Raw genomic sequence first — 57,671 nt, 5'->3', positions numbered from 1 at the left:
AATTAATAATGATGTTGCTTTGCGTTGGCAGAGTATGACTATGAATCGTTATGAAATGGATATGAAAGAAACGTTCGGATGGAATAAATTGGATACACGCATGCTCAGAGGTGGTCCTGATGTGCGCTATAATCCTTTTTTTCTGACATCTGTAAAGTTTAACACGGATAAAGCAAAGCGGGTTATGTTTATGTTGAAATATGAAGGTAACCATAATCTGGACGGATATAATCGTTTTAATACGATGATGCCGAGCCTGACATTCCGTCTGGGAAACCATGTATATCTGTCCGGTGAGTTGAACTATGCGTGGAATACGGACAATATGCAATATGTAAATACATTACTTCCTGCTAATGTAGAGTTGCTGAATACGCAAAAAACACTTACTCCTGTTTATTTGGCGGGACACTTGGATCAGAAAACGTATGGCCTTACCATGAAAGTACAGGTGAACGTAACTCCTGATATTTCTATCCAATTTTATGGTTCTCCTTTTACGTCTACAGCGAAGTTTAGTGACTTTAAACTGGCTGATGATACAAAGTCTCATTCGTATGATAATCGTTTTTATTCAATACATTCCGATGCTTTGAATTATAATGAAGGATTATATAGCTTTACCCATGAAGGGAAAGTCTATGAGTTTCCGAACCCGAATTTCAGCTTTAATGAATTCCGTTCTAATCTGGTGGCCCGTTGGGAATATTTACCGGGTTCTACCCTCTATTTTGTATGGGAACACCAAATGTCTAACCGCGACAGTAAACAAATTGGCGGTTGGGGATCGAATCTGGATCGTATGTTTGGGCTTCCTTCCACAAATACTTTTATGATTAAAGTAAATTACTGGTTTAATATATAGTATAATCGGTTTTTCTGATTATTTTTGTTTTTAACTCGTATACGGAATATTTTGCTTGAAATAAAAACATAAAACTAGAATATTATGGAAGAGAAAAAAAGAAGACTTACTCGTTCAAACGATAAAATGATTGCAGGTGTATGTGGCGGTATTGCCGAGTATTTTGACTGGGACCCTACATTGGTTCGTGTCGGTTATGTATTGCTGAGTATATTCACTGTTTTTTCCGGGGTTATAGCTTATTTTGTGCTCTGGTTAATTATGCCTAAAGAAAAAGAGTATTAAGAATGAATTTTGAATTATCGTCGCCTTTTAGTCCGACCGGAGATCAACCGGAGGCTATTGCTGCGCTTACCGAAGGCATACAGAGCGGTGTACCTTTTCAAACCTTGTTGGGGGTGACAGGCTCCGGTAAGACTTTTACAATTGCTAACGTGATTAAGGAGGTGAAAAGACCAACCTTGATTTTGAGCCATAACAAGACTTTGGCAGCTCAGCTGTATAGTGAGTTTAAAGCCTTTTTTCCCAATAATGCTGTAGAGTATTTTGTGTCATATTACGATTATTATCAACCGGAAGCTTATCTTCCGTCTACAGATACCTATATAGAAAAAGATTTGGCAATCAATGAAGAAATTGATAAACTGCGCTTGCGTGCTACCGCTTCTCTTTTGTCCGGCAGGCAGGATGTTATTGTGGTTTCATCAGTGTCTTGTTTGTATGGTATGGCCGATCCTCGTGCTTTTGCAGAAAAAGTAACACATTTGGAACGGGGAATGAAGATTGACCGGGATGTTTTATTAAGGCGTTTTGTCGATGCTTTGTATGTTAATAACAAATTGGATTTTAATAGTGGCTGTTTTCGGGTAAACGGTGATACGGTGGATATTTTTCCTGCTATTGAGACTTTTGACGGTGTGGCTTACCGTATTGAGTTTTGGGATGATGAGATAGACCGTTTATCTTCTTTTGATCCTAAGACCGGTCAGGAAATAGATGAACAGGATGAACTGAATATTTACCCGACGAATTTATTTGTCACTACACAAGACAGGATTAATTCCGCTATTGGTCAGATTGATGTGGATTTGGGTACGCAAGTGAATTTCCTGAAAGAAATAGGGAAGCCATTTGAAGCGAAACGTTTATATGAACGTGTAACTTTTGATCTGGAAATGATACGGGAATTAGGACATTGTTCGGGTATAGAGAATTATTCCCGTTATTTTGACGGGCGGGCTCCAGGTGAACGCCCTTTCTGTTTGTTGGATTATTTTCCGAAAGATTTCATGCTGGTGATAGATGAAAGCCACGTGACCATACCGCAGATACGTGCTATGTACGGAGGCGATTTTGCCAGGAAGAAGAATTTGGTTGAATATGGTTTCCGCCTTCCGTCTGCCATAGATAACCGTCCGCTTACTTTTGATGAATTCGAATCTCTTACTCCTTTGGCTATTTATGTGAGTGCAACACCTGCCGATTATGAATTGGAAAAAAGCGAAGGAATTGTTGTAGACCAGGTAATTCGTCCTACCGGCTTATTGGATCCGGTAATAGAGGTGCGTCCGACATTGAATCAGATAGATGATTTAATGGAAGAAATAGAGCAGCGTGCTGCTAAAGATGAACGGGTATTGGTGACGACACTTACTAAACGTATGGCTGAAGAGCTTACTACTTATATGACTCGTATGGGAGTGAGGTGCAATTATATTCATAGTGATGTGGACACGTTAGAACGTATCCAGATAATGGATGATCTTCGTAAAGGGCTGTTTGATGTTTTGATTGGTGTGAACTTATTACGTGAAGGATTGGATTTGCCGGAGGTGTCTTTGGTTGCAATTCTGGATGCGGATAAAGAAGGCTTTTTGCGTTCTCACCGTTCGCTGACGCAGACAGCCGGACGTGCGGCGCGTAACATAAATGGAAAGGTGATTTTTTATGCTGATAAGATAACTGATAGTATGAAGTTGACAATGGATGAAACAACCCGCCGCCGCGAAAAACAGTTAGCTTATAATGAAAAACATGGTATTACTCCGAAACAGGTTATTAAGAATAGTGTTTCTTTGGTTGCAGAGAAACAACAGACGGTTACATCTGAGCCTTATGCTTATATAGAATCAGAACCCAGTCTGGTGGCCGACCCGGTTGTTCAGTATATGAGTCGCCAGCAATTGGAAAAAACGATTGAACGTACAAAGAAACAAATGGCTGAAGCTGCCAAAAAGCTGAATTTTATAGAAGCTGCGCAATTTCGTGATGAATTGGTTAAACTTCAGGATTTGTTGGCTACAAAATAATTGAAATATGATTCTGAGATATTTTTGTATGACTATTTTCCTGCTTCTTCCTTTGTGTGGAAAAGCACAGGTCTTACCTGTTGTTGACTCTGTATATTATACGGGCGAAGACCGTGCTGTTTTTGACCGTTTTATAAAAGAAGTGGAGTCGGAGAAATCTTTACCTACAGGAGAATTGACGGTGAAAGCTGCTTTGTTCTTTTTGGGTGTACCTTATGTGGCCGCAACATTGGAACGAGTTCCGGAAAAGCTGGTTGTCAATTTCAGTGGATTGGACTGTATGACTTTAGTGGAGAATACGGTTGCTTTGGTGCGTACATTGCAGATGCCGTCTGTTTCATTCGATAATTTCTGCCATGTTTTATCTCTTTTCCGTTATCGTGATAATATGTCAGAGAATCTTTCTGCCGGTTTGGATTATACGGATCGTTTGCATTATACGACTGATTGGATTTATGAAAACCAGAAGCAGGGCAGGATAAAAGATATTACAAAAGAGATAGGCGGAAAGCCATTAGCCGTAAATTTATCATTTATGTCGACGCATCCGGATAGTTATGTTCAGTTGAAAGATTCTCCGGAACGTGTTGCAAAGATAACAGCAAAAGAAAAGGAGATAAATACCCGTTCTTATTTTTATTTACCTAAAGAAGATATAGGAGCCTGTGCCCGTGGTATTAAAGATGGAGATATAATTTGCTTTGTGACAAATATCAAAGGATTGGATATTTCTCACGTAGGTATTGCTTATAGGGTTGGAGATAAGCTTACTTTTATACATGCCTCTTCTGTTGCAAAAAAGGTTATTGTTAATGAAGAGTCTTTGGAAGCATATACAAAACGGATAAAGAGCAATGCCGGAATAATGGTTATCCGTCAGTTAAGTCCGTCATTGAAATAATTCAAATGCAAATTTGAATCCTATACTTTGATATTCCCATTTATTAAATCCGAGGAAAATGGCAATATTGAATATGTTGTTTCCTACACCATATCCGGCTTCGGTATAGCTTGGCAGTATTGGAGTCCATAATTGGCTTAAGTAGAATCGTTCGGAAAATATATGTTTGGAAGCTCTTTTATTTTTTAGTAGTTGGAAAAGGATAAAAGGGCTTTGATACATAAAATGCGCTTGTATATACTTATCGGAAGCATTATACCATTCGCTTTTTAGCAAATTGAAGACCCCACCTATTTTGTCATCCCACGAATCCGGGAAATTGTGCCGTGTAAAATATTCAAAGTCTGCAAAATAGGTTCCTTTTTGTTTTGTGTAAAGTCCTCCGCTGATATGATAATTCAGTTTACGTAATAAGCCCAGAGAGATACTTTGATGTATATCGGTTTCAATGCGCCCGTAGTTTCCTATGCTTTTCCCTACATTAGGAATTGCTCTGGCTATTTCCAATGAAATGGTCGGGTAGTAGGAACGGACATATTCTTTGCGATGCCCGTCCATCCGATAGTATTGCCGGGGGGTATATGAAAAACCAACGGTTGTGAGGAAATCATGATAGTTTTCATTTAAAATATTATCAACACCCTCTCCCGGGTCAATATCTGTACTTGTTTTTACCGGTATACGACGGTGATAAGATATTCCCGTCATTAACTGGAAACCATTGAATAATTCAATAGTATTACGCAGGTCAACATAATAGTGTTTGAAGTATTTGAGATTGAGATCATCAAAATTGAAGACGGAGTCTTTTAGCTCTGCATTGATCTTTTTGGTTATTTCGGATGAATAACCTTGATTACCATTTGCTATCATGAGACTTAGTGCTCCTAACTTTTCAGGTTTGTATTCCCAGTCGCCGGCAATTTTGAAGAAAAATTCTTTTCTTTTGGATGTAAAACCTATTTCGGGACGGAAACGGATTTGCCTGTCTTTTTTAAATGTTTTGCTTATGCGTATTTTTTGTTTGTAGCTTATACCGTTTCGTGCGGAATAACCTAATTGAAAAGGGTTAAGTATTCCTGAATATTTGATACGGGTAGTGCGATAGTCTAGGTTTACGGTATTTGTTAATTGCTGAGTGAGTTTTATATACTTTACCATGTTGGTAGTATCTAATTTATCTTCGTTTTTTTTGACCTGGGTGAGAATTTTATTTTCTTCATAGGTGAGAGGAATATCCCGTTTTTTATTCCAATAAGTTGAATCCCTGATAATAGGGATCGTATCGGAAGACAGACGGTAATAGCTGGTTAAATCGAGTGATTTTTGTCGCTTGCTTTGATGGTTTTCTTCAATCCATTCAACTTCCTTGTATTTGAAAGTCGCATGATAAGTACTGGCAATGACATTCCCCAGTACGTTGTATCTAAGAAACAGATCGGCTTTATCGGGTAAAAGAAAACGGCGGAAATCTCTATTAAACGTCATGACCAGATTAAATTCGGCGAAAGAAAAACGTCCATTCATGTCTATTTTGTCAATCACCCAGGAATTGTTGGTAATATATAAATCTCCGCATACCAGTTTTTGGCTCCACATTTTAGGCATAAAGCGGATTTTGTAGATTTTGAGTCCGAGTGTATCTTGTATGTCTTCCAATGTGAAATTATAGAAACTGAATGCATTGCTTGCTACCGGCATTAATATTTCTTCATTATAAGCGGTGGGAGAATATACATTGAGATTTAGAAAACTTACTACTTCTTGCTGTTTGCTACGGTTGGGTATACTGTTTCCGTTGACAGCCTTAAAACTATGGAAATAATTGTTGGGTGCGCTGAATTTAGATTGGCTGAACATTTCAAAGAGCATATCTTTATTTTTCCGGTCAACAGGAAAGAGATTATTGGCGAAACGGATTAAGAAGTTGTGTTTTAGTATTTCAGTACGTCCTTTAATATATATTTCAGCATCATACTTAGATACGACATCTGCATAACCGCAAGCACTTTCTATAACAATATTCATGATAGAATCGGCTAGCTGAGTTTTTGCTGTATGATTGTGTGTGTGCAAAAATAAATCCCCATAAGTATTTTTGGCATTTAGCATTGTACTTACAGTTGTTGCAAGAAGGGCAAGTATCAAATATAGGTATTTCAATGGTAGATTAATCTTTATATACAAATATAATGAATAAATTTCAGATTATAGATGAAAGAAGATAAAATGTTATGATTACCTGCAATTAATCATACAAAATGTTTTATTGTTTCAAAAGAAAAGCCGTATATTTGTGCTTCATAAGTATGTTATATAGCAGTCGTGGTTAAACAACTAAAAGAAGAGGTCGATTTATCGGCCAGTTTATCAGAAGTGTGGAGGGTTTTGACCGATAAAGAACGGGAAATCCTTCGTAATAATTCGTCCATTCAGCATTTTAAACGGAACGAATTGGTTTACTATGAGGGAGACGAACCGAAAGACATGATGTGCTTATTAAAAGGCAAGGTGAAAATCTTTAAAGAAGGTGTTGGCGGAAGAAGCCAGATTATTCGAATGATTAAACCTGTTCAGTACTTCGGATATCGTGCAAACTTTGCTCAGGAAAATTATCTGACGAATGCTTCTGCTTTTGAAGCATCCACCGTCTGTCTGATCCCAATGGCCGTTGTTACAGAATTGTTGATGGGTAATCCTCATTTGGCAATGTTTTTTATTCGCCAGCTTTCAATTGATTTGGGAGTTGCGGATGAGCGTACCGTTAATCTGACACAAAAACATATTCGCGGACGTTTGGCTGAATCTCTGTTGTTCTTGAAAGACAGTTATGGTTTGGAAGAGGATGGTGCCACATTAAGTATTTATCTGGCACGTGAAGATTTGGCGAATCTGTCTAATATGACTACTTCGAATGCAATCCGTACCTTATCTACATTTGTATCTGAGCGTATTATTGCGTTGGATGGTAGAAAGATTAAACTTATTGATGAGGAGAAGCTGAGGAAAATCAGCAAGATGGGATAACAGTTAGTAGGGTGACAGCCGACAGTTATATGTGTATTTGCCGGCTGTCATTTGTTTTTAGAATTTATATCATATGGTCAGAATAGATGATTTCTTCATCTTTTAAATAAGATATTATTTTATTGCTTCCCGGATTCGAATTAGTTTTGTAAGCAATTCTTCTAATAAATCCAATTGTAACATATTTGCTCCATCAGATTTTGCTTTGGAAGGTTCCGGATGTGTTTCTATAAACAGGCCGTCTGCACCAACTGCAATAGCAGCTTTTGCTATTGTTTCTATAAGGGCAGGCATTCCTCCTGTAACACCGGACGTTTGGTTCGGCTGTTGTAATGAATGGGTGACATCCATGATTACAGGAAAACCAAACTCCTGCATTTGTGGAATCCCTCTGTAATCAACAACGAGATCGGTATAACCGAATGTTGTTCCGCGTTCGGTCAGCATTACGTTATTATTACCAGCGTCTACTACTTTTTGTGCAGCAAATTGCATAGCTCCGGGAGAGAGAAACTGTCCTTTCTTTATATTGACAATTTTACCGGTTTCTGCGGCGGCAACAAGCAGATCGGTTTGTCTGCATAGAAAAGCCGGAATTTGCAATACATCTACATATTCGGCAGCCATGGCAGCTTCGGATGTCTCATGGATATCGGTAACAGTCGGTATATGAAAGGTTTCACTGACTTTGCGTAAAATCTTCAATGCCTTTTCGTCGCCAATACCTGTAAATGAATCCAGACGCGAACGGTTGGCCTTGCGATATGAACCTTTAAATATATATGGAATATTTAGCTTAGTTGTTATATCTGCTATCTTTTCGGCTATGCGTAAAGCCATATCCTCGCCCTCAATTACACATGGGCCTGCCATCAGGAAGAAGTTGTCGCTTTTGCTTAAGTCTTTTATTGTAATCATATTATTCTTTGTTACGAAGTAAATTTTCTGTGATTTCTATTTTATCTTCTGTCGGTAGAGTAGCATCGATCCAGTGTATCATGCAGCCACGGCGTTCCATTCCGCGGAACCAGGTCATTTGCCTTTTAGCAAATTGATGAATGGCAATCTCTAATTGCGAAACCATCTCTTCATACGACAGTTTCCCTATAATATATAATGTTAGGAATTTATATTCCAGACCATAATAAATCAGGTCGTCCGGCTTTACACCGCCGGCTATGATATTGCGAACTTCATCTACCATGCCTTCGTTTAACCGGTCACGTAAACGTTTGGATATCTTCCCGCGACGTAGCTCGCGGTCTATGTCAATGCCAATAATCAGGCTATGGATAGGATCGTATTCGTTTGCATCCGGTGCTTCCGTTTTATAATACTCTTCAATCTCGATGGCACGGATAGCACGTTGGGCAGAATCTACATCTGTTTTATTGTGTAATCTCTTGTACGAAGCTAATATATTCTCCAGTTCCTGCAAAGATTTATCTTTCAACGATTCCCGTAGAGCCGGATTCTGTGGAACATCCAGTAGCTTATATCCCTTCAGTACAGCTTCTATATACATTCCGGTTCCTCCACAAAGTACGGGCAGTTTGCCTTTCTCTTTGATAGATTGGTAAGCGCGGAAAAAATCGTGTTGGTATTCGAATACATTATATTTATATCCGGGCTCGCAAATATCAATCAGATGATAAGGAACTGCTTTGCCGTTTACCACATAGTCTTTCAGGTCTTTTCCTGTTCCTATATCCATCGAACGGTATATTTGCCTGGAATCTGCACTGATAATCTCCGTGTCCAGACGCTCGGCCAAGGCAGCAGCAAAAGATGTTTTGCCGGATGCTGTAGGCCCCAAAACGGTAATTAGTTCATACTTTTTCATTATGCAGACAAAGATAGGTAAAAATGCTCCAAATAGCTATCTTACTTAATATTTCCAAAAGAATACCTCGGTCAAATAAATAATTGCTTCTTTTTTGGAACTTCCCGAAGTTCAGGAACGCAGAGGAAATATAGAACTTGCCGGAACGAATGGAGTTACGGTTATCATTAATGGTAAGGCTACAAATATGAATGCAAGCCAACTGGCAGATTTATTGAAAAATATGCCAAAAGAGCGTGTCAGGGAAGCTGAAATCATTTATAGCGCACCGCCTCAATATCATGTACGTGGTTCTGTTATTAATCTGGTTCTGAAAAGTGGAACATCGGATGAACCCCAATTGCAGGGACAAGTGAATGCGCTGTATAGTCAAGGGCATTATGCAAATTATCAGGGAGGAGCGACAGTACTGTATAGCACTTCCAAATCGTCTACGGATTTCATATATTCGTTTGGCTATAACCAAGATCGCACAGGACAATAAATAATGTCTCATCATTTATTTAAAGATAAGGTTTATGATATAGAACAATCAGACAGAGAATACTCCAAAAGGCCAACTCATACGATACGTTTGGGTAATGATTGGTTTATGGATGATAAGAATAAGATCAGCCTGGCTTATACTTCGGAAATTCAGCAATGGTCTCATGCCTTTACATCTTCTAAAGGAACGTATTCGGATTCGGAGAACAGAAAGAATTCGGATAAGCCTATACAGTTGCATGATCTTTTGCTTGGTTATACTTCCGGCTTCGGGTTGAGTATGGGTATTGATTTTACACTTTATAAAAACCATACCACACAACATTATCAGGAGAAGATGACAGGAAAAGGAAATATCTTTAATGCTCAGTCCAAACAGGATATTCGTCGTTTCTTATTCATTAGATGGACATGATTGGTCGGTCTCTAATAGCAGCAGTGGCTTGAATGAATAGTTTAATACATGGACGCCCAAATATCTTGACCTTTATTATAAAACACAGAATCTGAAAATGCAGATGGTGCCTGATTCGAGAAGGATCTCATTGTCTTTTACCTATAAGTTCGGAGGATTCAAATCGAAGGAGCGTAAAGAAATAGACAGTTCAAGATTTGGGAAATAGGAGTTTCCTGTTGTGTCTGTGGTATGTTCGGAAAATAAAAAAGCCGTCCCTTGTGAGGACGGCTTTCTGTATTATTTTGTGATAAATTACTTACCAGCGATAACGCGAGCCATTTCACAAACTTTGTTTGAATAACCCCATTCGTTGTCATACCAAGAAACGATCTTGGCAAAGTTAGAATCCAAAGAGATACCAGCTTTAGCATCGAAGATTGAAGTGTTAGCGCAACCACGGAAGTCAGTTGAAACAACTGCATCTTCAGTATAGCCAAGTACACCTTTCAATTCGCCTTCAGAAGCAGCCTTCATAGCAGCACAGATATCTTCCATTGTAGCAGCCTTTTCAAGAACTACTGTCAAGTCAACAACTGAAACGTCAGAAGTCGGTACGCGGAATGCCATACCAGTCAATTTACCGTTCAATACAGGTAATACTTTACCTACAGCCTTAGCAGCACCAGTTGAAGAAGGGATGATGTTTTCAAGGATACCACGACCACCTCTCCAGTCTTTCTTAGAAGGACCGTCAACAGTCTTCTGAGTAGCTGTAGCAGCGTGAACTGTAGTCATCAAACCTTTAACGATGCCGAACTTGTCGTTCAATACTTTAGCGATAGGAGCCAAACAGTTAGTTGTACAAGAAGCGTTAGAGATGATGTCCTGACCTGCGTAAGTTTTGTCGTTAACGCCATAAACGAACATAGGAGTAGCATCCTTTGAAGGTGCAGACATGATCACTTTTTTTGCACCAGCCTGGATGTGTTTGCGAGCTGTTTCGTCAGTCAAGAAGAAACCTGTTGATTCAACAACTACGTCTGCATCAACTTCGTTCCACTTCAAGTTAGCAGGATCCATTTCTGCAGTAAGACGGATTTTGTTACCGTTTACAACCAAATTGTTACCTTCTACAGCAACTGTTCCGTCGAAACGACCGTGTACTGAGTCATATTTCAACATGTATGCCAAATAATCAGCATCCAACAAGTCATTGATACCTACGATTTGAATATCATTGCCGAAGTTCTTAACTGCAGCACGGAACACCATACGTCCGATACGGCCGAAACCGTTTATACCTACTTTAATCATTGTAATAAAACTTTTATGGTTTATTAAAAATATTGATTGTCCAAAACTTATCTAACAGCCACAAGGTGTTGCACATGAAACCAACATTGCAAGCATTAATGCAATTACTACTATTAAATAGATACAGTGTTTCATTTTATCCTTGCTTTTAACGACTGCAAATGTAACTATGTTTTTTGTATTGAGCTTTATAATAAGGTCAGAAAAGTATGTTTTCTAACATAAATTAATTGTTGGGCTTATTTCTTTTTCTTCGAGAATACGCTCCTAAGTAAATTCTTTGCTTTTTTTATGCCCCAGGTCATGATAAACGGTTGGGCAATGTCCCAAGCAAGGGGTAGCATACTCTTGGTAATAGACAGATAGTCAGAGAAGCCTAATGGGACAGCAGGTAGATCGCCGTTGTCATTTTGTGTTGTTGTGTTTTCGCCGGATTTAGCTGCCGATCTTGTTTTTGGGAACAATAAAGACGATACGCCTGAAAGCAATAAACTCCCTGCATTCTCTTGGATATAAGAGAAGTCTTCGTTGAGTTTCTGTTCATGTTCCTTGCATTGTTTCCGAATGCGCTCTTTATCAGAAATCAGCTTCTCCAGTGGTGTCTGTTTGTTGTTTATTTTCTGTTGCATTGTTTTTATCGTCATTTGCTGTCATTGCTATGATGACTTCGTTCAGTATGGCATTACTAATCTTGTTCTTGTTTATTACAATGATACCAATTAGCAGTATATACAGAATTGCTACACTGACAAAGCCCAAGCCGGATGAATTGAACAAATCTCCCAAGAAAAATCCCAGGGCAAGAAAGATAAATAAGATAGCAAAGAAGGCCAGAAACAATAACACCAAGTTGTACGAAAGAACCGCAATTACCTTTCCGGTCCTTTCGTATGTGCTTAATTTCAGGAGCTCAAGCTTTAACTCCACATAAGCTGAGATATCATTTTTTAGCTTACCGAAGAATTTTTCTGAGTCGTTCTCCATTATATCAGTTTTATTCTGCGCTTTCAGCTACTTTTTCTTTTACACTTTTCAAAGCTCCGCTTTCCTTTGCCTTAGCCAAAGCAGAGTTGAAGCCGTCTTTTACCTTGCCTGCTACTTCTTTCAGATCTTCCAATAGCTGTTCTCTTTTATCCGAAGCGGCTAAATAACCTACAGCTGCACCTACAGCAGCGCCTACTACGAGGCCTAGCAATAATTTAGAATCTACGTTTTTCATAACTCTTCCTTTTTAAAAGTTTCTACTAAGATAACGTTTTTATTTAGACTATAGTTTATTATTGTATTAACTTTTGAGGTTAATTAATGTTATCGTTTTTTATTGTTTTTACGGCTACCCAATTGTTTTTTTCTGCATGGGATAGTAGTGTAAGCCCGTTCTTAATACACTCGACCTCAATTACTGGTATATCTTCTGTATAAAATCCGCTCATAAATAAAAGAGCTCCCGGCTTCATACATTGCGTATAACGTTGTATATCATTGAGCAGGATATTTCGGTTTATATTGGCAAATACAATATCAAAGAGGCCGAAATTCGGAATTTGTTCTGCACCGCCTAATGCAATTTCTATTTTTCGTGCATTATTCAGTCTGATGTTTTCGAGCGCGTTGTTGTAAGCCCATTCGTCAATATCTATACCTATTACCCGCTTGGCTCCTTTCATACAGGCTAGAATGGCAAGGACGGCTGTTCCGCAACCCATATCCAGTATTTCTTTATCTTCGAGATCTAATTTTAGCATCTCATTTATCATCAGGTAAGTCGTTTCATGGTTGCCCGTGCCGAAAGCCATTTTCGGATCAATAATGATGTTATAGGCATAACCTGGTTCGGGCTTGTGGAATGAGGCACGTATTATACATTCGTTTCCGATACGGATAGGTTTAAAATAGTTTTTTTCCCATTCTTCGTTCCAATCTTTGCTTTCAATCAACTTTGCCGTATAATGGATGTCAACTTTTTCCAGCGGAAAGTTTTTCAGTTTATCCGTTAATATTATCTCATTATATGAAGTATCTGGGATGTAGCCAAGCAATCCATATTCGTTTTCTGTAAAACTTTCAAAACCTATTTCGCCTAATTCGGCGGCAAGCACGTCGTTCAGTATGGATGCTTCTATGGGTGAAGTATATGTGAAATCGAGTTCGTAGTAATTCATCTTTTTCGTTTTTGGTATAAGACGTTTTATTCACAAATATACGAAATATCTTTGATTTTCGGCGTATGGAAAAATAGAAATAATAGTATATGTTTTGTAATTAATATCCCTGGCAAAATTCATGTTGACAATTGTGAGCCAAGCGGCCGACAATTGTCAACCGTACGGCTGATAATTGTCGACCATTCGGTTGACGATTATCAACATTCATTTTGCCAGGGAAGAAACAGGGCAAACGCATTAGGATTTTTGATATAGTACCATTGCCTTTTTCATTATCTCTTTCTTTATATTGGGCTTTAATGCTGCTGCTAACATTTTCTTTTTCAAGGATGCTCCTTTTTTGTATGTAAAGGCTTTCAGTACCGGCATTGCCATTTTTCTTAATATAGCCAGGTTTAACACTTGGTTCTTTTTCATTTTGGTCTCATCTTCATTAAAAGATACATCTAGTTGCCAATGCAAATTGTTCTCTATTTTCCAGTGATTTCGTATGATATTCAATTGCATGGGTGCATCTTTCTCCAAGGAAGATATGAAACATCTTGTTTCTGTGGTCGTTTCTCCTGTAGACAGTATCGTTCTTTGGGAAGTAATTGTACCAAAGCTTTTGATTCCTTCCCATTCTTTTCCACACTCAGGTATCCATCCCTAATGAGAACAGGAATGACAAATACGGACTTCTTCTCTCCCATGTCCTCGGGTTATTTCTTCGGCATGATCTATCCATTTAGCTTTATCACGGTTGTTTTCTACTCGAATCCCTTCTAATATACCTTCATATAATTTCTCTTGATTGGCTTTCACAATAATCAGATAATCAGCTTTAGCTGCTGTAATAGCTTTGATAGACTCTTTTTGACAATGTAGAGCGTCCGCAGTAATAATAGTACTTGCCAAATAAAGGTCTGTAACTAATTTGCGAAGTTGCTCGGGCTCGTTTATCTTTTTATCTGCCACCTCCTGTCCTAAACACAATCCGGTTCCGGTAGCATAAGCAGTAACTACATTCAAACCAGAAACATCGGTTACAGAGGCAGCATATTTGCCATCAAAGGCTACTATTTCTTTATCTTTACTAGCCTGAGAATGATCCAAATCGCCGCGTAATTGAGATTGAAGGGCTGACATAGTCTTGCGAAAAGACTGTTCCAAACTCGAGGGATTAACCAAAGAGAAAAAGCGACTAAAAGTATCATGGGAAGGCACACCAACAAAACAAGAACCTAAGTACTCAGAGAGCAAATCTTCACTAGATTCAGCGATTTCAACGATATCATCCCAGTCTTTACCTCCACAAAGGATACCAACAAAAGCCATGAAAATAATGCTACAGGAAGGGTAGTATAGACGATTACCTGTACGGAAGTCTTCAACATCACGAGCAAAAGATAATAATAAAGAGTAATCAGAAGAAGGAGTCATAAAGAATATAAGTTAGAGATACAAAGCAAAGGTAGAAAAAAGTACAAAAAACACAGGAAAGAAAGAAAAAATCCTAATGCGTTTGCCCTGAGGACAGGACAGTTACACCAGGCATATATTATAATGTATATGACGTGACGGAGCTTTTGTCAAAAGATCAGAATGCAACAGGCGTTATTTTTTGATGCGCGTGCCGGGTATGGTAACAAAAATATTCATGAAACATTTGCATAATAAATTCGGATGCAGTACTTTTGCAGTCTGAAAATCTGCAGAGGGTAAACAAGAGGAGTCGGAGACGACGCCCACCCCCGGGACCTAACCTGTTTAAATTAAAAAGACAGATGTACGTAATCGTAGAAATTAACGGACAACAGTTCAAGGCTGAACAAGGAAAGAAATTATTTGTTCACCACATTCAGAATGCAGAAAGCGGTGCTGTTGTTGAGTTTGACAAAGTATTGTTGGTTGACAACGATGGTGATGTAAAAGTAGGTGTTCCTACAGTTGAAGGCGCAAAGGTAGTATGCGAAGTACTGTCTCCGCTGGTAAAAGGTGACAAGGTTCTTATTTTCCATAAGAAAAGAAGAAAAGGTTACCGCAAGTTGAACGGTCACCGTCAGCAGTTCACCGAAGTGAGTATTAAAGAGATTGTTGCTTAACGTTTAAAGGAGAAAAAAAGAAATGGCACATAAGAAAGGTGTGGGTAGTTCTAAGAACGGCCGTGAATCACATAGCAAAAGATTAGGTGTAAAGCTTTTTGGTGGAGAAATTGCTAAAGCTGGTAACATTTTGGTTCGCCAGAGAGGTACAGTTCATCACCCGGGTGAAAACGTAGGTATCGGTAAAGATCATACATTGTATGCTCTGGTAGACGGTGTTGTTACTTTCCGTAGAACAAAAGAAGACAGATCTTTCGTTTCAATCCAACCGGTTGCAGAAGCGTAAGTTTTTCTTGATAGAAAAGTATAAAAAGAGGACATCTTCATTGAAGAATGTCCTCTTTTTGTTTTCTTAATATATAACAGAAATAAGAAAACCATTACCTTTGTAAAAAAGACGTATCTGTGAATAAACAACAATTTCTATATATTCTTTTGGCTTTGCTTCTATTATCTTCGTGCGGAAGCAGGAGAGCAACAGTTATTTTACCTTCTGATTTTAAAGGTCCGAAAGAGTTGTCCCGTCTTTACGGTATTCGGATTACACCGGATGATAATATCTACTTATATAACGAAGGAGCTAAATGGCTGGGTGTTCCGCATCGAATGGGAGGCTTGACAAAGCGGGGTGTAGACTGTTCCGCTTTTGTAGCGATTGTCTTTCGGGAGGTATATGGAAAGCAGCTTTCTCGTTCGTCGGCCGATATGCTAAAGTATGATTGCCGCAAGGTAAGCCGGGCAAAGCTGCAGGAAGGTGATCTTGTCTTTTTTCGTACAGGAGGAAGAGGGAAGAAAAATGCGCCTAACCATGTAGGTATATACCTGAAGAATGGACGGTTTATCCATACCAGTACTTCAAGCGGTGTGATGGTGAGCAGTCTGAGCGAACCATATTATCTGCGAACCTGGTTGAGTGGCGGACGCGTGAAATAGTTTTTTTAGATAGCTTGCTCTATTTTGTTTAATTCTACGTACATTTGCATTTCATTTAAAAAACATAGACTGAAAGTATGTTGACGCTTAAAGTAATTACGGAAAATCCGGATGAAGTAATCCGCAGATTGGCCAAAAAGCATTTTGATGCGAAAGAGATTATCGGTAAGATTATCGAGTTAGATAAGACAAGACGTAATAGCCAGACCGCTCTGGATGCTAATCTGGCAGAACTGAACCGTATATCGAAGTCGATCGGTCAGTTAATGAAGGAAGGAAAGAAAGAAGAGGCTGAAGCTGCACGTGCAAAAGTTGCCGAGATGAAAGAAGGCAATAAAGATTTGCAGGAAGCTATGGACAATGCCCAGGAAGAGATAACAAATCTGCTATATACGGTTCCTAATATGCCTCACGAAAGTGTGCCTGAAGGAAATGGCGCAGATGATAATGTCGTAGAGAAAATGGGAGGTATGGAAACAGAGCTTCCTAAGGATGCGCTTCCCCATTGGGAATTGGCAAAGAAATATGATTTGATTGATTTTGATTTGGGGGTTAAGATAACCGGTGCCGGCTTTCCTGTTTATAAAGGCCAGGGAGCCAGATTGCAACGTGCTTTAATTAACTTTTTCCTGGATGAAGCCCGTAATTCCGGTTATATGGAAATTATGCCTCCTACGGTAGTGAATGCTGCTTCCGGCTACGGAACAGGGCAGTTGCCTGATAAAGAAGGGCAGATGTATCATTGTGGGTTGGATGATTTGTATTTGATCCCAACGGCGGAGGTTCCGGTGACAAACATCTATCGCGATGTTATTTTAGATGAAAATTCATTGCCGATAAAGAATTGCGCTTATACTCAATGCTTCCGTCGCGAAGCAGGTTCTTATGGTAAGGATGTTCGCGGATTGAACCGTTTGCATGAATTTTCAAAGATAGAAATTGTACGGATCGATACACCGGAACATTCCTATGAATCTTTGAAAGAAATGTTGGCTCACGTAGAAGGTTTGGTTCAAAAGTTGGAATTGCCTTATCGTATTCTTCGTCTTTGCGGAGGGGATATGAGTTTTACTTCTGCTTTGTGTTTTGACTTTGAAGTCTATTCGGAAGCTCAAAAACGTTGGTTGGAGGTTAGTTCGGTTTCAAACTTTGAGAGCTATCAGGCAAATCGCCTGAAATGTCGTTATCGTGACGCAAATAAGAAAACCCAACTTTGCCACACATTAAATGGTAGTGCATTAGCTTTGCCCCGTATTGTGGCTGCTTTATTGGAGAATAATCAGACTCCGGAAGGCATTCGTATTCCAAAGGCTTTGATTCCTTATACAGGCTTTGATATGATTAAATAATAAGAATGACATATTGTAAGGATTTTGATCCTGTTATTTTATGAAAAGATCCCGATGCTTTTAGTAGTGTCGGGATCTTTTTGGGTTATGTTACCGGGTGAACATTTAATATTTACGGTTTGTTCGTATTCACATAATACTAATATAAAACAAAAGGCTATGCTTTTACTTACGATTGTTTCTGTTTTGTTTTTAATTTTTGCTTTTATTTCTGCTGCAATTATCATACAGAGCTTAAGGCTGCACTCCCAATCGATGAAGGTTATGAATGTCGTATGGCCTTTGACTGCCTTGTGGAGTGGTTTGCTTGGTCTATGGGCTTATTTTTCTTTTGGAAAATCTGCCGGATCGTCTATGGATATGAGTATGGACAAGGATATGGATATGTCTGGCATGAATATGAGAATGGATGATAAACCTTTTTGGCAAAAGATAGCATTATCGACTTTTCACTGTGGTGCCGGATGTACGTTGGCTGATATAATAGGTGAGTCCGTCGGTTCAAAGCTTTTGTTTTCTCTAGGTTTATATAATATTGTATGGCAGTGGACGCTGGATTATATTTTGGCATTGATTATCGGAGCTTGGTTTCAGTATGCAGCTATTCGTCCGATGATGAAAAGTGCAACAAGAAGCTCTGTCTTTTTAAGGGCTTTGAAAGTGGATTTCCTTTCTCTGACCAGTTGGCAAGCCGGAATGTATATATTGTCTTATCTGCTGATTATTGTAGCAATGCCTTATTCGTTACCGCATGATACTTTTTTATTTTGGTTTATTATGCAATTGGCAATGTGTGCCGGTTTTTTGTGTTCTTATCCCATGAATTGGTTTTTAGTAAAGAATGGTATCAAGCCGGCGATGTGAGTTTAATAAAAATTCTAATGGATCAGCGCTTATTCTAGTATAAACAGCGGAATGTTCTGTGGGTGATAGAATGTTCTATTTTTCTAATTGAGAGCTGAAAATAAATAGATAGTTTTACTTGTCATCATAATATTGGATTGCAAATTACAGAAGTCAAGTTATCTTACGGGGATGAAGACTTTAGTCCCTTTTCGACTACATAGTACTTAGTGGTTATTCTTTGAAAACAAAAATGGCAGAGATGTGAATCAATTTCCGATATCTGAAAAATCCGTTCAATCAATATTTGGTATAATCGGTTAGTTTTAGCTATCTTTGACATACTGAATACAACATGTGGCAAATTCATTCCCACCACTGTTGCGTTGTGATTTGCTTTCAAACTATTATCTTTGACATACTGAATACAATAAACGAGGATTTCTAAAAAAATATAGACATGTTGTGATTTGCTTTCAAACTATTATCTTTGACATACTGAATACAATGGCTGTGTCGATAAATCTTTATTGATGGAGTTGTGATTTGCTTTCAAACTATTATCTTTGACATACTGAATACAATTCTGTATTAAATTCATCAGCCAGCCTGTTAGTTGTGATTTGCTTTCAAACTATTATCTTTGACATACTGAATACAATCTATATTGATAATGGGACATCTCCCATGCCGTTGTGATTTGCTTTCAAACTATTATCTTTGACATACTGAATACAATAGACTGTCTGCAATTAGTTGGAATTCAGTGCTTAATGCGTGTGATTGGGAAAATAAAAAATGATTGTAATTCAGTAAGAAATCCTACTTAAAAAGCAGGATTTCTTATTTTAAAAAAGTTCTAATTGTTGGCCTGGGGTATTAACAGGCTGCTCTTTTTTACCAAAGAAAAGCTCAATGTTGCCAAATTGTTTATCTGTTATGCATAGAATACCTACTTGGCCATTGGGTGGAAGAAAGGATTTAACTCTTTTTATGTGTACATCTGCATTTTCAACGCTTGCGCAATGGCGTATATAGATAGAAAATTGAAACATAGTAAAACCATCTTTTTGCAAATTCTTTCGAAAGTCAGCATGAGCTTTCTTTTCTTTTTTTGTGTCTGTCGGGAGATCAAAAAATACAAGAACCCACATAATACGATATTCACTAAATCTATTCATATTTCCGGATATGCTATGTGGCGAAGTTCACCACTAAAACATTTGTATAATGAAGCTGTCGTTTGGCTTACAGCGACCATGAGAGGACTACGTTTTCCGTTAACAGAAACTTCTAAAGTTGGGACTGTTAATAGTTTTGCCTTTATTTCTTTTGGCAGATTTGTAATGTCGTTATTATTGCTTATAATATTGACTATTAGTTCATCAACATATGGGCGATAAGGCTCCATGATATCATCTGCCAAGCAATAGGCATTATAACGATTATGATGATGGATGCCTAAAGTCGGCAGTAAGCCGCTTGACACTAATCCTCTGGCAACCACAGCACGCAAGATGGCATATCCATAATTTAATAAATTATTGGGTGGAATCCCTTCTCTGTCTCTGGTAAAATCTTTAATATCCGGAAATAGATTTTTCCAGTAGTAGGCTGCTGCACGAGCTTCTAAATTATCCGGATCTCCACTTCGGACATTATTAGCCCACACACGCATATTTTTAATTTCACAATTTCTGCTTTTAAACAAAACTGTCGCTTGATTGTCGATCTTCATCTTGATTGTTTGTTGCCAAAGTTGTTTTTTTAATGGTAAAGACGCGTCCAACTGATCCCGGAAACGCTCGTTTTGAGTCGTATTTCCGCATAAAGGTAGCATAAGTCCAACGGGCATACTTTTACAGTCGCATGTAATAATAGCACAGTTGTTTTCAAGAAGAGCTTCCAAAACTCCGGAAGTTATAGTGACTTGTTTGTTATCTAAAACGACAACCCCAATATCTTCTACTGGCTTACTTATGACCGCGTCTCTTTTGAAACTATCCGGTAAAGTATTATTTTTTTCTACTTCAGGGAGCTTGATAACTAATTGATTATTTTTCAATGATAGATATGCCGGATTTCCAAAGTATAATGTGCTTTTTATCATGGTTGTTTCGTTTTAATATTCTCCAACGGAAATAATTTGACCGATATGATTTATTCTTACTTTAATTAGTTTATCTATATCAGTTAAGGATTGAAATCTGACCCAAGTGATGTTTTGTAGTTCTTTTACGTCATTAACTGTTGTTTCCAAATGATGCCTGAATACATAATCTTTTGTTGTAATTTTTTGCACCCTAAATAAATTCGGACTAATTCGTGTATAATTATCGGGGTCCATTAAGTCTATTTCACTTGGATCGAAACCTGCCTCTTTATTTGAGAAAACAAAGTATTCATTTTGTTTCATGGAAAATAAAAATATCCATCCTTCTGATTTTTTATATTCTTTATCCACAATTGGTAATCCCAGAGACGCACGAGTTGTAGCTTCAAAGAAAGAAATGACATTTTCCTGCAAATGGTTGTTCGCATCTCTATAAATAGCTACATGATGATTATTATTAGTACTTACAAAGTCAACCGGTTGTTTCTTGCCTTTTCCATCAAGAATAGGATGCCCGTTATGATCTCGTTTGTCATGCAGAGCGACTGCATTGCTGACACCGCTTATTGTTACTCGTTTAATAGCAATATTTTTTTCTTTATTTAGCCAAATGGGATTTTCTTCCAAATTAGAAAATGCTTGCTTAGTATTTCCTTTATATTCATATAATCGTGCTTCTAAAATCCGACGAATTTGGGCATCAATAACTTTCTCTATTTTCAAATCAGGAGAGACTTCTTTACGAATCGTATAAATGGTTTCCAATGAAACTGTTTTTACTATTGATGGAACTTGTTTAGTTTGAAGTTTATTCAAGTAGATTGGATTTTTATCCAAACTGTTTTTTCTCGTAAATGCCTTTTGGGGGTTGTTATCAAATATAGTTAAACGATGCAATAAAGCTTCGCGGTATTCTTTATTGGCTACTTGCAAGATTTTTTCAGAGTTAAAATTTGAACCTACTTTTTCCATATTAATGACGTATTGCTTAATGCTTCCATATATGGTTTCATTATGCAACTGACCACGTGGGGTAAGTTGTACTTTTGTATTTAGACCATTTTTTTTCTTTGTTTTATTGGTGTTTTGTGTAACAACTTTGTTTTTCGCTTTGATTGAGACTAAAATACTTTCTAACTGTCGTTTGGCTTCTGCTCTAAATGTATTTAATGGCATTGGAGGAATGAATCTTGACTTATTGTGTTCATCTCTATATAATTCTTTTTGTTCAATGCCATAAATGCTTCCAGACTTATCGCTTTTTGCATTCATATTATTTAGATATTGAATGATACTTTGTTTCGTAAAAGCGATTGTCAAGGCGTCCATGGCATGATGCCGATGGTCATTGCGTTTTGTCCAATCTTTGATTCGGCGTATTTTCCGGCCATCTTTATCTTCATAAATTTCAGTGAGCCCAAGCTTATTATATTTCTCCCAATTTAACTCCTGCATGATATTCACCAACTGCCAATCTTCACGTAACCTGTCTGTAATAGAGCCAATAGTGGGTACGACAAACTTTACTAAATCTTCCAGTATTTCACGTGCTTTCTTTGCGATATATTGTGAATCCCGTAAATCTCTTTCTATAAATCCACTTGGAATATTAGCTTCTTCCATGAGCAGTTTGTCGTGTTTGGCCTTACTGATAGAATTATTTTTGAAGAGTCTATGAATCCTTTCTTCATAATCAGATAACTCTTGTTCACTATATTTATTTTTCACAAAATCGTAAGCGGTGGTATTGCTTTTTGCAATATTTACATTGCGGCTTTCAAGCGTTTTATTGGAAAATGAATCGTCAAATAATTTGGCTTGTGGAATGATATGTTCAATATCGAACTTTTTGCTAAAAAGTTCTTCTCTGGGAATATAAGTGTTTGAATATAATGTTTTATAGCCATTTTCTTTTAATTCCAAATATAACTTATAACGTATAATATCATTACGGCTTACATTTGTAAGTCCAAATTCTTTTTGCAGGATTGTTTTATATTCTTCTTTTTCACTTGTAGCTTTTCTAATGCTATTTGTCATTTTTTCCCGCTCTTTAGCGTTCTTTTTTAATTCTCTTGCTAATTCGATGCGAATTTCATCCGGTTTTCCATAAGTCTCCACAATAGAGTTGACGACATTAATCATTTGATTGAGTATCTTTTCTACAACAGGATTTCTCAAGCTATTACGAGGTAGGAGGGATAGTCTATCTTTGTAAACTTTCTTGTTCAGTTCTTCTTTAGTCAATGCTCTTTTAGAGTATTGGTATTTAGCATATTCACAAGCTAAACTATATTCATGTCCAGCTTTCATGAACGACAATATTTTGCGTATAGCTTTAGTGCTTAAACTTCCGTAATCAGGTTGGAAGGTAATATTTGCAAGTAAAATGGCATATTCTTTCTCGAATCCATATAGTTCAATTAATTTATTCACTAATTTTTCATTTCCGGTTTTGGAGTCATCTCCTTCAAAAGAATAAAGCAAATGCCATAACCTGTACATGGGTTGTTCTTCAAATTTTTTGCCCTCTAATGAGGAGTCAAAGGATAGAATACCAGTATTGTATCCTAAACCATTAAATATGGATTTTATAACATCTACAACCTCTGGCATAGACATTTGGGATAAATTTGATCTGTCATGTCCGCTAGCTTCGATAATACTCAAATAAATATTGAGTAGTGCGGCTTGTGTCCGATTACCTTCTATTTCTTTAAAATTTAAATCGATACCTATCGGTTTTACATATAATAATTGTAAAATTTCGGCTTTAGATAGTTTTTCTTTCCAGTTCAATTCAGCAAAAAGCCGTTCTTTCTCTTCTTGCTCCAGGAAACGTTTGTGGTTTCTTCCTTCTGTTACTATTATATTGTTAAGTATCTGCCAGATTTTAAATTCCTGAAATAAAGGAGAGGATTTAGGACATACTCGAAGGCCAACTGTTTTCAAATTTTTTTTACCGTCGCAGGTTATTTCTATATTTTTGCTCTCAAATTCACAAAAATCAATTAATCCCTTTTTGCTTTTCAGAGGGCGTTGATAAAAGATGATAATATCTCTTATTTCTTTTTTCAATTTTGAAGTGAGTTCCGGATGATACAAAGCTTGCGTTTCCCATAACTTTTCAAATTCATCTAAGTAGTCTTGGCGATAGAATATTTTGTTTTTAAGGCTGTAATTATGATTTTTATCCAATTCTGCCATTAAATATTGTCCTACGGTTTGTTTGTTGAAATATAATTCTTTACTTCTGTTGCAGATGTTGCCTAAATAACCACTCGAATTGTAGATTGCTCCATTTACATCACTGACTACAAATGCAATTTCTTCCAATGAGAGTTGTTTGCTTAATGCTTCTGAACGCCATAGATAAGCTTGTAATTGCTTATTTTTCTCTTTATTGTCCGCAGTATAAATTTTATATTTGCCTAAAAATATTTTAGAGGTATTCAGTTTACTTTTATCTTTAATTTGTTCTCTGAATTCGTTTGTTAAGATATCCGGATAAAATTGTTTTTGGAAATTCCATATTTTATTTAGTTCTAATTGCAAATCAGAACGGTAAAAAGCAGGGAGACGTTTCTTTCCTTGTCTTAATAAAGATAAAGAGAATTGGCCGGGAGTCTGGTCGTTTTCATATAATTGTAAGGCTATAGACATACTGTCAATTAATTCTCCTTCATCATTTGATTGAACTTTCCGACTGCTTTTATATCCTCGTTTCTTATTTATCATTAAAAGAACGCGTGAGAATTCCTCCAGTGTTATTTTTTCAGTAATTGCTTTCGAACGTAGGCGATAGGTCTGAAATGTTGTGTAATTCCCTTTTTCAGATAAGATAGTGTTATTGGTAATAAAACCATTGTTGCACAGTACTTCAATAAGATTCTGGCGACGGAGTTTGTAACGTTGCAAATTTCTTCGCATACTTTTTTTAAGGCTTCGATCTGCATTTGTAGTAATACTTTTTCCCTGTTCAAATTTTTTTTGTTCATCAACAGTTAAAGGGTTAACGCGTACTCCTAATTTTACAATAGAAGATATCTCTTCCTTATTTTCTGCTTCATTTATTAATGCCCACCCAATGCTATTTGTGCCTAAGTCCAGACCTAATATTTTTTTCATTTGTATTAAATTTGTGTTTTTTTCAAAAATAAGAAATATCTGTAAACATATTCTTGTTCTTATTGAAAAATGTATATCTTTGCTAATACAAAGATAATTTGAAGCAAATCACAATAAGGATCATTCCGTTGTGAAAACATTTAGGGCGGGGCAACTCGCCCTTTGTTTTTGAATTATAAAAGCCAAAAAGTTGCTTGTAAAAGCAGCCTTTTGGCTTATCAGAGTTAGTTTTGGAAATAGTTAAAAATAGGAATAATGTATTTGTGTTGGTTAGATGAATAAATTCACATTAGCCTCTTCGGCACGTTCAAGATAGGAGGCGACTCCGCCCAAAGTAACAGTGTCTAGAAGTTCTTCTTTTTTGACACCCATAACGTCCATACTCATTGTACAGGCAATCATTTCCACTCCGTTTTCTGTAGCTTGGGTAATTAAGCTTTCCAAACTGTCGATATGTTTGCGTTTCATAATAAGACGCATCATCCAACTGCCGGCTCCTGCCATATTCATTTTTGAAAGTTTTAGTTTTCCACTGTGTGAAGGCATCATCCAACCGAACATTTTTCCGAATATATCTTTTGATACGGCCGGTTTCTTTCGTTTCTTTATGACATTCAGCCCCCAAAATGTGAAAAACATAGTTACTTTTTTACCGGTAGAAGCTGCTCCGTTTGCAATAACAAACGAGGCTAGTGCTTTGTCCAGATCATCACTGAAAACAATTAATGTTTTGTTGTCTCCGTTGGTAATCATTTTGCAAGCATTTTTAGCTTCTCCTTTTTCTATGGTTGCATGAATGATGCCGGCTTTATTTTTTACTTCAACTAAACGGGCTCCAGTCATATTACACCAAGAAGAAACGTCTTTGGCAAATCCCTGATCGGTAGCTGTAATACGTAAACGTTCGCCTGTTTGCAGGTCGCTATAATGCTTTTTGAGTTGAAGGACAGGTCCCGGACATTGTAGTCCGCATGCATCTATTTCGATTAATTTGCCTGAGGTTCTTTCTGGCTCATCATCAATTATGGGTTTGTTGGGAACAGAATTATTGTGTTGGGTTATTTTCGCCGTTGCAGTGTGCCATGTTTTATATCCACCCGATAGGTTGCGGATGTTAGTATAACCATTTTGCTCTAATATACGATAAGCCAAATAGCCACGGAGACCTATAGCGCAACTTACTATTATGGGTTTATCCTTTGGTAGCTCGGAAAGACGTTCACGCAATTCATCTACCGGAATATTTATCGCTCCGGGCAAAGAACCAAGATTGTATTCATCACGGGTACGGACATCTACCAAAAGCGTATCTTTGTCTAAATTGGCGATGTCTCTCCATTGTACTACTTTGACTTTCCCTGTCAGGATATTTTCAGCGACATATCCGGCCATGTTTACCGGGTCTTTTGCAGAAGAATATGGAGGAGCATAGGCTTGTTCCAAAGAAATTAAATCGTAGATCGTTCCTTTTCGTTGTATTACCTGTGCCATCATTTCAATGCGTTTATCAACGCCGCCAAAGCCTACAACTTGAGCTCCAAATAATTGACCGCTTTCCGGTGAAAACAGTACTTTAATAGATAGAGGTACGGCTCCCGGATAATAACCTGCATGGGAAGCAGAGTGTGTATAAGAAGAACAATAAATAATCTGTTCACGTTTCAATAATTTTGCATTGGCTCCGGCAGTCGCGACTGTCAGATCAAATACCTTGGCAATGGAATTTCCAATAGTTCCCTGATAAGTTTCTTTATTACCGAAAACGATATTGTCAGCCACGATACGGCCTTGTTTATTTGCCGGACCTGCCAATGGTATTAATGCCGGTTTGCCGGTTACCAAATGTTTTACTTCTATGGCATCGCCTAAAGCATAAATATCCGGATCGGAAGTCTGCATATATTTATTGACTTCAATACCTCCCAGTTTACCAAGAGTTAAGTTGGCTTCTTTTGCCAGTTTCGTTTCGGGACGTACTCCAATGCTTAGTAGAACCATGTCCGAAACTACTTGCTTCCCGCTTTTGAGGTGCACAATTATGTTGTTCCCTTTTTCTTCAAAGCGATCAACACCATCTTCTAAGAGCAGGTTTACTTTTTTTTCTTTCAAATGCTGGTGAACAATAGCTGCCATGGAATAATCCAATGGTGCCATCACCTGGTTAGCCATTTCAATAATTGTAACATGAATGCCTAATTCGTGAAGATTTTCTGCCATTTCCAGACCAATGAAACCTCCGCCAACTACAACGGCTTGCTGGGGCTTTTCTTTATTTACATAGTTTTTTATAGTATCTGTATCGGGAATGTTTCGTAATGTAAATATTTTTTTACTTTGGATTCCTTCAATACCTGGGCGCAACGGTTCTGCTCCTGGTGAGAGAACCAGTTTATTGTATGTTTCGGTATATATTTCTCCGGTGGATAAATTTTTTACTTCAACTTGTTTTTTGTCGGGATAGATAGCTGTTACTTCTTGTTCTGTACGAATATCGATACGAAACCTGTCGGTAAAACCTTTTACCGTTTGTACGAAAAGTTTGTTTCTGTCATTAATAGTGTCTCCTATATAATAAGGAAGTCCACAGTTGGCATACGAAACATACTTACCGCGTTCAAACAAGATAATATCAGCTTTCTCGTCCATTCTACGCAAACGGGCTGCTACGGTTGCTCCACCGGCTACGCCTCCAATAATCAAATACTTCATAATTTATTTATTTTGTTTATACTATACATAGTTGTTAGTGGAAAATAATTGGATAAAAAAAGGGATTATTCCTTTTGTATGCAATTTTGTAATTGGTCGAAAAGAAAATCAAAGTTTAATTCCTTTTCCATCATTTGTTGTATTTTCTCTTTTCCTTTTGATGTAAGAGAGAAAAACATTTGCCGTTTATCGTTTTTGTTGATATTCCTGCGAATAAATCCTTTGTTTTCCACTGCTGTAATTACTTTGGAAACTCTGGAGTTGGAAAGTCCGATAAATTCACAAATCGTTCCGGCAGACTTTGATTCTCCCTCTTTCAAACAACAAAGTAGCATTGCTTCGTTGATTGTTATATCGTTGTTTTCTGTGAATGTCTTTTCAAATGCATACAGCGTTTTATATATGTCTTTTATAATGCAAATAGGCTCCATTTTTTTATAAATTGAATTATAGCTGCAAATATATAAATAATTTCTTGTAAAAATATTGTTTAGTGGAAAATATTTTATTTGCCTTATTTACAAATAAAAGGAACCCGCCTGAAAAGTAATATGCAAATATTACTTTTCAGGCGGGTTCCTTTTATTGTTGTGAGATATTTACTAGTCTCTGTTAGAAAAATATTTCATAAATTGTGAACGTTCATATACTGCAGGATTGGAGATGTTTGCATAATTTAGCTTTCCGCAAAATTGAGAAATCGAATGGTAATGTGTCTGATGCATCCATTCTTCTATGCAGGTAAGTACTTGCGAAATAATTTCCGATCCATGTGTGTAAACTGCACTGCACATTTGTACTGCAGATGCTCCAGCCAAAAGACATTTGATAACGTCTTCCCAATCATGAATTCCTGTTGATGACGCAATGCTGATTCCCGGAATTTTCCCGGAAATAATAGCTGTCCATCGAATTGTATCGCTCAGATCTGAGTGGCTACTAAATACGTTACCCGAAACTAACTGCATGTTATTAATATCAATATCCGGTTGATAGAACCGGTTGAATAAGACAACTCCATCGGCTCCATTTACCTTTAACGTATTAACTAGATCTGGAATATTACTGAAATTTTTTCCTATTTTTAAGATGACAGGAATTGATACTGTTTCTTTAACTCTGCGGATAATATTTACGTAAAGATCCCGTATTTCATTAAAGTCTTGTCCTATTTCGGTTTCAAGGAAAAATACGTTTAATTCCAGGGCATCGGCACCGGCCAGTTCTATTTGTTTGGCAAAATCAATCCATGCATCGGCTTTATAGCAATTGATACTTGCTATAATAGGTATTGTACAAAGTTCCTTTGATTTTTTGATTAGCTCAATATAATCGTTTACCTGGTTGGCTTTTACATAACCTCGAATGTAGTCTGCAGCTTCTGGGTAATCGGAATCTTGCATAAGTATTTCGCTTTGCATTTCAATCTGTTCTTCGAAAAGCGACTTCAATACAATAGCACCAGCACCGGCTTTTTCAAATTCCTTGTTGCGTTCTGCTTTATTGGTTAACCCAGAACTGCCAACAATAAGCGGATTACGAAGTGTAAGTCCCGCATATTGGGTTTTAATGTCAATCATGTCGATTTAATTTCGTTTAACTTTACAAATATAGATATTTATTTTGTCAAGCCTTTATCTCCGTTATTTAAAATGGTTAAAAGACTAATACTCACGTTCGCCGAAGATGCTGGTTCCCACACGAATAATTGTACAGCCTTCCTGGATAGCAGATGGGTAATCATGGCTCATACCCATAGATAATTCTGTAAAATATTCGTTGTTTTTGAAGTATGCCTCTTTGATTTCCAAAAACAAATTGTGTAACAAGTGGAACTCTTTACGGACTTGTTCTGTATCGTCCGTGTTTGTTGCCATTCCCATGATTCCGCATATACAAATGTTTTTCAATTCAAAAGGGGCTTTGCTTTCCAATAGTTCTTTGCATTCTTCCGGTGTATAACCATGTTTTGTTTCTTCTTCTGCAACATGTATTTCCAATAATACGCGGACGATCCGGTTTTGTTTTGCAGCCTGTTTATTTACTTCCTGTAATAGCTTTAAAGAATCTATACTGTGGATCATATAAATAAACGGAGCAATGTCTTTTACTTTATTACTTTGTAATGGTCCGATAAAATGCCATTCAATATCTCCTGGCAGTACTTTCTGTTTGGCAGTCAATTCCTGTGCTCTACTTTCTCCAAACACGCGTTGTCCGGCATTATACGCTTCCTGTATAGCTTCTGCCGGATGAAACTTTGATACTGCAACAAGCTTTATGCCTTCCGGTAATGAAGCTTTCAGTCGTACTAAATTCTGGGTGATACTCATATTTGTTACTTTTCTTCTGCCTGCTTCTTTTGTTCGGCTATCAGTTCTTCTCCCGTTTTTGGAGCAGAAGGGATGCTGTTTGCATCAAACGGGAATACGTCCATTAACTGGGTTTCAGTAACAGAGGCAATAGTATAATCGGCCATAGTTCCTTTCATTCCGTCTTCCAATACGGCAATAGCTTCTTTCAGTGTACAAGCTTGTGCAAGCATTTGTGCGGCAGTTTTCTTTTCTGCTCCGCTTTTTTCATCCAATGTGATGAAATAGACTTTTATTTTGTAAAAACGATCTCCATTTTCATTGAAGAATAGTTCGGAAAGACGAGCCCGTTTAATGTCTGTTACAGTAAATTCGCCGGTTATGAAAGGGCGTATTTCTTCAATAATGCGAGCTTCTGCTTCTGTGAAAGACAGGGCGTCTACCAAGTAAGGTTCGGTAACCTTTTTCTGCATTCCGTTTTCAAGTATCTTTTCGTAAGATACTTTGCATTCAAACCAATTATGCATATCTAATACATTTTAATTTTGTCTGTACTCTTGTTGATAATAAAAGTACAAATATAGACGCAATTGGGGAAAAATACAATAAAGTCAACTTTTATTCCATTCGAATGAAATGGAAAAAGAGATCGTTTCCGAAACTTTTTTGAATCTGCTTTTGTTATTAAGTTGTAGTGTGTTTTTCATGGTATTAGATTTTTAGATTAGTAATTAGGTTGTTCATCCGGTTCGAGAGGATAGGATGTAAGTTTCTAAATATAATAGCCGGAATTGAAAAGGTTTTTTACCTTGCAATTCCGGCTATTTTATGATTAAAATTCATCATTGGCATACAGACTCAACAGATTGTTTAACTTATAATCGTAGATTTCTGTATCATTGAAAAATCTTTTTAATTCCATAGCTGCTGTTTCCGGCGAATCGGATGCATGTACAATATTTTCTTGTACACTCATGCTATAATCTCCCCGGATAGTTCCGGGAGCTGCATTCCTTCCGTTTGTAGCACCGGCTAAAGTGCGTACAACCTGTATAGCGTCAACACCTTCCCAACAACATACAATTACAGGACATACGCTCATTGCATCTTTAATTCTCTGAAAGAAAGGTTTTTCTTTCAGATGTGCATAATGTTCGCTTAAAATTTCGTCAGTCAACCAGGTCATTTTCATACCTGCCAGACGAAGCCCCTTTTTCTCAAAACGAGAAACAATTTCACCGATCAAACCGCGCTGAACAGTGCATGGTTTTAAAATTACGAGTGTTTTTTCCATTTAGAATTGTATTAAGAGATTGAACTAAAGTCTACAAATCAAAATAGATGTAAATAATACTACCTCTGTCTATAGTAAAAAACAGAGGAAAAAGTATCTTTTTAGATATTTCGAACATATTTTCTCTATATAATTCTGCAAGTTAATACGAATAAACAAATAAATGCAGAAAAGGATGGAGGAACTTGCTTAATTTAACACAAGTTAAAAAATTGCTAAGTTGTTAAAAGTTCTAATTTCCATTCTGGTTTTATTTCTGAGGCGATTCCAGATGATTTTTCATAAAATCACGTAGAGTCTGTCTGTTGACACCCAGTTTTTTACTGATATATAACTTCGTTTTTTTCTCCTTTAAAAATTTCAGGATTATTTCTTCTTTACCTGCTAGTTTACATTGATCCAGACTGAAACCTTTCGGGCGCCCCAATTTAGTACCTTCTGTCTTCTTTCTGGCCAAAGCTTCGCGGGTTCGTTGAGATATGAGGTTGCGTTCAATTTCGGCACTTAAACTAAATGCAAATGCTAAAATTTTACTGTTAATATTATTACCGAGTTCGTATCCCTCTTTTACTGTAAAAACAATAATATCCCTTTCCATACATTGATGCAAAAAACTCATAACTTGCATCAGATTACGCCCAAGGCGGGAAAGCTCAGTTGTAATAAGAATATCGCCTTTGCGTATTTGCTTCAGCAATTTGCCCAATTGACGTTCGGATATACCTTTCGTCCCACTGATTGTTTCATCTACCCAGCTATCAATATGCATATTTCTAGCTTTGATGAATTTTTCAATTTCAAATCTTTGATTGTCAGTGCTTTGTTTGTCTGTACTGACTCTTACATAACCGTATACCATACTATTATATATTAAGTAAATACAAAGTAAGATACGTTTTATGTATTAATCCAAAGAGTCGATTAGTAAAAACAAACTTTTTTTATCGGACTCTAAATTTTTGCAGGGTATTTAATGCCTTTCTTAAAATGATAATTTAAATGAATACGTATGGAGAATGAAAAAATTAAATAAAACTTGTACCTTTACAGGTCTAATTTATAGACCATTTACTTAGTGTAGTGAGTTCTTTTAGTATAAAAACGTCATGAAAAAATTATTATCCTTGCCTCCTAATTTGGTGGATTGCTTTCATAAAATAGAAAAAGTTAATGCGAATGAATGGTTTTGTACTTCCGATCCTGTCGGTGCACGTTTAGGTTCAGGGGGAGGAACAACTTGGTTATTAGAGTCGTGCCATAAAAGCGAAGCGAAGGAGATGCCTTTTTCCGAATGGTTATCTGCAGATAAAAGAATATTACTTCATGCCGGAGGACAAAGCCGGCGTTTGCCCGGTTATGCTCCGTCGGGAAAAGTGTTAACTCCGATTCCTGTTTTTCGTTGGGCACGGGGGCAAAAATTATCTCAAAATTTGCTGTCGTTGCAATTGCCTTTATATGAGAAAATCATGCAAAAGGCTCCGGAGTCTTTGCATACATTAATTGCAAGCGGTGATGTTTATATCCGGAATAGTCAGCCTTTACAGGAAATACCTGAAGCAGACGTAGTTTGTTACGGATTATGGGTTGAACCTGCATTAGCGACAAACCATGGTGTTTTTGTGTCCAGCCGGAAATCTCCGGATGAACTGGGCTTTATGTTGCAAAAACCTTCTTTGGAAGAATTAGGAGAGTTGGCTGCAACGCATCTGTTTTTGATGGATATTGGTATTTGGCTGTTGAGCGACCGTGCTGTTGAATTGCTGATGGAACGTTCTTATGAGCAGAGTGACGGCATGATGAAAACCTATGATCTTTATTCTGAATTTGGTTTAGCTCTTGGTGAGAATCCTAAAATAAAAGATTCTGAACTAAATAAATTGACAGTTGCCATATTACCTTTACCCGGAGGTGAGTTTTATCATTATGGAACCAGCCGTGAATTGATTTCTTCTACTTTGGCTGTGCAGAACTTGGTACGTGACCAACGGGCTATTATGCAACGTAAAGTGAAACCGCATCCGGCTATGTTTGTTCAGAATGCAGAAATTCATCAGAAATTGACGGTTGGTAATTCTGAATTATGGGTGGAAAATAGTTGTATAGGTCAATATTGGACGTTAAATAGTAAACACATAATTACGGGTGTGCCTGTTAACAATTGGGCATTAAATCTGCCGGAGAGTGCATGTGTGGATGTGGTTCCTGTAAATGATAAAGATTTTGTTGCCCGTCCTTATGGCTTTAATGATGCGTTCAAAGGCGGTTTACTAGATAGTACTACTTCGTTTATGGGGCAATCTGTCATTGAATGGGCTTTGAAACGTGCAATACAATTGCCTGTTTGTAATGATATCCAGAATGCCCGTATATTCCCTATATGTAAATCGGTCGATGATTTAGGTATTCTTTTGCGATGGATGATATCTGAACCTGAATTGGCAGAGGGAAAAGAACTTTGGAAGTCTGCACTAAAAATGTCGGCCAATGAGTTATCCGATAAAGCAAATTTGCTTCGTTTGGTAGAGCAACGCGAATTTTTCAGAAAAAAAGATTGGCCAATGCTTGCGGCCAATCATGAGAAAAGTGTTTTTTATCAATTAGATCTGGCAGATGCCGCAGCGGAGTTCGTAAATAACAATATAGATCTTCCGGAACAACTTCCGGAAGATGCTTCATTGATGAAAAGAATACACGATCGGATGTTTAGAGCGCGTGTATTACAATTGCAGGGAAAAGACTTTGCAAGCGAACAACAATATGCTTTTTCTTTATTACGTGATGGTTTGATTGGATCTATTGCGGATGATAAACAGTATCCTCATCTTAATGTATATCGCGATCAGATTGTTTGGGGTAGAAGCCCTGTGCGAATAGACTTGGCCGGAGGTTGGACAGATACGCCTCCTTTTTGTATGTACTCGGGTGGTAACGTGGTAAATGTGGCGATCGAATTAAATGGCCAACCTCCTTTACAGGTTTATGTAAAACCATCGAATGAATATAAAATTATTTTACGGTCGATAGACCTGGGGGCAATGGAATGTATAACTTCCTGGGATGAACTCAGAAACTATAATAAGGTAGGTTCTCCATTTTCCATACCTAAAGCAGCTTTGGCTTTGGCTGGATTCGTACCTGAATTTGCCTTGGAAAATTATTCTTCGCTAGAAGAACAATTGAAAAACTTTGGTTGTGGCTTGGAAGTTACATTATTGGCGGCTATTCCTGCCGGTTCGGGTTTAGGAACCAGTTCTATTCTTGCAGCTACGGTATTGGGAGCAATATCCGATTTTTGTGGCTTGGCCTGGGATAAAAATGAAATAGGCAACCGTACTCTTATTCTGGAACAATTATTGACTACCGGCGGCGGATGGCAAGATCAGTATGGAGGCATACTTCATGGTCTGAAATTACTCCAGACCGGCGAAGGATTTAGTCAGGCTCCTCTGGTTAGGTGGTTGCCGGAATATTTGTTTACCGATCCTGAATATCAAGCCTGCCATTTGTTGTATTATACAGGTATAACTCGTACGGCGAAGGATATATTAGCCGAAATTGTAAGGGGAATGTTCCTGAATAGCAATTCACATCTGACTTTGCTTTCGGAGATGAAGGAACATGCTCTTGATATGTATGAGGCAATACAGTGTGGCGATTTTGAAACTTATGGAACATTAGTGGGTAAAACCTGGGAACAAAATAAAGCATTAGATTCAGGAACTAATCCTCAGGTTGTGGAGCAGATTATTAACCGGATTAAAGACTTTACGTGGGGATATAAGTTGCCGGGTGCAGGGGGAGGAGGCTATTTATATATGGTAGCAAAGAGCCCGGAAGCTGCTCTTCAGATTCGTAAAATATTAACAGCTTCCCCTCAGAATCCGAATGCCCGGTTTGTGGAAATGAATTTATCGGATAAAGGATTGCAAATAAGCCGTTCTTAAGGTTTTAGACTTGTTTGTAGCTAATTGGAATATTATCTACGTAATTTGGAACATTTTGGATCCCGAAAGGTGTTATACTTTTGCGGAGTTTTTAATGTGGTATATTGGTTGTGATGGTGAAAAGGTTTATTTGTTGGATATTTTTTATGCTGATTGCCTGGACGGCTAATGGGCAAAACACTGTAATAAGAGGAGTTGTTACCGATTCTATTACGGGGGAGGCTTTACCGTATGTTTCGGTATTGCTTGAAGGTACTACTATTGGGACAACGACAAATCTGGATGGACAGTTTTCATTTTCTACGTCATCCAAAACCCGGAATCTTCAGGTTTCGTATTTGGGTTATGCGGAAAAGACATTAAAAGTAATTCCGGGAAAAACAAATACGTTTAAAGTACAATTAGTTCCTGTTTCTATTGCGCTTTCCGAGGTTATAATAAAGCCTAAGAAAGAAAAGTATAGCAAGAAAGAAAACCCTGCTGTTACTTTCGTCAAAAATGCGATAGAAAGGCGCGAAAGCAATGATCCCCGTAATCATGATTATTTCCAGTATGACCAATACGAAAAAATGGTATTTGCCATGAACGACTTCCAGCCCAAACCCAAAAGGCAGGATGGCAAAGTCCGTAAATTTGATTTCCTGGTAGATTATATCGATACATTAGATATCGGAACGACAATTTTGCCGGTTTCGGAAAAAGAAAAAGTGTCAACGGTTTATTTCAGGAAAGATCCGAAAAGTGAGAAGCGGTTGATTAAAGGTTCAAAATCTGCGGGTGTTGATGAAATATTTTCGCGTGACGGTATTCAACAGTTTTTGGATGAGGTTTTTCGTGAAGTAAATATTTTTCAGAATGATATCCCTTTATTTTTGAATCGTTTTGTAAGCCCGTTGTCTACAATGGGGCCTAATTTTTATAAGTATTATTTGCTCGATACGTTGGAAATAGACAATCGTAGATGTGTTGATCTGGGTTTTGTCCCTTTTACTTCGGAAACATTCGGTTTTACGGGACATTTGTATATTACTCTTGATTCCACCTATTTTGTCAAGAGGGTTAAGCTGAATGTACCGAAAGATATAAATCTGAACTTTGTCGGTGGTATGACTATAGAACAAACTTTTGATAGGGCGGAGGATGGTACCCGCATTATCACGAAAGATGATATAAATGTAGATTTCAAATTGTCCCAAAAGTCAAAAGGTATGTATGCCCGCAGGCTCAATATATATTCTAATCAGTCTTTTGCCCCTCCGGAAGATCAATCTGTTTTTCAACAAAGTGCTCCAGTTATTACAGTGAAAGAAGCATTCAGCCAACCAGAGGATTTTTGGGATAATAACAGGCCGTTGGAGGCTGGCCGTCGTAAACAAAATACGGTGGAAGCTTTAATGGCTAAATTACGTTCCGTCCCTATTTTCTATATAACGGAGAAGGTTGTTTCCATATTGGTATCGGGGTATATTGCAACAAATAAAGATCCCCTGAAGAGCAAGTTCGAGTTCGGACCTATGAATACCACTATCAGTGGTAATGCAATTGAAGGAGCACGTTTTCGTGTGGGAGGAACAACTACTACAGCTTTTAGCAAAAGGCTTTTCCTTGATGGTTACGTGGCTTACGGAACAAAGGATGAAAAAATCAAATACGATGCCATTGCAGAATATTCTTTTATTGATAAGAAAGAATATCGAAAGGAATTTCCGGTACATTCCATACGAGCTGAATATAGTTATGATATCAATCAGTTGGGGCAGCAGTATATGTACACGAATCAGGATAATATCTTTTTGGCATGGAAGCGTCAGAAAGATACCCGCGCTACGTATTTGCGTAAGGCGGAACTGACTTATTATCGTGAACATTACAACGGTTTGGCATATGGTGCAGTGTTAAGAAACAGGAAAGAATATGCTACGGAGTATGCCGTGTTTGATCGTATTGGGGCAAATCAGGAGATTTCGCCGGTGAAGTCGTATTCTATGACAGAATTAGAGTTTAAGTTCAGATTTGCACCGAACGAAAAGTTTTATCAAACCCGGAATTATCGTTATCCTATAACGTTGGATGCTCCGGTGTTTACTGTAAATCATATAACGGCACTTAAAGGTGCTTTGGGATCTTCATATACTTATAACCGTACGGATGTGGGAATTCAAAAACGTTTCTGGTTCTCTGCATTCGGATATACGGACATTATTTGCAAGGCCGGTAAGGTCTGGAATAAGGTTCCTTATCCTTTGTTGATAATTCCGAATGCCAACCTTTCGTATACGGTACAACCCGAATCGTACACTTGTATGAATGCGATGGAGTTTTTGAATGATGAATATGCATCATGGGATGTGACTTACTTCATGAACGGGGCTCTGTTAAACCGTTTGCCTTTGATAAAAAAATTGAAGTGGCGTGAAGTATTTTCGTTTCGCGGATTATATGGTAACCTGACTGAAAAGAATAATCCGGCAAATGGAGGTGAAGGGCTTTATTTATTCCCGGCTGGTTCTTATGCGATGGGTAAGGCTCCTTATATGGAAGTAGGAGTAGGGGTGGAGAATATTTTTAAATTTTTGCGCCTGGATTATGTCTGGCGTCTGAATTATAAAGATCATCCCGGCATTCAAACACGTGGCGTCCGGTTCAGTATGCATTTAACATTCTGATGTCAATTGTGTATATCCCGATTTGCAAAAAAACGAACTCATAGTTATGACTTTTCAAAATCATAACTATGAGTTATAAAAATCATTACGATGAAATCTTTCGATACATGTAAATTCAAACACGGTGTTTAGTCGTCTTCCCTGAAGAACAGGTCATAGTCTGTATCAATCTGGTAGTCGACTACTCCCCATTTTTGTAACCATTCAATGTCTTTTTTTGCATCCAGCAGATTGTCGTTATTCATTGCTACCCTGTATGGACGATTAACGCAAGCCATTATTTTAATGTTGTTCTTTTTGCACCATTGGATGATTCGCGAATTCAGTTCGTCAATGCCTGCAAACAGAAAGTAATAATCTTTTGTTTTTTCGCCGTCGGCTTTAAAGAATTCGTCTTTTTCCCTAATCAGCATTGTTATGTAACTTTTCCCTTTGAAATAGTTGCCATGGCCAATAAAGTAAGAAGACTTCAGATAACCGGTCTGACTGAGTATCCGCTCTAATTCCTGATAAAATTCGAGACTGGGTTTGTCTATTTTTATATCGATCATCAGTTCTTCTATTTTGCCTTTACAATGATTGCAATAATCTTCCATTGAAACAATTGTATTGGTTTTCCTTTTTAGTGGACGAAGCGCTTGTATTTCAGCCCAGGTAAGTTCCGAACCGGTTGCTTTCGAGTCGTAATCTTGTTCGAATGTCCGGTTGTGATAAAGGAATAGTTTACCGTCTTTGCTTTGTCTTACATCAATTTCTACTCCAGTGTAGCCTCGTTTTATGGCTTCATCAAGAGCGCCAATACTGTTTTCAGGATAGAGACCGTTTTCTGTAACACCGCCGCGATGGGCAATCAACCGGTATTTCCTGTCAATGTTGGAACCGTTTACTTCTGAAATAAAAACAGAGAGTAAACCGATGATTAGAATTAAGTAAGTCTTCATAATTTATAGATTTGTGTAATTATTGTTTTGAATCAAAATACCGGAGCCTTTATCTATTTCTTCCTGTGGTAACGGGAAAAAGTAATTCTTAGGTCTTTTGAAATTCTTACGGCCTATATCTGTGGTGTTGGATGACGACGGATCGGCATAAAGTTTCTCTAAATCTATCCAATTGATACGATCCCAGCGAACCAGGTCAAAATGTCTTCGGTTTTCTCCCGCCAGTTCCAGACGCCGTTCTTTTATTAATTCGTCTTTTCCTGCGTTCTTGATAGCAGGCAAGCCGACACGTGCTCTCACGGTATTTATTTCTGTGTCGCCGGCCCCTGTGCCCGATTTTCTAATTTTGGCTTCTGCCACTAATAGGTAAATATCGGATGTACGCATTAAAGGGATCAGCAAGTCGAAATTGAGCTTACCGTCGTTTGTAAAGGTAGTATATTTATTGAAATGATATCCTGTTTCGGATTTGCTTGCATCATAATCCTGCAATTTACTGCCTATTTGAATCTTGTCTCCGGCAGCCCACATGGTCATGATTCTTCGCGGGTCGTTGCCGAAAGCTTCATATAAGTTGGGAAGTGGGTGGAAAAAATTCCAGCCTCCCAAATCACGGGGAGAAAAATAATAAATAGTGGATGTGTTACGCCAGGTAGATGAAGAGGCTACGTATAATAACATCTCTGTAGTAGGTGTGGATTTTTGCCTGAAATTGGCCTGATAATCTGTTGCTAATTTATAGTTGGCATTATTTATTACCTTTTCTCCGGCAGAGATTGCCTCATTTAGCAGGTTCTCTTTGCCGCTATAGCTAGACCAATGCATGTATAACTGGGTCAGGTAAGCATAAGCTGTCCCTTTGCTGATCCTTCCGGGAGAAGCCGTTTCATCTAACAATTCGGCTGCTTTTTTCAGGTCTTTTTCTATTTGCGAAAGCACTTCGTCGATATTTGCTTTTGGCTTGTTGTAATTAGCCGTTTTGACGTCATCCTCCAGTATTAAAGGTATTTCTCCATACGGAAGATAAAGCCACCAATAAGCGAAAGCCCTGAAGAAATATGTTTCGCCCAGACTGCGGTTTTTTATGGATTCCGAAATATTATTCATAGACGGAACATGAATTAATATATTGTTGGCTCTCGAGATCAATTCATATTTCCATTTCCAACCTGCTTTTAGCTGGGCATTTCCCGTATCGAATGTAAATGTTTCTATAGCTTCGTCTTCGGCATGGTCGCCTGCCCGGAACATATCGTCAGAACAGATATCCCATGTATAGTCTCCATGCGCAACAAAGTCTTCTACTATTAAAATACCATATAATCCGGTAACTGCATCCACTACAGCTTGTTCGTTTTTGAAGTAATTTCCCTCTGTATAGATACCTTTGGGATCGGAAGACAGGAAATTCTCACAGGATGTTAGCATATACCCTGTAAGAAGGCATGCTATTATATATAAATTTATTCGTTTCATATCTGTAATTGTTTTAAATTAGAAATTAACTTTCAATCCCAGGATGAATTTTCGGCTGGCAGGGTATTGAGCATAGTCAACACCTCTTTGCTTGTTGCCATCCGTGTAGCCGATTTCGGGAGAATAACCTGTGTACGGAGTGATTGTGAACAGGTTTTCTGCCGTTACGTATAAACGAAGGGCGTTGATTCTGAGATGTTGGGTCAACCGTTTAGGAATATTGTATCCTAATGTGGCTGTTTTTAGTTTCAGATAATCTCCTTTTTCAATGAACAAATCTGAAGTACGATGATTCAGGTTAGTCCGTTGTGTTGACATCTTAGGAATGGAATTGCTGGTTCCTTCTCCGTGCCATCTGCCCAATGCTTCTGCATACATATTGTAAGAATAACTCGGATCCAGACCTTGCATCCGGTCTGCATTATACAGTTCGGCTCCGAAGCTGCCTATGAAGTTTAATGATAAATCAAATCCTTTATATCCGAACTTGGCCTGGAATCCTAGGATTGTATTCGGATTCGGATCTCCCAGATATGTACGGTCTTTTTCATCAATGACACCATCGTTGTTGATATCAACAAACCGGACATCACCCGGAGTGATATTACCTTTCTGAGGATCGTTCTGTATGTTTGGGTCGTTTTGTATCTCTTGCATGTTTTGATAAAGACCATCTGTTTTCCAACCATAAAAAGATGCGATGGGTTTACCTTCATAGCTGCGTGATATTTCCTGAGCTTGGCGTCCGTAAGAAACGGAACCGATATAGTTGTTGTTGCCGTATAACTTTAAAATTTTGTTTTTTACAAAAGAAAGATTCATACTTAAGTCGTACATAAAACCATTAGAAAGCTCTTGTCTAAAACCTGCTTCAATTTCCCATCCCCTGTTTCTCATTTCTCCGATGTTACTGTCAGGTATGGTGGCGCGTCCCAGTGTTCCGATAGCTACGGTCGGGACCAGCATATCTACTGTTTTCTTATCAAACCATGTCACGGAAGCTGTTAATTTCTGATCGAAAAAGGTTCCGTCTATTCCTATATTTGTCATACCTGTCTTTTCCCAGGTTATTAAAGGATTGGATAAGCTGTTGATTTTAGCACCGCCTACTTGTTCCGCACCGAACGTGTATTTGTTGCCGTAATCAATGTTCTTTTTCATGATGGTAAGGTACTGCAAGTCTGCTACGTCTTGATTTCCCAGTAATCCCCAACCCCCGATTAATTTCAGGTTATCAATAAAGTTGACATCTTTCAGGAAAGATTCTTCAGAAAGTCTCCAACCCAGTGAAAATGCAGGGAAGTAACCCCATTGCTGTCCCGGCGCAAATTTAGATGATCCATCGGCGCGGAATGTCAATGTCAATAAATATCTGTTGTTGAATGAATAAAAACCGCGTCCGAAGAAAGAGGCCAGGGAGGACTCCGGATAATAATTTCCGTTTATGGCTCCCATTACGGAACCGTTATCCATAACCAGTTGATCATCGCTTTCGTCTGCAAAACTTTTCTTTGTTGCGTTAAAAAAATCACCTTTGTTTTTTTGGGCAGAGAAACCGGCCATAATATTCATATTATGTTTTTCTTGTATCTTCTTTTGGTAAGAAAGATATACTTCGCCCAGAAATGAATACCTGTTTTGATATCCTTGCTGCAATTCGGCATCATTTCTTTTACGCATCTGTTCGGTGACTTGTGGAAAAAAATCTTTGTAATTATATATGGTACCATCGAAAGCTGCGTTTCCTTTTAAAACAAGATCATCTATGATTTTGAAATCCAGAGTTAAGGCTGCCAGTAAACCGTGGTTGGTTTTTTCATGCCTTTCTGTAGATATCTCATATACGGGATTGTTTATATCTCCTAATTCATTATTCTCTACAGCAGATCCCCAGTGTTCGTCGTCAATACGGCATGGAATTGCCGGGTTGAACCGGAGAGCTTGCCATACTACTCCATTATAGACAGAAGCCGTACTGGGATTATACCATTTACGGTAGGTATATTGCACACTTTGTCCTACTTTAAACCGGTCTGTAATCTGGTGGTCTGAGTTCAAGCGGAAAGATATACGTTCAAAATCTGAGTTCGTGATAATACCTTTTTCTTTGTAGTATCCGATACTGGACATGAAGTTTGATTTTTGATTGCCTCCGGTTAAACGTACATCCGCATTATAAACACTTCCCTGGTCAAATAACTCATCTTGCCAATTTGTGCGTTGAACTCCGTAGTAAGGATTTTCCCAAAATGTATTTACTGGAATGTTATCGTTGGCATAGCGTTCTTTTTTTAACATCACCAAATCAGGAGCAGTCAACAGGTCTAATGTTTTGCTAACATTGGCTATACCTGCAAAAGCATTGATTTCTACGTTTGTTCTTGTTTCTTTGTTTCCCCTCTTTGTTGTGATGATAACTACTCCGTTTGCTGCACGCGTTCCGTAGATTGCAGAGGAAGAGGCATCTTTCAAGATTTCTATTGTTTCGATGTCATTCGGATTTATATCCGATATTTTACCCGAAGGAACTCCGTCTACTACTACAAGAGGATTAGAGGCATTCATACTGCCTGTTCCGCGGACGCGTATGGTCGGTTCCGCACCGGGAGAGCCACCGTCAGATACGATATCTATACCTGATGCCAATCCTTGCAATGCATTTGTCAATTGTGCTACGGGTAAATTTTTAAGGTCATCTCCTTTTATGGCTGCAATAGAGCCTGTAACATCACGTTTTTGTTGAACTCCATAACCGACAACAACAATTTCCTCTAATTTTTTCAAATCATCTTGCATAATGATTTGGATAGTTTTCTGGTTGTTGACTTTGATTTCCTGGTTTATATATCCAATATATGAAGCTATAATAGTACAACCTTGAGGAACTTCAAGTTCGAAATTTCCGTCGATGTCACTGATAGCTCCTATACTCGTTTCTTTAACCAGAATATTGACTCCGATAAGCGGATCTCCGGCAATATCTTTTATATTTCCTTTGATAAGGATATTTTTCTGCTGAGGTGAAGTTGTGGGAGTGCTTTTTAAAGAAAACTGAGTCTCTTTTTCTTTACGGAGAACAATTTGCCTGTTATTAATAATGTAGGTAATACCTGTGTTTTTGAGTGCTTCTTCCACTATTTTTTCTACAGGTTTGTTTTCCAGATTAACATGAACTTTTTGGTTCATGTTGATTTTGTCGCTGTGGTAGAGAACTACATATCCGCTTTCTTGTTCAATATAAGAAAAAACATCTTTCAGAGACATGTTTTGCAGGTTCTCTGTTAACTCAAATTTCTCCTGTGATACAGAGTATCCGTGTAGCGGCAATATAGAAAACGATGCCACCGTCGTACATAAACAGATACATTTTAGATAATTAGTCTTTTTTAGACTAACCTGTTTTCTTTTTTTCATACCTTTGTTTTCTAATTCTTTAATGTGTAACTTTTTAGGGAATTCATAGGATCGGATAATACGACCAATATTATCCGGTCTTTTTTTGTTTTTCTTTTTTCTTCAATAGGCATTTGTTTTTAGTAATTAATATGTTATTTCCCGACGAATAAATAAAAACCAGTTTCTTTATTCCCTTTACATTCTAATGAAAGAGATTCTTCTATGTTTTTCAGTACACCTTCTATGTCTTTTCGTAAATCGAGTTTTCCCGAAATAGGAATATCAGCTACTTCTGTAGCATAATTTATGTTGACACCATAAAAACGGGATAATTGATTTAAGACATCGCTTGTTTTGTCAGAGTCCAGAAACAGTAAATTGTCTTTCCAACTTGTATATTTAAGTACATTGACATTTTGTGTAGTCGTTTTTTCTGGTGTGATATATGCCAATTGATCCGGTTGAAGTACTATTTTTTCTTTCTGGGTGGTTTCTATTTCCACTTTACCATGTACCAGTACGACAGATCCGGCTTTATCCTCCTTGTAGGCAGATACATTAAAAGCTGTTCCCAGTACTTTTATGTCGAAATTGGATGATTTGACAATAAACGGAGATTTGGGATTGGGCGCTACCTCTAAATAGACTTCTCCTTCTATCACTATTTCCCGTTTGTTTTTGTCGAATATCCGGGGGTATATAACTCGGCTTCCTGCGTTTATATAAGCTTTGGTTCCATCGGAAAATATGATTTCCGTACGTTTTCCTTTAGGGACTATTATTTGGTTTAATTGTATTTTACTATGGTGAATATCATCATGTATTGAGTCTTTGATCTGTTCCCGGGGAATTGTTAAAGAACCATCCGTACTATAATGAAGTATGGATTTGTCTTTTAGCTTTATGTGCGTTTGAGGAGTCATCAGACAAATATCGTCTATGCATTCGATAGTTGTCATATTATCCAGTAGTTGGGCCGATAAAGTATGATTGTTTTTGAAGTGGTTATTGTAAATATTCAAAGAAAGAAAGATACATACGATTGCTGTGGCTGAGTATGATATCCATAAAATTGTGCGTGTAAATGTACTTTTTTTCTGGGAAGAGGTTTTTGCATAAAGTTGTCTTTCTACCTCCTTCCAGGAGTTGTCTATTTCCTTTTTATTTATCTTTTCAGTCTGTTTAATAAGTGACAGAAACTGTTGTGATTTATGGATAAATAAATTGTTATATGTGCTCTTTTTCTTGTTCACTCGTCAATCTTTTTCATTAATACGAGGTGTTTTGAAAAAGGTACTCGTTAAAAGCGGATGGTTAACATTCTTTTGCAAATTTGGGGTTTAGCCAGTTTACAATATCTTTGATTTTTGGTGTATGGATGATGGAAATTACTTTACTTCCATGTATCTGCGCCTCTTTCCATTTCAGAAAATATAATTCGCGAAATTTAATGAGAGAGCGATATAGTAGATTTTTACTGGATTGGTAATTGATATCGAAAGCGGAAGATATATCAGCATGACTAACTTCTGCAACATAAAAGAGATAAAGTATTTCCTGTTGACGTAATGGAAGCTCCATGAAAGCGAGTTTTATAATCGCGTATTTGAGTGAAGCAGATTTATCTGTGGCTGATAGAACCAATTCGCTTTCAAATGTGAGTATTTCATCAATACAAGGGAACATTTCCTTTTGCTCACTTTGAGCTTTAAGCATGTCATAAAGATGATTTCTGAATGCTTTTAATAAGTAACCTTTAACTAATGCTGTTTTCGATAATGTACGGTGGTTTTGAATCAGACGGACAAAAAGATTCTGTATACAATCACGTATCAAATCTTTGTCTGCAGAAAATTTACAGCCATAATTATATAAAAGAGGATAAAATCGCTTATATAATTCTTCGAAAGCTCTTTTATCTCCTTTGAGGCACAACTCCCATATTGCTTCATCGGAAGATCTTTTCATTTTGCTACAATTAATGAGGACAAAAGTATAATGTTGTTTTTTCAAATATATTTCAAAATAATTACAAATGGAATATGTGGTTTTTAATCATATATTTTGATTTGTACCTCTTTCATTTTAATAGCGGCGACAAGATAGGTAATTTTATTAAAATAGAAAAAGGATTAGAAATTTTCTTTCTAATCCTTTTTTGAGGAAGAGGTTCCTGGCGAACCTCTACTTCTTTATTTTGCTTATATCTTTAATAAAAGATTAAACGCATATCTATTTGAAAATTAGTATATTGTTTTATTTGATAAAGAAAAAGAAATAAAATAAGATAAAAGATTGTAGTACCAATGTAGTACCAAATTAAAAAGAACCTCTATATTTATAGTACCAATTTAAACAGTAAAAGATATGGCAGCTACATTCATTCTAAGAACCGATAAAAGCGAAGGATATGCAACCTTATACGCTCGCATACAAAACAGAGTGCCAAAGATAAACATTCGGGTGTCTACTGGGCTAGAAGTTGATATCAAGGAATGGAATAAGTCTTTGACTGGTGCAAAAGCATTAACAGCGTTCAGGAATGGTAAAGGCAAAGACCTTGTTCTTAAACTTGATGCTATTTTTTCTATGCTTGATGCTCTTATAAAGAATGGTGTGGCTATTACTTCCGACATGGCTAAAGAGCGCATTCATGAAATAGTGTATGCAGAACAGATCGCAGCTGAAAAGGAACGTGCAGAAGCCGAGGCGAAAGCATTGGAAGAAGAACAGGCTAGAAACTTCAATGACTTCATTGTTCAATTCATCCATGAGTGCGAAACAGGAAAGCGTAAGAAAAAAGGCGGTACTACTAACGTATCACCTGGAACAGTAAAAAGTTATAAGGGCTTCCATTCGCAGTTTAAAGCATATCAGGAAGTAAGGCTAAGAGTTATTGATTTTGGTGATCTAACAATAGAGTTCTACAATGATTTCCGGTTATTCTTGACCGACAAAGAATATTCCCCCAATACTATTGCCAGAATGGTAAAGATTTGCAAAACGATCTGTTACGCAGCTGAGCAATTAAAGTTAATGGATGCCGGTAACGTTCGATCTGCGTTTGATGTTATTTACAAAGATGTTGATAATGTTTATTTGACAGAAGAACGCATACAGGAGCTTTACGAGTATGATTTATCTAATCGTCCGGCATGGGAGAAAGTAAAAGATGTGTTTGTAGTAGGCTGCCTGACCGGACAGCGTGTAAGCGATTATAAGCGTATCAATGCAAAGATGGTCGTTACTCTTACTGATGGGAACCGTTATATTAAACTAAAGCAGGAAAAGACAAGGAACATTGTGTATATCCCCCAGGACTCTCGGGTAGAAGCTATCTTGAACAAGTATGACGGATCTTTGCCAAAAGTTTACGATCAAAAGATAAACGATCATATCAAAGAGATCGGCGAGGCATTAGGTTGGACGGAGATGGTAGAATTGAATGAACAACGGGGAGCAATGGAGTATGTAGCAAAGAAACGTTTTTGCGACCTTTTGAAAACTCATACTTGCCGTAGAAGTCTTGCGACTAATATGTATAAGGCTGGTGCTTCTTTAAGTTCTATTATGGCAATTACAGGTCATAGCAGTGAGCAACAATTGAGAACGTATCTTAAACTAGATGAGTTGGAAAAAAGTATGTTAGCAGCAAAAGAGAATTATTTCACAAAATTGAAAGTAGCCAAATAAAGAAAAATGACAATGTTTGACGATTATGTGTGTTACATCCCTAATGATTCATCCGACATGCAGGATGAATTACATTTTTTCCCTTCCAGACATGATATAAATATGTCAAATGTGGCAAATCGTATTTATGGCCATGAGCCCTATAATTTGATTGATAGTTATGACTTAAGTATACAAATATCATTAGTAAAATTCTTAATTTACTATGACATTAGGATTCATGGAATAATACAAATGATATACGAAACAGAAGCTGAACATGGAGGCTACAAAGCAGTAGGGCAAGCTGAGGATATATTAAATGCGGGTAAGTCTATTAAACACATTAGCATTAATTACGGGGGAAAACATAAACCCATTAGAATAACCAATCGTGAATTTTTGGGAATGCTAATCAATAGTATAAATGATATCTGTAAGGATCTTATTGAACATTATCCTTTATGTGATATGCAAGATAAGGGTGGGTTACGCAGTTCTTATTTTGCAGATTTTCGAGATGAACTTAGACCCCTATACTTATTCCTGAAAGAATTAGGCTATGAGGATAATTTATGCTACACTAAAATATACAATCTCCTTCAATTAAATTTTTGCAATATAACTTCGTGGCTAGATACTAAGGTGAAAATAGAAATATACGGTGCAGTTGCTGGCGGCAACATAGCCTTTGATAATTTTTTTTCATCAGATAAAATAAAGGAAAGTATACGAAAAAGTAATGTTAATAAATTGAATATAAGAATGTAACGAAAAAAATATGCTGCACTTTTTGTTGCCGTGGGACTATTAAAGATTATAATCTTTTTTAGTCCCTTTTGTTTACCTTTTCCTTTGCATAAAAGATTTGCGGTGCACAACGAATCTTTCTTTATCAATCTAAAAAGAATAGGAAAGATGAATAATTTAAATTCAATACAACAATCTGTCATAATGAGCTTTTTTGCTCCTATTATAGATGTTATCGTAGATAAGGTATCAGAGAAGGTACTTGTAGCTACAGAAAAGAGAGAACTGAGGTATTATACCCGGCAAGAAACAGCCGATAAAATACATGTAACATTACCTACTTTGGCAAGGCTTACTAAAGAGGGGATTATTGAGTCTAAACGAATTGGAAGTAGAATACTGTATGATGCGGACGCTATAGATCGAGCTGTGAAAGAGCAAGTAGTATTTAAATATCGGAGGGGATAACATGGGAACAAGAAAAAGGGCGACCGAAGCCGCCAATCTCCCTAATGATAAGGGCAAAGATAATGAGTTTCGGCTACAATACCAAATTGTTTATCAGTCTTTTAAGGAACGGCCAAAGACGATGCTAGATGTATCCTTGGAAACCGGAATACTGAGAGCTAATATCTGCCGTTACGTGGCTAACATGGAAGATAAAGGACTGATCCAGCTTCTTTACAAGAAAGAGGACGAGCACACGAAGTTTGCGGCTGGATATTATACAACAGATAAAGAGTTATTCCGTCAAGTTGATAACCGGCAATTAAAACTATTTGGGGAGGGTGAATAATGGGAGGCTTTAACTACATTCGAGCCATAGGTGCAGAACTGCAAAAAGCCGATCAACTGGCGGCAGAGATACCGGAGCAGATAGGGATGTTTACAGTTAAGACCGCCAACCGAACTATAAAGGAGGCGGCACTAAGACCGAACCCGGATGCGCTTTGGTTATCGTTATGGTATGAGGGTGAGGTATGCTGTTTGTTCTCTGATTCTAATTTGGGTAAGTCTATCTATGCCGTACAGATTGCGACAAGTATAGCGGAACGGCAAAGGGCTTTATACTTTGACTTTGAGTTATCAGATAAGCAATTTCAACTACGATATAGCGATGAGGCAGGAAGTCTGTACCAATTCCCGGATAATCTGTATAGGGTCGAAATAAACCGGGATTCTTTAGACGCTACCAACTTTGAGGAAGCCGTTATAGGGAATATTGAACAAACAGCCATACAAACGGGTGCAAAGGTGCTTATCATTGATAATCTTACTTATCTGTGTATTGCTTCTGAGAAAGGAGATGCAGCAGGTACACTTATGTTTCGGCTTATGGCTCTGAAAAGGAAATACGGTTTATCAATGTTTATACTGGCTCACACCCCTAAACGGTGCTTATCTAATCCAATAACGCAAAACGACCTTGCTGGAAGTAAGAAGCTCTATAACTTCTTTGATAGTGTCTTTGCTATTGGTAAGAGCGCAAAAGATAACAATGTTCGGTATATCAAACAGCTAAAGGTAAGGTATGGTAACTATACCTATGATGCCGACAACGTGATAGTGTCTGCCATTGAAAAGGCAGGAACGTTCTTACAGTTTGTGAATATCGGATATGCGGCAGAGAAAGAACACCTGAAGGAACAAACCGATAAGGATATATCCCAACTGGCAGAGAAAGCTAAAGAGTTAATATCTCAAGGGGTGAGTTACCGAAATGCGGCAAGTGAGTTAGGTGTATCACTTGGTAAGATCCAGAGGATTATTAAAAAGAGTGTATCGGGTTGATATTGTAAATTGCAATGTAAATTATTGAATATCAGTATTAATTAAAACTGTATCGTATCGATACAATTGCGACATACCCGATACAGTAAAGCAAAAAAGTTATGGAAAATTTTAGTCAACCATATTTAGAGAAATATACAGGAAAAGCATCCCGGCATAAATGCCCGAGGTGTAACGATCCTCATTCATTCGCTCGTTATTTGGACGGTAACACCGGACAGGTCATAGATAAGAATGTAGGCAGGTGTAACCATGAAAGCGGATGCGGCTACCATTACACACCTAAACAGTTCTTTATTGATAATCCGGTAAAGAGAGAACGGTTTGTAGCTCCTGTCCGGCAAAAGCCAATACAGAAGCCTCAACAGGAAGTAAGCTATATCCCTTTCCAATACGTCGAAAAGGCAGTAAGCTATAACAGTGCGCTTATCCGCTTCTTGTGCGGCTTATTTGACCGTTATTCGTTGGAATCCCCTACTATTGTCCGGGTCATGAATGATTATGCCCTGGGAGCCACTAAAGACGGTAGTATTATCTATTGGCAGATAGACATCAAAGGGAAGGTAAGAACTGGCAAGGTTATGAAGTACGATCCGAATACCGGGCATAGGATTAAAAGTGGTGGGGGTATTAACTGGATTCATGCAAGGATGAAGAAACAGCAACTACTACCATATAATTTTAATTTGGTTCAATGCCTTTTTGGCGAACACTTACTAAGGATGTACCCTGCTAAAGTGGTTGCTTTGGTAGAATCTGAAAAGAGTGCTTTAATCGCTTCCGGTGTTTATCCTGATTACATTTGGTTGGCTACTGGTGGCAAATCTCAACTGTCTATTGATAAATTGAAAGTGTTACGAGGTAGAACGGTTATCATGTTCCCGGATGTGGACGGGTTCGAGTATTGGACGAATAAGGCTAAAGAGATTGAGGATATCGGATGCAAAGTAGTAGTTTCCGATCTGCTGGAAAAGAATGCGACGGCGGAGGATAGAGAGAATAAGATAGACCTTGCCGACTGGCTTATAAAGCAATTATCAATAGACACAGTAACAAACGTTAGGGATGAGTTAACAGAAGCGGAAAGAAACCTGCAAAAATTACTAATGATTAACCCCACATTACAATTACTAATTAATTCATTTAATCTACAATTGGCATGATAGCAACAAAAGTAGAAAATATCGACCAGATACGCCTTATTGACCGAATGGGTATGAGGATACCGTTTGATATCGCCTGGTGGGCGAGAAACCTAAAGAAAGGGAGTATCTATTTATACGTGGATCACGACAATAGACTAGATTACGCTTTTCGATTTACGGGTAAGCAGCCTGTTGTATTAGCCTTCGAACGGTTTGTAATGGAGATTATGTAGCATGGAGAAGCTAGATTTAATCTACAAACAGCAGCCTTCAGATATAGGCTATGAATCCCCGGACGTAAGTAATATGTTTAAGTTGAGGGTTGACAGTCGGACAATGTTCTATTTCCGTACGAAGGAGCAACGGCAACAGTTTATTCAGAAGCGATATGACCGGAAGTTGAAACGTTTTTATCTGCATTTTGATGACTGGTAAGAGAGGGGGTATACCCCCAGTATACCAGGTGCTAGAATTGAGGGGCATTCGATACAGATAAATTTTTTTCTTGGTTTTTTTACTTACTATTAAAACATAAATAATTATGAAACAGATTATTGATTTACCAAACACAGTTATCAACGAAGAAGCAAGAGCGGAAGAATTGCAGAGATTCCATGACATTGAGCAGTTTATCAATGAAAGTCTAGTTCCTGCATTCGAAAAGGAAGGCTTTGCAGTTGATATTGAATTGCTGGAAGCTTTAAAGACTGAACGGGCTATAGCGGAAATTATCCGAAATAAAGAACGGGAATACGTTTTTTCCCTTCCTTTTTGCCCGAATGAGGAGAAAGTAAGGATCAGAAAGGTTTTTGATGCTGTCTTAGGTCGTTTGGAGGGAGTTTGTACGGATTATGCCCGGAACATCAAAGGTGTAAAATTATCGCTTATTCAAGCGGAAAACGGACAATTCTATTTTAATCCTGATGAATTAGACAAGCATATTTCATCAATCGGTGTACGTAAATTCCGTGAAGAAGAAAAGAAGCTGTTTGAACTATATCAAAAATTGTACGCAGCATACAGGGAATGCCGGGATTATGAGAAAGAGCAGGGTTTGCGACCTTTTGCCGGTAATCAGCTTTGGTTTGCCCGTTTTGGCCAGGGTGTAACAGTTGGAGAGTTTGCTAAATGGGATTTATTCCGGTTAAAGCAGCTTTCTTCAAAGTACAGCAATGAACGATTTGAGAGATCCGGCGTTAATTCAGTAGGTCACTAATTATTAATCACTGGGGTGTGCTTATTTTCCGGCATACCCTCTTAATCAAAGTATTATGGCACAACAGATATATTCGCAAGAAGAAAGGGCGGCTTTTATGTCGCAATTAACAGAGAAAGAACGATTTTGTTTACAGGCTTATCTGATTACCAAAGACAAGAAAATGGCTTTCGTATGCTCACGGGGAAAGCCGTTAAAATCTGAGGGTGAAGGGTTCCGGGTTAACCTATCCAAATGGTTCAACAGTGATAAAGTACAGGCTTTCATTCAGGAATACCAGACCCAGGTACGAGCAGATGCCATTGACAGAGGCACAGAGGGCCAGGATATCGACAAAACTGAACTAGTTAGGGAACTGACAATATTATTCAGAAAAGAGAAAGACCCGAAGTTAAAGGCCGATATCGGCATGAAACTTGCCGACCTTCAGCAGATGAAGAAAGAACAGACGGAACAAGGGGAACAGATCAATTATTATCTTCCCTTGCAATGTTCGAGATGCGCTTTGTATCTTAAGGAGAAGGAATCAATAGCGAAAGCTGGTCAACCGGAAAGTTGAGCAGACAGTTTAGGAGTTAGCCCTGTTCCGGTAACAATCGGTTCGGGGCTTTTTATTTCTTGTATCGTTCTAAGTGTATCGATACGATACAGTATCTAAAACTCTATAAATCAATACGTGTAACCGTATCGATACCGATACACCTGATACGCTCAACTGTCCCACTGTCCCAAGTGTCCCACATCTTCAAAAGTGGGATAAAGCTATGTAACAACTTGGTATTATTATAGTTATCTGTCCCAGGAGTGGGACGGGACAATGTTGTTTATTCCAGTTCATACCCTTCGTAGTAATATGACTGGTTAATACCCTTAAATATCACTTCCCGATCATTTACACGGTCTGTCAATGCTTGTTTCAGTAAGACCCTTAATTCCAGATCGTTTATAGGGCTTCGTTCCATCGCTTGTAAATACAGAACCTTATCGACATTTTGCCAGTCTACAACAACAGAAAGACGCTTTTTAAGGATCATATCAAGCCATATCCTAGCAGATCGTCCGTTCCCTTCCATAAATGGATGAGCGACATTCATTTCAACGTATTTCGCTATAATTTCATCGAATGTAGTTTCCGGCATGTTCTCTATTACAGGTAATATTGCATCTAGGTATAAGCAATTGGCAAATCGGAAGTTCCCTTTTGATAAGTTGAGTTTTCTCACCTTCCCGGCAAAGTCATACAGTCCGTCGAAAAGATACCGGTGTATGTCACATAAGCCTTTTACGGTTCCTACCTCGATACGATCTATATTGCCGGTATCAAACAAGGCATGTGCTTTCTCTAGGCTTAATCTGTCTATTTCTTTTGTATTCATATTCATTCAGCTTTGATATTGATGTTTTTCCCGCAATGAGGACAGGTAAAGAATAAGGAGCCTTTTTGGGGGTGCTCGAAGAGGTCTGTAACCGGGCATCCTATTGCATCCGCTATTTTATTTAAAGTTTCTACTGTAGGGTTCCCGTTTACACTGTTTGATAAAGTTACACGATTTACCCCTAGTTTATCAGCAAGCTCCGTTATTGTCATGCCTTTTTCTTTAATAAGTTCTTTAATTCTAAGTTCCATAATTACAGCTTTTATATTTACAGAACAAATATACTTCTTTTTCTTATTTGTAGGCATAAAAGCTACTATTTTACTGTTAAAGTAGTGTTAAAACTTCTATTGTTCGCTATTTGTGTAAATATAAAACCTACCTTTGTGTCATAAACGAAGATTAAAGGCTATACAAAACAATGGAAGCACCAAAGTACAACAAAAGCAGAATCATGAAATCAGCTTGGTCAATGTTCAAAGCAGGTAAGAAGGTTGGCCGCCATGTATTAACATTTGGAGAATGCTTGAAAGAAGCCTGGAAGAACGAACGGTCTTCTTATAACAAAGCTATGAACATGTATAACCTTTGGAACCTTGCAGCAAAGCAGGAAAAGGAAAGAGACGCAAAGCGCAATGTAAAGGTTTCTTCTATGGCTTTCATGGCTGATACTTTGGTGAACTATTATGCTAACAGCAGATATAACGGAGATTAATAATCAGGGTGGGGTGGATAGTAACCACTCCATCCCAAACAAAAAATATTATTGACATAAATACATCATGGAAACAAAAAGAACTAACATCGACAGTGCAATCTTAGATAAGATTGCAGAATTACAGAGTAATAACAATGCACGTATCATGGATATCTTACAAGAGATAGACGAAATTACATGCGACACGGCCGTAATGATTCCCATGTTTAGCGAGAAAGGAGGCCGTAAATGAATGATACATTAAATATGGTAAACAAGAAGATTGATGTGCTGAATCTTAAATTGGATGTCATACTAGAAGAGATAGTCTTATTGGGAGGTGTCCAAAAACAATTCCATGAAGATATAAGGAGCCGAATCAACACACAAACGACAAGAGAGCAAATATCGGATAGTTGTAAGATTATTAACTTTAATCCAAAATAATAGGCATGGATAGATCTATACTTGAAGAATTACTGTATTACAACGATTTGCTAAAATCATTACTAAATTAATCGTATTAATTGCTACATAAAACAAGATAGATGCAGGATTGCACGTTGAGGGTCTTTCGTGCCCAACGTATCCAGACGCCCCTCCGGTAATATCGCCGGAGGGTTTGTACGACAATCCAAAATTGGATTCATGTAGATCGTAATGACGGGACAATGTAGAGTGAGACTACAACAGGAGTGCACTATTTTGTGCTTTCTCCACTATCGATTATACGTTTTGCGAAATCGCAATGGGGTATGTTGAAAATACAACATAGAGAAGGTAATGGCAAAGGCCAGAAAATCCAAACACGAAAAACTGTAGCATCTTCTTTACCATTTATTGTAGTGACCGAACGTAGTCATCTACAGTAGTATTGACCTTTAAAAATCGTCAAGATAAAATTAGCGAGGAAAACCGGGTTAAAGACTACGGTGTAGTAATTTGTCATGGTATCTATTTGCAATAAAAAAGGCTCTATTACCCGAAATAAGCAATAGAACCTTTTTTTTGATGTAGTACCAATGTAGTACCATTTTGTTTTTTGATGAGGTCTCTGGCGGATTCGAACCGCCGTGCATGGTTTTGCAGACCACTGACTAAGCCACTCATCCAAGAGACCTTACGGGATTGTCGTAATTTAAAAGTTAAAATAATTCATTACGTCAATTGAGGTTCCTGGCGGATTCGAACCGCCGTACATGGTTTTGCAGACCACTGACTAAGCCACTCATCCAAGGAACCAATATATGTATGCAAAAATCCTCATTTTGCGAGTGCAAAGAAATAGAATATATTTGGAATAACCAAATGTTTTATTCTTTTTGTTGCTTTCTCGAAAATCCATTATACGTGGTCTGGCTATCTATTTCATTGGGTAACTGTAATCTTTTCAACGTAATATTGTAGAAGTAGGAAAAATGCAGTTACTTTGCTATCTCGTTTAGATAAAAACAAAAATATGACATATATTGAAACAGAAATACCCGGTGTTTGGATTATTGAACCAAAAGTGTTTAATGATGCGCGGGGATATTTTATGGAAGCGTTCAAACAGTCTGATTTTGAGGCGCATATCGGGCAGGTTGATTTTATACAGGATAATGAATCTTGTTCTACTAAAGGAGTGTTAAGAGGGTTGCATTATCAGTTGGCTCCTTATTCTCAAGCAAAGTTGGTACGCGTGATAAAAGGAAGTGTTTTGGACATTGCCGTCGATGTACGTGCAGGTTCTCCTTCATATGGAAAATATGTAGCGGTTGAGTTGTCCGGAGAGAATAAACGTCAGTTTTTTATTCCTCGGGGGTTTGCCCATGGTTTTCATGTTTTAAGTGATGAAGCCATATTTACATATAAAGTTGATAATCAGTATATGCCTTCGCATGAAAGGGGGATTCGTTTTGATGATCCGGCTATTCATGTGGATTGGAGCATTGAAGATATTGAATGTGTTAATCTCTCTGAGAAAGATAAAAATGCACCTTGTCTGGAAGATGCCGAACTAAACTTTACATTTTAAACGATATACTAAAGGGAATACAAATATGAAAACTTATTTGGTTACCGGTGCAGCCGGTTTTATTGGAGCCAACTTTATTAAATATATGTTGGCAAAGTATCAGGATATAAAAGTGGTAATACTTGATTCGCTGACATATGCCGGTAATCTGGGTACAATTGCAACAGATATAGACAATAATCGTTGTGTGTTTGTAAAAGGTGATATTTGTGACAGGACATTAGCAGATGAGCTGTTTGCCAAATATCAGTTTAATTATGTAGTTAATTTTGCTGCCGAAAGCCATGTGGACCGTAGTATAGAGAACCCTCAATTATTCCTTATCACTAATATACTTGGTACGCAAAACTTGCTGGATGCAGCCCGTCAGGCATGGGTGACGGGAAGAGACGATCAAGGTTATCCTACCTGGCGTAAAGATGTTCGTTTCCATCAGGTTTCTACAGACGAAGTATATGGAAGTTTGGGTACCGAGGGCTATTTCCACGAGACAACCCCTTTGGATCCGCGTAGCCCTTACAGTGCTTCAAAGACTAGTGCAGATCTGTTTGTAAAGGCTTATTTTGAGACGTATAAAATGCCTGTAAGCATAACGCGTTGTTCTAATAATTATGGTCCGTATCATTTCCCGGAAAAATTGATACCTCTTATCATTAAGAATATACTGGAAGGTAAAAAACTACCTGTGTATGGTGATGGAACAAATGTTCGTGATTGGTTATATGTGGAAGATCACTGTAAGGCAATTGATGCCGTTATTCATAATGGACGTGAAGGAGAAGTTTATAATGTAGGCGGACATAATGAAAAGCAAAATATTGAAATTGTGAAATTAACAATTCGTACAATCCGTCAATTGATGACCGATCAGCCGGAGTATCGCCAGATACTAAAAAAGAGAGAAATAGATGCTGATGGCCGAATCTCTGTCGAATGGATTAACGACGATCTGATAACATTTGTAAAAGACCGTTTAGGACATGACCAGCGTTATGCTATCGATCCTTCTAAAATTACCAAAGAATTAGGCTGGATTCCCGAAACATGTTTCGAAGTTGGTATCGAAAAGACAATCCGTTGGTATTTGGAAAACCAGAAATGGGTAGAAGATATTACAGGTGGCGATTATATGAAATATTATGAACAAATGTATGCCGGAAGAGAATTGAAGTAAACTCCCGGCTATTCGGCCAATTCTTCTGCTTTTGCATGTATATGTGTCGAAACGTGTTCTGCTACAAGGCTGCCCGCTAATTCCGGTGCAGCCTCTTTTATTTGTTTCCGTATAGCTTCACGTATATTATGCCGTATATTAGTTCTTGTACTATCCAGTTCTGCTTGTTTTGCTGGTTTTAAGAAGTCTTTATATTTGCATTTTACGATTTTGTATTTGAAATCATCCAGGTTTCCTTTGATATCGATACCCAGCTTGAATGGTACGGGGGATTTTAGTACTGAGATATGATAATCGAATGTCATATCCAGATTGTGTGTTCCGCCAACAGCCACTTT

Annotated in this window: 55 protein-coding genes, 2 tRNA genes, 1 pseudogene and 1 CRISPR repeat array (2 of these 59 running past the window's edge); of the genes and pseudogenes, 28 read left to right on the top strand and 30 right to left on the bottom strand. The window is 37.8% G+C overall.

Annotated elements, in window-relative coordinates; genetic code table 11:
• The 4 genes from CTY47_RS02155 to CTY47_RS02140 form a co-directional block, all read left to right on the top strand.
• Positions 1-865: the final stretch of a DUF5916 domain-containing protein gene (locus CTY47_RS02155; RefSeq protein ID WP_099463206.1), read on the top strand. The gene continues 1,799 nt to the left of window position 1, outside the view; the window shows 865 of its 2,664 coding nt (coding positions 1,800-2,664); the start codon falls outside the window, past its left edge; it ends in the stop codon at positions 863-865.
• A gap of 84 nt (positions 866-949) precedes the next feature.
• A complete protein-coding gene (locus CTY47_RS02150) occupies positions 950-1,150 on the top strand; it encodes a PspC domain-containing protein (protein ID WP_099463205.1) in 201 nt (66 codons plus the stop codon).
• A 2-nt stretch (positions 1,151-1,152) separates the two neighbouring features.
• Positions 1,153-3,174: an excinuclease ABC subunit UvrB gene (gene uvrB, locus CTY47_RS02145; RefSeq protein WP_099463204.1), complete on the top strand. Its 2,022-nt coding sequence runs from the start codon at positions 1,153-1,155 to the stop codon at positions 3,172-3,174.
• A gap of 7 nt (positions 3,175-3,181) precedes the next feature.
• Complete coding sequence (locus CTY47_RS02140; protein WP_099463203.1) at positions 3,182-4,075, top strand: N-acetylmuramoyl-L-alanine amidase-like domain-containing protein; 894 nt, start codon at positions 3,182-3,184, stop codon at positions 4,073-4,075.
• Here CTY47_RS02140 and CTY47_RS02135 read toward each other — a convergent pair.
• A complete protein-coding gene (locus tag CTY47_RS02135; RefSeq protein WP_394340679.1) occupies positions 4,064-6,103 on the bottom strand; it encodes a DUF5686 family protein in 2,040 nt (679 codons plus the stop codon). The genes CTY47_RS02140 and CTY47_RS02135 overlap by 12 nt on opposite strands.
• A 297-nt stretch (positions 6,104-6,400) precedes the next feature.
• Here CTY47_RS02135 and CTY47_RS02130 point away from each other — a divergent pair, with 297 nt between their 5' ends.
• Positions 6,401-7,102 (top strand): Crp/Fnr family transcriptional regulator, encoded by a 702-nt coding sequence (locus CTY47_RS02130; RefSeq protein WP_099463202.1) that lies wholly within the window; start codon positions 6,401-6,403, stop codon positions 7,100-7,102.
• 114 nt (positions 7,103-7,216) lie between these two features.
• Here the strand turns inward: CTY47_RS02130 and kdsA are convergent, their stop codons facing one another.
• Positions 7,217-8,020: a 3-deoxy-8-phosphooctulonate synthase gene (gene kdsA / locus CTY47_RS02125; protein ID WP_099463201.1), complete on the bottom strand. Its 804-nt coding sequence runs from the start codon at positions 8,018-8,020 to the stop codon at positions 7,217-7,219.
• A gap of 1 nt (position 8,021) precedes the next feature.
• A complete protein-coding gene (miaA, locus tag CTY47_RS02120; RefSeq protein ID WP_099463200.1) occupies positions 8,022-8,945 on the bottom strand; it encodes a tRNA (adenosine(37)-N6)-dimethylallyltransferase MiaA in 924 nt (307 codons plus the stop codon).
• 94 nt (positions 8,946-9,039) lie between these two features.
• On the opposite strand from miaA, the gene CTY47_RS17230 reads away from it, so the two are divergent.
• Both CTY47_RS17230 and CTY47_RS17225 read left to right on the top strand, forming a co-directional pair.
• Positions 9,040-9,429, top strand: a complete 390-nt coding sequence (locus CTY47_RS17230) for a hypothetical protein (RefSeq protein ID WP_233202074.1) — start codon at positions 9,040-9,042, stop codon at positions 9,427-9,429.
• Positions 9,430-9,432: 3 nt separating this feature from the next.
• Positions 9,433-9,846 (top strand): hypothetical protein, encoded by a 414-nt coding sequence (locus tag CTY47_RS17225; RefSeq protein WP_233202073.1) that lies wholly within the window; start codon positions 9,433-9,435, stop codon positions 9,844-9,846.
• Between the two features lie 294 nt (positions 9,847-10,140).
• Here CTY47_RS17225 and gap read toward each other — a convergent pair whose 3' ends face one another.
• The 7 genes and pseudogenes from gap to CTY47_RS02080 all read right to left on the bottom strand — a co-directional run.
• Entirely contained in the window at positions 10,141-11,142 is a 1,002-nt protein-coding gene (gap, locus tag CTY47_RS02110; protein WP_099463199.1) for a type I glyceraldehyde-3-phosphate dehydrogenase, read from the bottom strand.
• A 239-nt stretch (positions 11,143-11,381) separates the two neighbouring features.
• Positions 11,382-11,771 (bottom strand): hypothetical protein, encoded by a 390-nt coding sequence (locus tag CTY47_RS02105; RefSeq protein ID WP_233202072.1) that lies wholly within the window; start codon positions 11,769-11,771, stop codon positions 11,382-11,384.
• Complete coding sequence (locus tag CTY47_RS02100) at positions 11,719-12,126, bottom strand: phage holin family protein (protein ID WP_099463198.1); 408 nt, start codon at positions 12,124-12,126, stop codon at positions 11,719-11,721. The genes CTY47_RS02105 and CTY47_RS02100 overlap by 53 nt, the downstream gene beginning before the upstream one ends.
• A 10-nt stretch (positions 12,127-12,136) precedes the next feature.
• Positions 12,137-12,361 (bottom strand): YtxH domain-containing protein, encoded by a 225-nt coding sequence (locus CTY47_RS02095; protein WP_099463197.1) that lies wholly within the window; start codon positions 12,359-12,361, stop codon positions 12,137-12,139.
• Between the two features lie 79 nt (positions 12,362-12,440).
• The gene (prmA, locus tag CTY47_RS02090; RefSeq protein ID WP_099463196.1) at positions 12,441-13,304 is read right to left on the bottom strand and encodes a 50S ribosomal protein L11 methyltransferase; all 864 of its coding nucleotides are present in this window, start codon (positions 13,302-13,304) and stop codon (positions 12,441-12,443) included.
• Positions 13,305-13,544: 240 nt separating this feature from the next.
• Positions 13,545-13,724: a hypothetical protein gene (locus tag CTY47_RS17220; protein WP_233202118.1), complete on the bottom strand. Its 180-nt coding sequence runs from the start codon at positions 13,722-13,724 to the stop codon at positions 13,545-13,547.
• A pseudogene (locus CTY47_RS02080) lies at positions 13,725-14,729 on the bottom strand (ISAs1 family transposase); the annotation flags it as partial.
• 344 nt (positions 14,730-15,073) lie between these two features.
• Between CTY47_RS02080 and rplU the strand changes: the two are divergent.
• From rplU to CTY47_RS02055, 5 genes are all read left to right on the top strand, one after another.
• On the top strand, positions 15,074-15,391 hold the full coding sequence (gene rplU, locus CTY47_RS02075) for a 50S ribosomal protein L21 (protein WP_099463193.1): 318 nt from the start codon (positions 15,074-15,076) through the stop codon (positions 15,389-15,391).
• Positions 15,392-15,413: 22 nt separating this feature from the next.
• Positions 15,414-15,677 carry a 50S ribosomal protein L27 gene (rpmA, locus tag CTY47_RS02070; protein WP_099463192.1) on the top strand — a complete coding sequence of 88 codons (264 nt, stop codon included), beginning with the start codon at positions 15,414-15,416 and terminating at the stop codon, positions 15,675-15,677.
• 119 nt (positions 15,678-15,796) lie between these two features.
• Positions 15,797-16,324, top strand: a complete 528-nt coding sequence (locus CTY47_RS02065) for an NlpC/P60 family protein (RefSeq protein WP_099463191.1) — start codon at positions 15,797-15,799, stop codon at positions 16,322-16,324.
• A 77-nt stretch (positions 16,325-16,401) separates the two neighbouring features.
• On the top strand, positions 16,402-17,673 hold the full coding sequence (gene serS, locus CTY47_RS02060; protein ID WP_099463190.1) for a serine--tRNA ligase: 1,272 nt from the start codon (positions 16,402-16,404) through the stop codon (positions 17,671-17,673).
• A gap of 159 nt (positions 17,674-17,832) precedes the next feature.
• Positions 17,833-18,537 carry a DUF4396 domain-containing protein gene (locus CTY47_RS02055; protein ID WP_099464037.1) on the top strand — a complete coding sequence of 235 codons (705 nt, stop codon included), beginning with the start codon at positions 17,833-17,835 and terminating at the stop codon, positions 18,535-18,537.
• Between the two features lie 364 nt (positions 18,538-18,901).
• Positions 18,902-19,255: a CRISPR direct-repeat array (repeat unit 47 nt; unit sequence GTTGTGATTTGCTTTCAAACTATTATCTTTGACATACTGAATACAAT).
• Between the two features lie 109 nt (positions 19,256-19,364).
• Here CTY47_RS02055 and cas2 read toward each other — a convergent pair.
• The 10 genes from cas2 to CTY47_RS02005 all read right to left on the bottom strand — a co-directional run bounded on the left by cas2 (position 19,365) and on the right by CTY47_RS02005 (position 31,931).
• Positions 19,365-19,697, bottom strand: coding sequence for a CRISPR-associated endonuclease Cas2 (gene cas2, locus CTY47_RS02050; protein WP_099463189.1), 333 nt, complete (start codon positions 19,695-19,697; stop codon positions 19,365-19,367).
• Positions 19,694-20,626, bottom strand: a complete 933-nt coding sequence (gene cas1 / locus CTY47_RS02045) for a type II CRISPR-associated endonuclease Cas1 (RefSeq protein ID WP_099463188.1) — start codon at positions 20,624-20,626, stop codon at positions 19,694-19,696. The genes cas2 and cas1 overlap by 4 nt, the downstream gene beginning before the upstream one ends.
• Positions 20,627-20,638: 12 nt before the next feature.
• Positions 20,639-24,757: a type II CRISPR RNA-guided endonuclease Cas9 gene (gene cas9 / locus CTY47_RS02040; protein WP_099463187.1), complete on the bottom strand. Its 4,119-nt coding sequence runs from the start codon at positions 24,755-24,757 to the stop codon at positions 20,639-20,641.
• A 270-nt stretch (positions 24,758-25,027) separates the two neighbouring features.
• Entirely contained in the window at positions 25,028-27,466 is a 2,439-nt protein-coding gene (locus CTY47_RS02035) for a CoA-disulfide reductase (protein WP_099463186.1), read from the bottom strand.
• A 65-nt stretch (positions 27,467-27,531) separates the two neighbouring features.
• Positions 27,532-27,897 (bottom strand): winged helix DNA-binding protein, encoded by a 366-nt coding sequence (locus CTY47_RS02030; RefSeq protein ID WP_099463185.1) that lies wholly within the window; start codon positions 27,895-27,897, stop codon positions 27,532-27,534.
• Between the two features lie 171 nt (positions 27,898-28,068).
• Positions 28,069-29,046, bottom strand: coding sequence for a dihydroorotate dehydrogenase-like protein (locus CTY47_RS02025; protein ID WP_099463184.1), 978 nt, complete (start codon positions 29,044-29,046; stop codon positions 28,069-28,071).
• 84 nt (positions 29,047-29,130) lie between these two features.
• Entirely contained in the window at positions 29,131-29,799 is a 669-nt protein-coding gene (locus tag CTY47_RS02020; protein ID WP_099463183.1) for a YggS family pyridoxal phosphate-dependent enzyme, read from the bottom strand.
• Positions 29,800-29,804: 5 nt separating this feature from the next.
• Positions 29,805-30,305 carry a DUF4494 domain-containing protein gene (locus tag CTY47_RS02015; protein WP_099463182.1) on the bottom strand — a complete coding sequence of 167 codons (501 nt, stop codon included), beginning with the start codon at positions 30,303-30,305 and terminating at the stop codon, positions 29,805-29,807.
• Positions 30,306-30,610: 305 nt separating this feature from the next.
• Complete coding sequence (gene ndk, locus CTY47_RS02010) at positions 30,611-31,072, bottom strand: nucleoside-diphosphate kinase (RefSeq protein ID WP_099463181.1); 462 nt, start codon at positions 31,070-31,072, stop codon at positions 30,611-30,613.
• A gap of 250 nt (positions 31,073-31,322) precedes the next feature.
• Entirely contained in the window at positions 31,323-31,931 is a 609-nt protein-coding gene (locus CTY47_RS02005; RefSeq protein ID WP_099463180.1) for a master DNA invertase Mpi family serine-type recombinase, read from the bottom strand.
• A 247-nt stretch (positions 31,932-32,178) separates the two neighbouring features.
• Here CTY47_RS02005 and CTY47_RS02000 point away from each other — a divergent pair, with 247 nt between their 5' ends.
• Entirely contained in the window at positions 32,179-35,016 is a 2,838-nt protein-coding gene (locus CTY47_RS02000) for a bifunctional fucokinase/fucose-1-phosphate guanylyltransferase (RefSeq protein ID WP_099463179.1), read from the top strand.
• A gap of 113 nt (positions 35,017-35,129) precedes the next feature.
• A complete protein-coding gene (locus tag CTY47_RS01995) occupies positions 35,130-37,682 on the top strand; it encodes a DUF5686 and carboxypeptidase-like regulatory domain-containing protein (protein WP_099463178.1) in 2,553 nt (850 codons plus the stop codon).
• 128 nt (positions 37,683-37,810) lie between these two features.
• Here CTY47_RS01995 and CTY47_RS01990 read toward each other — a convergent pair whose 3' ends face one another.
• From CTY47_RS01990 to CTY47_RS01970, 5 genes are all read right to left on the bottom strand, one after another.
• Entirely contained in the window at positions 37,811-38,623 is an 813-nt protein-coding gene (locus CTY47_RS01990) for a glycerophosphodiester phosphodiesterase (RefSeq protein ID WP_099463177.1), read from the bottom strand.
• A 3-nt stretch (positions 38,624-38,626) separates the two neighbouring features.
• Positions 38,627-40,099: a RagB/SusD family nutrient uptake outer membrane protein gene (locus tag CTY47_RS01985; protein ID WP_099463176.1), complete on the bottom strand. Its 1,473-nt coding sequence runs from the start codon at positions 40,097-40,099 to the stop codon at positions 38,627-38,629.
• A gap of 18 nt (positions 40,100-40,117) precedes the next feature.
• Positions 40,118-43,513: a TonB-dependent receptor gene (locus CTY47_RS01980; RefSeq protein ID WP_099463175.1), complete on the bottom strand. Its 3,396-nt coding sequence runs from the start codon at positions 43,511-43,513 to the stop codon at positions 40,118-40,120.
• Between the two features lie 134 nt (positions 43,514-43,647).
• Entirely contained in the window at positions 43,648-44,748 is a 1,101-nt protein-coding gene (locus tag CTY47_RS01975; protein WP_099463174.1) for a FecR family protein, read from the bottom strand.
• Positions 44,749-44,809: 61 nt separating this feature from the next.
• On the bottom strand, positions 44,810-45,463 hold the full coding sequence (locus tag CTY47_RS01970) for an RNA polymerase sigma factor (protein ID WP_099463173.1): 654 nt from the start codon (positions 45,461-45,463) through the stop codon (positions 44,810-44,812).
• A 399-nt stretch (positions 45,464-45,862) separates the two neighbouring features.
• Between CTY47_RS01970 and CTY47_RS01965 the strand changes: the two genes are divergently transcribed.
• The 10 genes from CTY47_RS01965 to CTY47_RS01920 all read left to right on the top strand — a co-directional run bounded on the left by CTY47_RS01965 (position 45,863) and on the right by CTY47_RS01920 (position 52,628).
• Positions 45,863-47,188: a tyrosine-type recombinase/integrase gene (locus CTY47_RS01965; RefSeq protein ID WP_099463172.1), complete on the top strand. Its 1,326-nt coding sequence runs from the start codon at positions 45,863-45,865 to the stop codon at positions 47,186-47,188.
• 12 nt (positions 47,189-47,200) lie between these two features.
• Positions 47,201-47,938, top strand: a complete 738-nt coding sequence (locus CTY47_RS01960; protein WP_143813317.1) for a hypothetical protein — start codon at positions 47,201-47,203, stop codon at positions 47,936-47,938.
• A gap of 147 nt (positions 47,939-48,085) precedes the next feature.
• Entirely contained in the window at positions 48,086-48,385 is a 300-nt protein-coding gene (locus CTY47_RS01955) for a helix-turn-helix domain-containing protein (RefSeq protein WP_099464036.1), read from the top strand.
• A gap of 1 nt (position 48,386) precedes the next feature.
• A complete protein-coding gene (locus CTY47_RS17215; RefSeq protein WP_233202071.1) occupies positions 48,387-48,713 on the top strand; it encodes a hypothetical protein in 327 nt (108 codons plus the stop codon).
• Entirely contained in the window at positions 48,713-49,708 is a 996-nt protein-coding gene (locus CTY47_RS01945) for an AAA family ATPase (RefSeq protein WP_099463170.1), read from the top strand. The genes CTY47_RS17215 and CTY47_RS01945 overlap by 1 nt, the downstream gene beginning before the upstream one ends.
• Positions 49,709-49,809: 101 nt before the next feature.
• Positions 49,810-50,871: a DUF6371 domain-containing protein gene (locus CTY47_RS01940; RefSeq protein ID WP_099463169.1), complete on the top strand. Its 1,062-nt coding sequence runs from the start codon at positions 49,810-49,812 to the stop codon at positions 50,869-50,871.
• Positions 50,868-51,086 (top strand): hypothetical protein, encoded by a 219-nt coding sequence (locus CTY47_RS01935; protein ID WP_099463168.1) that lies wholly within the window; start codon positions 50,868-50,870, stop codon positions 51,084-51,086. The genes CTY47_RS01940 and CTY47_RS01935 overlap by 4 nt, the downstream gene beginning before the upstream one ends.
• Position 51,087: 1 nt before the next feature.
• Complete coding sequence (locus CTY47_RS01930; protein ID WP_099463167.1) at positions 51,088-51,288, top strand: hypothetical protein; 201 nt, start codon at positions 51,088-51,090, stop codon at positions 51,286-51,288.
• A 106-nt stretch (positions 51,289-51,394) separates the two neighbouring features.
• A complete protein-coding gene (locus tag CTY47_RS01925; RefSeq protein WP_099463166.1) occupies positions 51,395-52,069 on the top strand; it encodes a hypothetical protein in 675 nt (224 codons plus the stop codon).
• Between the two features lie 55 nt (positions 52,070-52,124).
• A complete protein-coding gene (locus CTY47_RS01920) occupies positions 52,125-52,628 on the top strand; it encodes a hypothetical protein (protein WP_099463165.1) in 504 nt (167 codons plus the stop codon).
• Between the two features lie 265 nt (positions 52,629-52,893).
• Here CTY47_RS01920 and fic read toward each other — a convergent pair whose 3' ends face one another.
• Together fic and CTY47_RS01910 are read right to left on the bottom strand one after the other, a co-directional pair.
• Positions 52,894-53,445, bottom strand: coding sequence for a protein adenylyltransferase Fic (gene fic / locus CTY47_RS01915; protein ID WP_099464035.1), 552 nt, complete (start codon positions 53,443-53,445; stop codon positions 52,894-52,896).
• Between the two features lie 2 nt (positions 53,446-53,447).
• Positions 53,448-53,696, bottom strand: coding sequence for a helix-turn-helix domain-containing protein (locus tag CTY47_RS01910; protein ID WP_099464034.1), 249 nt, complete (start codon positions 53,694-53,696; stop codon positions 53,448-53,450).
• Positions 53,697-53,899: 203 nt separating this feature from the next.
• Between CTY47_RS01910 and CTY47_RS01905 the strand changes: the two genes are divergently transcribed.
• Both CTY47_RS01905 and CTY47_RS16890 read left to right on the top strand, forming a co-directional pair.
• Positions 53,900-54,160, top strand: a complete 261-nt coding sequence (locus tag CTY47_RS01905; RefSeq protein WP_143813316.1) for a hypothetical protein — start codon at positions 53,900-53,902, stop codon at positions 54,158-54,160.
• A gap of 67 nt (positions 54,161-54,227) precedes the next feature.
• On the top strand, positions 54,228-54,395 hold the full coding sequence (locus CTY47_RS16890; RefSeq protein WP_158228496.1) for a hypothetical protein: 168 nt from the start codon (positions 54,228-54,230) through the stop codon (positions 54,393-54,395).
• Between the two features lie 795 nt (positions 54,396-55,190).
• On the opposite strand, the gene CTY47_RS01895 is transcribed toward CTY47_RS16890, so the two are convergent.
• Positions 55,191-55,262, bottom strand: a tRNA-Cys gene (locus CTY47_RS01895).
• A 50-nt stretch (positions 55,263-55,312) separates the two neighbouring features.
• Positions 55,313-55,384: transfer RNA gene (locus CTY47_RS01890), tRNA-Cys, on the bottom strand.
• Between the two features lie 217 nt (positions 55,385-55,601).
• Here CTY47_RS01890 and rfbC point away from each other — a divergent pair.
• Positions 55,602-56,159, top strand: a complete 558-nt coding sequence (rfbC, locus tag CTY47_RS01885) for a dTDP-4-dehydrorhamnose 3,5-epimerase (RefSeq protein ID WP_099463162.1) — start codon at positions 55,602-55,604, stop codon at positions 56,157-56,159.
• A gap of 25 nt (positions 56,160-56,184) precedes the next feature.
• Positions 56,185-57,333 (top strand): dTDP-glucose 4,6-dehydratase, encoded by a 1,149-nt coding sequence (gene rfbB / locus CTY47_RS01880; protein ID WP_099463161.1) that lies wholly within the window; start codon positions 56,185-56,187, stop codon positions 57,331-57,333.
• 8 nt (positions 57,334-57,341) lie between these two features.
• Here rfbB and CTY47_RS01875 read toward each other — a convergent pair whose 3' ends face one another.
• A protein-coding gene (locus CTY47_RS01875; protein ID WP_099463160.1) for an AsmA-like C-terminal region-containing protein crosses the window boundary here: on the bottom strand, positions 57,342-57,671 show its 3' portion. 2,967 nt of this gene lie beyond the right edge of the window; only the last 330 of its 3,297 coding nucleotides appear in the window; the start codon falls outside the window, past its right edge; the stop codon is at positions 57,342-57,344.

Origin of the sequence: Parabacteroides provencensis (assembly GCF_900232875.1) — a bacterium.
Lineage (GTDB): Bacteria > Bacteroidota > Bacteroidia > Bacteroidales > Tannerellaceae > Parabacteroides > Parabacteroides chinchillae.
The sequence above is the reverse complement of the archived record's forward strand: the minus strand, read 5'-3'. Positions and strand labels throughout refer to the sequence as shown.

Coding starts and splice junctions, on each gene's coding strand:
- CTY47_RS01955 (WP_099464036.1), top strand. CDS start 48,086: ATGAATAATTTAAATTCAATACAACAATCTGTCATAATGAGCTTTTTT.
- CTY47_RS02135 (WP_394340679.1), bottom strand. CDS start 6,103: ATGAATATTGTTATAGAAAGTGCTTGCGGTTATGCAGATGTCGTATCT.
- CTY47_RS01990 (WP_099463177.1), bottom strand. CDS start 38,623: ATGAAGACTTACTTAATTCTAATCATCGGTTTACTCTCTGTTTTTATT.
- fic (WP_099464035.1), bottom strand. CDS start 53,445: ATGAATACAAAAGAAATAGACAGATTAAGCCTAGAGAAAGCACATGCC.
- cas1 (WP_099463188.1), bottom strand. CDS start 20,626: ATGATAAAAAGCACATTATACTTTGGAAATCCGGCATATCTATCATTG.
- CTY47_RS01945 (WP_099463170.1), top strand. CDS start 48,713: ATGGGAGGCTTTAACTACATTCGAGCCATAGGTGCAGAACTGCAAAAA.
- CTY47_RS02095 (WP_099463197.1), bottom strand. CDS start 12,361: ATGAAAAACGTAGATTCTAAATTATTGCTAGGCCTCGTAGTAGGCGCT.
- rfbC (WP_099463162.1), top strand. CDS start 55,602: ATGACATATATTGAAACAGAAATACCCGGTGTTTGGATTATTGAACCA.
- rfbB (WP_099463161.1), top strand. CDS start 56,185: ATGAAAACTTATTTGGTTACCGGTGCAGCCGGTTTTATTGGAGCCAAC.
- CTY47_RS01960 (WP_143813317.1), top strand. CDS start 47,201: ATGTTTGACGATTATGTGTGTTACATCCCTAATGATTCATCCGACATG.
- CTY47_RS02055 (WP_099464037.1), top strand. CDS start 17,833: ATGCTTTTACTTACGATTGTTTCTGTTTTGTTTTTAATTTTTGCTTTT.
- CTY47_RS17225 (WP_233202073.1), top strand. CDS start 9,433: ATGTCTCATCATTTATTTAAAGATAAGGTTTATGATATAGAACAATCA.
- CTY47_RS01940 (WP_099463169.1), top strand. CDS start 49,810: ATGGAAAATTTTAGTCAACCATATTTAGAGAAATATACAGGAAAAGCA.
- CTY47_RS17215 (WP_233202071.1), top strand. CDS start 48,387: ATGGGAACAAGAAAAAGGGCGACCGAAGCCGCCAATCTCCCTAATGAT.
- CTY47_RS01905 (WP_143813316.1), top strand. CDS start 53,900: ATGAAATCAGCTTGGTCAATGTTCAAAGCAGGTAAGAAGGTTGGCCGC.
- CTY47_RS02100 (WP_099463198.1), bottom strand. CDS start 12,126: ATGGAGAACGACTCAGAAAAATTCTTCGGTAAGCTAAAAAATGATATC.
- cas9 (WP_099463187.1), bottom strand. CDS start 24,757: ATGAAAAAAATATTAGGTCTGGACTTAGGCACAAATAGCATTGGGTGG.
- ndk (WP_099463181.1), bottom strand. CDS start 31,072: ATGGAAAAAACACTCGTAATTTTAAAACCATGCACTGTTCAGCGCGGT.
- miaA (WP_099463200.1), bottom strand. CDS start 8,945: ATGAAAAAGTATGAACTAATTACCGTTTTGGGGCCTACAGCATCCGGC.
- CTY47_RS02150 (WP_099463205.1), top strand. CDS start 950: ATGGAAGAGAAAAAAAGAAGACTTACTCGTTCAAACGATAAAATGATT.
- CTY47_RS02140 (WP_099463203.1), top strand. CDS start 3,182: ATGATTCTGAGATATTTTTGTATGACTATTTTCCTGCTTCTTCCTTTG.
- CTY47_RS02105 (WP_233202072.1), bottom strand. CDS start 11,771: ATGCAACAGAAAATAAACAACAAACAGACACCACTGGAGAAGCTGATT.
- CTY47_RS16890 (WP_158228496.1), top strand. CDS start 54,228: ATGGAAACAAAAAGAACTAACATCGACAGTGCAATCTTAGATAAGATT.
- serS (WP_099463190.1), top strand. CDS start 16,402: ATGTTGACGCTTAAAGTAATTACGGAAAATCCGGATGAAGTAATCCGC.
- CTY47_RS01995 (WP_099463178.1), top strand. CDS start 35,130: ATGGTGAAAAGGTTTATTTGTTGGATATTTTTTATGCTGATTGCCTGG.
- prmA (WP_099463196.1), bottom strand. CDS start 13,304: ATGAATTACTACGAACTCGATTTCACATATACTTCACCCATAGAAGCA.
- CTY47_RS01965 (WP_099463172.1), top strand. CDS start 45,863: ATGGCAGCTACATTCATTCTAAGAACCGATAAAAGCGAAGGATATGCA.
- CTY47_RS02035 (WP_099463186.1), bottom strand. CDS start 27,466: ATGAAGTATTTGATTATTGGAGGCGTAGCCGGTGGAGCAACCGTAGCA.
- cas2 (WP_099463189.1), bottom strand. CDS start 19,697: ATGAATAGATTTAGTGAATATCGTATTATGTGGGTTCTTGTATTTTTT.
- CTY47_RS02020 (WP_099463183.1), bottom strand. CDS start 29,799: ATGAGTATCACCCAGAATTTAGTACGACTGAAAGCTTCATTACCGGAA.
- CTY47_RS02025 (WP_099463184.1), bottom strand. CDS start 29,046: ATGATTGACATTAAAACCCAATATGCGGGACTTACACTTCGTAATCCG.
- CTY47_RS17220 (WP_233202118.1), bottom strand. CDS start 13,724: ATGAAAAAGAACCAAGTGTTAAACCTGGCTATATTAAGAAAAATGGCA.
- CTY47_RS01970 (WP_099463173.1), bottom strand. CDS start 45,463: ATGAAAAGATCTTCCGATGAAGCAATATGGGAGTTGTGCCTCAAAGGA.
- CTY47_RS01910 (WP_099464034.1), bottom strand. CDS start 53,696: ATGGAACTTAGAATTAAAGAACTTATTAAAGAAAAAGGCATGACAATA.
- gap (WP_099463199.1), bottom strand. CDS start 11,142: ATGATTAAAGTAGGTATAAACGGTTTCGGCCGTATCGGACGTATGGTG.
- CTY47_RS01925 (WP_099463166.1), top strand. CDS start 51,395: ATGAAACAGATTATTGATTTACCAAACACAGTTATCAACGAAGAAGCA.
- CTY47_RS02000 (WP_099463179.1), top strand. CDS start 32,179: ATGAAAAAATTATTATCCTTGCCTCCTAATTTGGTGGATTGCTTTCAT.
- CTY47_RS01985 (WP_099463176.1), bottom strand. CDS start 40,099: ATGAAACGAATAAATTTATATATAATAGCATGCCTTCTTACAGGGTAT.
- CTY47_RS01935 (WP_099463168.1), top strand. CDS start 50,868: ATGATAGCAACAAAAGTAGAAAATATCGACCAGATACGCCTTATTGAC.
- CTY47_RS02015 (WP_099463182.1), bottom strand. CDS start 30,305: ATGCATAATTGGTTTGAATGCAAAGTATCTTACGAAAAGATACTTGAA.
- kdsA (WP_099463201.1), bottom strand. CDS start 8,020: ATGATTACAATAAAAGACTTAAGCAAAAGCGACAACTTCTTCCTGATG.
- rpmA (WP_099463192.1), top strand. CDS start 15,414: ATGGCACATAAGAAAGGTGTGGGTAGTTCTAAGAACGGCCGTGAATCA.
- CTY47_RS02005 (WP_099463180.1), bottom strand. CDS start 31,931: ATGGTATACGGTTATGTAAGAGTCAGTACAGACAAACAAAGCACTGAC.
- CTY47_RS01920 (WP_099463165.1), top strand. CDS start 52,125: ATGGCACAACAGATATATTCGCAAGAAGAAAGGGCGGCTTTTATGTCG.
- uvrB (WP_099463204.1), top strand. CDS start 1,153: ATGAATTTTGAATTATCGTCGCCTTTTAGTCCGACCGGAGATCAACCG.
- rplU (WP_099463193.1), top strand. CDS start 15,074: ATGTACGTAATCGTAGAAATTAACGGACAACAGTTCAAGGCTGAACAA.
- CTY47_RS01930 (WP_099463167.1), top strand. CDS start 51,088: ATGGAGAAGCTAGATTTAATCTACAAACAGCAGCCTTCAGATATAGGC.
- CTY47_RS01980 (WP_099463175.1), bottom strand. CDS start 43,513: ATGAAAAAAAGAAAACAGGTTAGTCTAAAAAAGACTAATTATCTAAAA.
- CTY47_RS02030 (WP_099463185.1), bottom strand. CDS start 27,897: ATGGAGCCTATTTGCATTATAAAAGACATATATAAAACGCTGTATGCA.